A 55,398-nucleotide genomic window follows, 5' to 3' on the forward strand; every position below is an offset into this window, starting at 1 on the left:
TGACGGCGTGGTCGCCTTCGGCGGCGGCTCGGGTCTCGACACCGGCAAGGTCATCGCCTTCATGGCCGGGCAGACCCGGCCGCTGTGGGATTTCGAGGATATCGGCGATTGGTGGACGCGCGCCGATGCGGACGCCATCGCGCCCGTTGTCGCCGTGCCGACCACCGCGGGGACCGGATCGGAAGTCGGCCGCGCCGGCGTGATCACCCAGGAGGCTACGCATACCAAGAAGGTGATCTTTCACCCGAGGATGATGCCCCGCGTCGTGATTTGCGACCCGGAGCTCACCGTAGGCATGCCGCCCGCCATCACCGCCGGCACCGGCATGGACGCGCTTGCGCATTGCCTCGAGGCCTATTGCGCCCCGAGCTATCACCCAATGGCCGATGGCATTGCGGTCGAGGGCATGCGGCTGGTGTTCGAGAACCTGCCCAAGGCGGTGAAGAATGGAAACGACCTCGAGGCCCGCGCGCACATGATGAGCGCCGCGGCGATGGGCGCGGCCGCCTTCCAGAAAGGCCTCGGTGCCATCCACGCCCTGTCTCACCCGGTCGGCGCGCTCTACCACACCCATCACGGCACGACCAACGGCGTGTTCATGCCCTATGTGCTCGTGTTCAATCGTCCGGCGATCGAGGCGAAGATCGAGCGGCTCGCGGGCTATCTTGGCATCGATGGCGGATTCGACGGTTTCCTCGACGCAGTGCTCGCCCTCCGTATGGCTACGGGGACCCCCAACGACCTTAGCGGCCTCAAGATCGATGGTGGCAAGGCCGAGGTCATCGCCGAAATGGCCGTCGTCGATCCGACCGCCGGCGGCAATCCCATTCCGCTCACCAAAGAACTGAGCCGAAAGCTGTTCGACGCGGCGTTGTCAGGGAATCTGGCCGCGGCGGCGTAAGTCCGCTGAGCTTGGACATGCAAATCTTCGCTCGTTACGAGGCGCCTTGGGCGTCACTGCGCTGCCCCGCCCCGCCTCACGAATACCCTTTGACGGACGGAGCGACGGTATAATAATGGGCGTAAGAATATGGGGACATGGTTTCCCTCCTACCGGAAGAGCCCGCGTGCGGGGCACTTCGTGGTGGCAAGGTCCGTTGAACCGGGGGGAAGGTTATGCGTGACATCAGAGACGACCTCCAAGACCGCGCCGATCAGCTGAGGCGGCAGATCAAGGCTGCTCACGTCCAGTTCGAAGAGTCCTTCGAGCAGATCACAAAGGAACAGGGCGGCAGGCTTAAGGATCTGCAAGTAGAGCTCGACGCCGTGAAACGGCTGATCGCCGTGGTGACGTGGCACCAGAACGTTCGCGCTGTCATGGCCCGGGCTGTGGCCGCAGCGACCGCGGTCGCCCAGGTCACAGAGGCCGCATGCCGTTCATCTCATCGGCAGGCGGAGGGCCACCCGACCCCCGCCGAGTGACGGCCGGGCGTGCAACATGGCCGAGGAGCCGGCCATGTTGCGCGAAGAGCGATACCGCCCGAAGCTAATTGATGGGTTGTTTCCAGCGCTGGACCGCGCGCGCCTTGGTGACCTCTCCGGAATCCACGAGCGTCTTCACGCATTTCAGGGAGAGGCTCTGGCCTGCCTGGTCCATGCATTTGCGCAAGCCCGGATCGCTGACCGCATAGACGCCGCAGAACCGCTTGTAGTCGCCCTTGCAAGCGCCCTTCACCGCGGCGCTGTAGTCCGCGGCGGCCGGGTATGACAGCGCGGTCAGCCCGACCGCGAGGAAAACAGACGAAAGAAGTCGTATAGGCATGGTAAGCACTCTCTCCGCATATTAGTCGGCCTGGCACCAAAGCTCAGGCCGTCCCCGGCAGTTCGGCCGGAGACTAGCAAGAGCCGACCGGCTCCGACAGGGGCATAATGTTGCATTTCATTGCTAGAATTGAGGCCGGTCAGCTGCCGGTGACGCAGCCCGAATAGGTCTCCTTGCCGTCCTTGCCTTCGGTGACGAAGGCCGTATCGCCCTTGTTCCAGAACACGAAGGTCTCGTCCGCGTTGGCATAGCGCGCCCCCGACGCGGACATGGCCTGGGGCACCGTCATGGCGCGGCCATCGCTGAGCTTCAGGTCGACTTTGTCGGCGTAGAAGGTCGCCTCGATGGACTTGCCCTCCTTGCACTTGAAGACCGCCGTGGCGACCGGCGTCTCGGCGGCCGCAAGCCCCGTCGAAAGCCCGATCCAAAAGATGATAAACAAGGCCAAGTTCGACCGTCTTTCCATGCCGCTCTCCTGTCTTGACCCTGCCGCGTCGTGGCAACCAAATTAGCCATTCTGGCACAAAAGACTGCCAATTCTCTCTTAGTCTGTCGCGACGAGAACGCCTAACATCGCGGCCCATTGTAAGCCTCAAACCAGGGAAGAAACACAAATGCCAAGACTTATCCTTGCAGCACTCGCTGCGCTGGCCGTCACGCTCTTCGGCTTGGGGCATCCGGCCCAAGCCCAGATCTTGGATCCATCGGTCCACGGCCTGAAGCGCCTGGAGCCTCTCGTTTTCGGCATCGACGGCGACGGCTCCAAGATGGCCCCGATGGAATACCGGCTCAAAGTCGGCCAAGGCTACCGCTGGAAAATCAAGGCCTCAGACCTGACGGAGTATGCCTTTGTCGCGCCAGCCTTCGTCCGCAACGTTTGGATCCGCAAGATCGAAGTGGGTGAAGTCGAGATCAAAGCCGTCACCTTCGACGAGCTCGAGTTCGAGAACGGCGGCGAGGCCGAGGTGTTCTTCGTCGCCGTCCGGCCCGGCACTTACGAGTTTGGCTCCAAGGGATTGATGGAGCGCGGCGTCGTCGGCAAGATCATCGTCGAGTCGGCCGATGCGGACGACTCGGCTGCCGCGCCCGCGCCTGCCGCCGCCGCCGAAAAGGCGGACGATGACGATGACGACGACGACGATGATGATAATGATGACGATGACGATGACGGCGACGATGGTTAGCCGCCGGACTGCCGCGAAATCGCTGCGCCGATCGTTTCCGGCGTAACGGTCCCGACGCCTTTGGATCGCTGCCCGCTCCGCTTCATGGAGCGGGCACATCGTCTCATCTCTCCCCTTCTTGCGGGGGAGGGACGAAATAACGTCCCCGCGGGAGGTGGGACAAGTTTGGCGGGTGGCGTTCCATGTAGACCTTCCGCTATGGTTTTGAGATGACCTCCCCGAAGCGCAAGCTCCTCCCCTGGGCCGCGATCCTTGGCGGCGTGATGGCGGCAATCCTGCCGGCCGGCGCTCCAGCATTGGGGAAGCCCCTCGCCCCACCCAATGTGACGGCCGCCTCGGTCTATGTCGTCAACGCCGACACAGCTCAATCCCTCTACGAAAAGAACGCGGACAAGGCCTACCACATCCTCAGCCTCACCAAGCTGATCACCGCCTATGTCCTGGTCGAGCGCACCAGCGGCCAGCTCACGGACACCGTCACCGTCACCCAGGCGCATATCAGACCGGGATCGTCGGCGGGCTTGCGCCGTGGCGACGTCTGGACGTTGGCGGACTTGCTCTACGGCACCCTGCTCATGTCCGGCAACGACGCCTCAGTCGCCATCGCCGATCATGTCGGCCGCGCTCTCCTCGCGCAGGAGAACAAGAAAGGCGATCCCATCGCTCGCTTCGTCCAGGACATGCGCGCCGCCGCCGCCAGCCTCGGCGCCAAGCGCACGCAGTTCGCCGATCCTTATGGCCTGTCGGCGTCAAATGTCTCGACCGCGCGCGACTTTGGGTTGATCGGGCAGACGGTGTTTCGCGATCGGAGGATTCTGCCCTACTGGGCCTGTCCCCGACGGAGCCTCACCATCGGCGGGCCCCAGGCACGCACCGTGACGCTCGACAGCACTATCGAGATCCTTGGCGAGGACGGTATTCTCGGCGCCAAGACGGGCTCCCATGTCGGCAAGAACATGTATCATCTCATTGCCGGCTGGAGGGCGCCGAACGGGGAAACCATCGTCACCGTCGTGCTCGGCAGCAAGCGCAACGCTGCACGCTACGACGACATGCGCGCCATCATCGCCGCGCTGCCGCGGGACTTTCCGCAGCTTGCCGATCCCGCCACGGCCGCCATCGCGGCGCCCGGCGGCACGAGCGCCTGCCGTTAGACCATTGTTGCCGTTGACCGCCTCAGTTGATCTCTTCGGCCTTCGTCAGGAGCTCGTTCAGCGACATGCGGCAATAGGGCCGCAAGTCGGACTTGCCGCTCCGCGTCACGATGCGGAAGCCTTCATCCTTGTCCGCCACCGCCTGCTTCAACAGGTGCTCCTTGTCGATCGAGGCGTCCTTATTCACGTAGTACGTCTCGATCTTGGCCATCGCCGCCTTGGCCAAGTCGGCGTCGGCGGTGCTGAGCTGCGCTTGGCTCTGGCATTGCAGGACGATCTCGTATTCGGCGTAATAGTTCTTGAGCGAGGCCGAGAGATTGCCGCCGAACGCCGCGCCCGACATCAACACGACACACCCGGCCAAAAGCCACCCACAGGCGCCAAAGCGCATTTCCGTTCCCCCTCGCTGGCTGAGATTGAGCGCGTCTTATTATACGAGATGGGCCGGCGGATCAATTGCAGCGGGGACACACTTGCGAAGGAATCCGCGGGCCAGCGCCTAGCTCAACGCCTGGAGCAGCCCGCGCAGGCTGAGCAAGATGATGACGACGCCGACAAGCATCATGAGCGGCCGATCCGGGATCGTCTTTGCAATGTAGGCGGCAATCGGTGCAGCAATTGCGCCGCCAACAATCAGACCGGCAATGATCGGCCAAAGCTCAAGTCCGATCGTGCCTAGGAACGTCAGTGAGATGACGAGCGTCACGAAGAACTCGGCGGCATTGACCGAGCCGATTGTATAGCGGGGCTTCGCGCCTTGGCCGATTAGCGTCGTCGTGACGATCGGGCCCCAGCCGCCGCCTCCGGCCGCGTCAAGGAAACCGCCGCCAAAGCCCAGAGGCCCAACCCAGGTGGGTGGCTCGCTCGACTTGGCACCGCCGATAAACGCCTTGAAAACGATCCAGGCGCCCATGAGCAAGAGATAGCCCGTGATGATGGGCTTGATGATCTCGACCGGGACGGCCGTGAGCACGTAGGCACCGAGCGCGCCCCCGATCACGCCAGGAACCGCCAGCTTCCTGACCGTCGCCCATTGGACATTGCCGAGCCGCCAGTGAGCCGCGCCGGAAATGCCCGTTGTGAACACCTCTGCAGCGTGGACACTTGCGCTCGCCGTGGCGGGCGGCACGCCAAAGCTCAAGAGAACGCTGGTGCCCGAAAGGCCATAAGCCATGCCTACGGCACCATCGACCATTTGCGCCGCGAAACCCACCGCGACGAACAAGATGAAATCTTCCCACATGTGGGATCTTTCCGGTTGTTGAGCGGGCCCGCTTTAACGCCGAACCAGCGTGCGGGGTTGCACCTGGGCAGAAGCATTCGGCGAAGCCATCGTCGTCATTTTGGCGCCGTTGGCTTGTTGGTCGGCCAGTTATGCGTCTCGTCGGCCGCGTCCCGGCACCAGCGATAAAGCGCGTCATAGAGGAGCATCCCCGCCTCGAGCTGCTCCAGATCGTCGGCATACATGCGGGACAGGCCGAGCGATGCCGCAAGCAACCCCGCCGCTTGTGGCGCGAGATCCAAGCGCGCCGTGTCGGCTCCGCGCACCACGGCTGCGAGCCGACGAAGCGGATCGGTGTTTAGCCCGAACTCATCGATCATCGTGTCGAACGTGCAGGTCTCTCCGCGATGGCTCCAGAACACTTTCTCGATATCGAAGGGCGTGGCCCGGAATTGCTCTGCGACGGCGATCACCTCGGATGGAGCGACAAACAGGAAAACAGCGCTGCGATCGATGAAACGGCGAATCAGCCACGGGCAGGCAATGCGGTCGATCTTGGGGCGCACCCGCGTCACCCAAACAGTACGGCCTTGCGCATCGCGCGGCGGAATCTTCGCCTGCGGCACCACCGGCAACCCCGCCTGGCGCCATGCCTGAAATCCGCCCTCCAAGACTTCGGCGGGAATTCCCTCATGGCGCAGATGTGCCGCCGTCCCTTGGCTAAGCTCTAGGCCACTTCGACCGAGCGCGATGGCGGATCGTCCGTTCAGGAGTCTGACCCAGGCGCTCGCCTCGCCGGGCTCGCATCGCATCGCCGACGGGATAAGATGCGGATCGACGTTGAAAGCGTCTTCCGTCCGCACGTCGATGAGCACCGGGCACTTCGGTGTGCCGACGAGGCGGGCCAGCTTGTCGACGGTAATCGTGTTTGGCGCTGGCATGGGCGTCCCTTTCTCTCGGTCGAGCGGAACGCGATGCTTCGGCCTTGCGCCTCGTGGGGAGATCGCGGGTCCCCAGAGCCCGAGTAGGCAGCACCAAACGTGGGAGTGTCAAGCGCGCTGGCCGCCCGCTGCTTCAAATCGCAATATTGTCATGCTTCTTCTGGGGGGTCTCGATGTGCTTGTTGCGCAGCATCTGAAGTGCGCGCAATGCGCATGCTCGAAGTCACGGAGCGGGCGGATTATTTCTCACGCGGGCTTTCCTTCTCCGGGCAGAGGCGAACGAGCGCAACCGCCTTCGTTATGACAGGTGCTTTGCCGCGAGGTGCCGGAAGAAGGAGCCCGTGTCGAGCCGCTTGCCGGTTGCCTTTTCCATGATTTGCTCGGCAGAAAGACGCTGACCCACGCGATGAATATTGGTGCGCAGCCAGCCGAGCAGGCCGCCGAATTCACCACGGCGAATCTCGTCCGCCAAGGGATGCTCACGGGCATAGGCCTCGGCGAGCTGCGCCGCATACAGGCTGCCCAAGGTATAGGTCGGAAAATATCCGAACATGCCGAGCGACCAATGCACATCCTGGAGCACGCCTTCCCGATCCGATGCGGGCGTAGCCCCGATCAATGACGTGCTGCGCTCGTTCCAGGCCTGCGGAAGGTCGCCAACGCCGAGCGCGCCGGAGATCAGCGCAATCTCCAGCTCATACCGCAGCACGATATGCAGGTGATACGAGACCTCGTCGGCCGCCACCCGGATCGCCCCGGGCCGCACCAGGTTGACGCTCCGATAGAACGGCTCCGCGTCGAGCCCGTCCACAGCCTGCGGGAACAGCTTCTGCAAGCTCGGCAGCGCATACTCCCAGAAGGCACGGCTGCGCCCGACATGGTTCTCCCACAACCGCGCCTGGCATTCCTGCATGCCCATGCTCGGCGCCTCGGCCAGCAGCGTGTCGCGATCGACGGGATCGAAGCCCTGATCGTAGAGCCCGTGTCCGCCCTCATGCAGAGCCGCAAGCACCGCTTCCGAGATATCGCTCTCATCGACGCGGATCGTCAGGCGCACGTCGTCGTTACCGGCAAGGAGTGAAAACGGGTGTGTCGAGCGGTCGAGCCGGCCGCGCTCGAAGGCAAAGCCCATTGCCGTCAGAAATTGCCGGCTGAGCTCCCACTGGGCAGCCGTGGCGAATGTGCGTCCGTGCAGAGTTCCATCGGGAGGCGGATTGGCCCCGCGCACCAGCGGCACCAGTGCGTTGCGCACTTCGTCCAGCACAAGATCGAGACGCGAGCCGCTCATGCCTGGCTCGTGCTCGTCGAGCAAAGCGTCGTAGGCGTCGCCCCCGCCCGCAAGCGCCTGCGCCCGCTCGCGCACCAGCGCAACAAGCCGCTCGAAGGACGGGGCGAAGACCGCATAGAAATCCCGCACACGTGCCTCTTCCCAGGCGCCAAGCGCCAGCGATCTGGCATTGGCGAAGTGGCGCACGAGGTCTTCAGGCAGCGCGAGCGCTTGACGCCGCAAGCGCCGCAGCAAATAAAGCTCGCGCGTAAGCCGCTCGTTTCCTTCCGACTGCGCGGCGACCTCCTCGACGAGATCGCCGAGCCGGTCCGACACTAACAGCGCGTGGCGAATGCCTTCGAGGGTGGCAAGCTGCCCCCCGCGTTCCGCCCGTCCCGCCGGCGGCAGCATCGTTTCCTCGTCCCAACCGAGGAGCGCGATCGTCTGGTCGAGGTGGAGCAATTCCGAGATTTGCGCGCGCAGCGCCTGCTCGGCATCCTTGGAGCGGCTTGCCGGACGCTTCGGAATGCGCAGTTCGGCCGGCACCTCCGCCTCCAACACTGCCGCGAGACCGCCGCGTTGCGCGACGTTGACGACCTGCTTCTGAGACACGCGGCAGACGGTGCCGAGGCCATTCTCGGTGGCGGCGAAGCCCATCACCGCATAGAACGGCTCGCCGAAGACGCGCCCATTCGCACCAACAATGGGGAACTCGTGCACGGGAAGACGCGCCGCGGTCTGCACGACCCATGACTGCTCGGGGTCATCCGCGTTCAGAACCGCATCGTTCAAGGCCTTTTCCCACTCCCCCTGCCCGGTCGCGGCGCCAAGCATGACCCCGGTGCCGCCATAGGCGCGGTTGGGCTTCAGCACCAACAGCTCGCGGTTGCCGCGGGCATAGTCGAGCAGGTCGCCGTCCTTGTCATGCGGCAGGGTCGTGCGGCGATCAGCCAAGAGCCGCGTCCACAACACGTGGCGCCGGAACAGCCTGCGGTCGTCGGCGCCGAAATAGCGCTCGCCGAGCACGGGGTCGGTCAGAATTTCGAAGGCGCTCTTGTGGTCGAAGTCGCCCACGAGCGACGACACGACCCGGTTCTGCCGGAACAACAGCCGCATCGCATCGAGCGGCCGGCCGATCTCCTTTTCCAGTGCGATCAGCTCGCGCAGTTCATAATCGCGGTAGGCGACGTCGATCCGCACATCCTCGTAGAATACCTCCTCACCCGCCACGCGCAATTCGCGGGGATCGGCATGGGCGATGGTGAGACCGTGTTGCCGCGACAGGAACTCGCTCAATACAGATTGTTCGGCCGGTCCCTCATGGACGTATTTCGGTTCGACGAAGCAGAGCTGGCACGACTCCCGGCCGATGGCGCGCGCGTGATCGATCAGCACTTGGACGAACAGCTCGCGCTGGTCGCGCGGCAGCTCGACGACGAGGCCCGGATCGTGCGCGAGCAGGGTCGGCACGATGTCGCGCATGACCATCTGCTCGGCGACCGGAGCGTAATGGATGCCGCCGACGCCGGTGAGGTTGGGCTCCATGAAATGGAGCGATTCCTGCCAGCCGGCGCCGGTAAAATCACACACCGCATCGAGCCGGCCGTAGATCGAATTGACGCGCGAGTGATCCTTGGTCCAGGTCTCGCGAACCCACCGCTCCTCGTCCGGCGTGACGGCCACGATCCTCCTGATCGTCTCGTCTTGCAGATAGAGGTCCGGCAGGCGCTTCAGCGCCTCGATCAGCTGGAGGCAAACGTGGTGGACATAGCTCAGCTGCTCCTGCATGACGAGCAGCGGGCGGAGCATGAGGCGGACCGGCTCCTGCACCCCCTCATGCTCGTAGATCATCTCGTTGGCGATCGCGTCGGCGCGCAAACGCTCGGCGATCCGCGCGAAAGTGGCGTCGCTCACATGATTTGCCGCGCGCCTGATCCGGGCTTCGAGCGTGGCGCCGGAAAGCCCAAGCGCCTCGGCAGGACTGAGGATTGGCCGCATGTTGGAGGGGGCGTGCCTTGAACCAGGAATTTCCGCCGTATTTCTAGCCTACGCGCCATCCGGTTGCGAGCGCGGCCCGGCGGGTCCGGAGGCACACAATCCTGTCATTTTTTCGAGTTTAATCTGCTTGACAGTGATCGAAATGGCACGGCCTTCCTAGCACGCCAGAAGAAGTCAATGCAGTCGCCCCGCAAGCCCCTTCGCGAATTGCCGCCAGCAGATTTATCAACGGGTTCGCCCCCGGACCTTGCCACGTTACTGGAGCGCTTCGAAGAGCCGCTCCGCGATGGGAACAGACCGGCAGCGACCGCCGCGAGGGCCGCCGTTGCGGCTTTGGGCCAGCGCTTCGCCCCGCCGCAAGGGAAAAGGGCTGGCGCGGCGCGACTGCCAGCGCCGGTTCCAGCGGCTGCTCCTGTCGCCAAAAAGAGGTCCGGCCTGTCCAGAAATGCCCTGGTCGCGGCCGTCGCCGTCCTTGCCCTGATTCCCTTGGCGCTCCTCTTCGTTCAGCTTTGGCCAGACATGATGCGCCCGCGCGCCGGCCAGGAGATTGCGCCGGCCGGGCAAACGAGCGCCGGAGAGGCGCCGGCCACGACCGTCGTGGCGCGCAAGACGCAAGACCAAGTTACCTTGGAGGTCGCCGTCTCGGCGCCCGGCCGGATCGACGCCAATGGCGGCAACGCCATCGACTTTCCGATCATCATCGACGCGACGGCGGCGCTTCCCGCACGCAGTGTCGTCGCCATCACCGCCCTGCCCGAAGGCGCTTCGTTCTCGGCGGGCCGGCCCTATGGCGACAACGGGTGGAGTTTGAGCCCCTACGAGCTCGCCGACTTGCGATTACAACTGCCGGCACAGACCGCCTCGGCGAACTTGCGGCTCGAGCTCATTGCCGGGGATGGCACCGTTCTCGCGCACTCCGCGACGGCGCTGAGCATCGCCCCGCCCCAGGTCGCGACGGTCGACGATCCGCTGGTTGATCCCAAGACCTTCGCCACCGGCACCGCGCCTCAGCAGATCGCGCAGGCAGAGGCGATCGCGAGCGTTGCGCCCAAACAGATCGCACAGGCCGAGGCGGCGGTGCCTGTCGCCGAGGCGCCACCTCCCCCGCCGCAGCGCAACCCGTCATCGCCGGCCGAGACCGGCTCCGCGCCGACGGTCAACAAGGTCAAGGTCGTGAGCATCGCGCCGCCGCGCGAGACGAAGCCGCATGACGGCGCGATGGCCTTGGGCAGCCCGGCTGACGAGCCGCAAGGGACCGGCGAGTGGATGGTGACCAAGACCGCCGTCGACATGCACGCGAAGGCCGAGCAGTCGTCGGAGACGGTGAAGATCGCCCAAGGCGGCCTCAAGGTCCGTGTGACGGCGCGCGACAAAAGATGGATCCAGGTGACCGATCCCGCGACGTCCACGACCGGCTGGATCTACGATCGCTTCCTCACGCCGGCCGAACCGCCCGCGCAGTAGCCCCGTAGCTTCCTACCTGACGACGTAGATGATCCTCCTCCTCGTCGGTTCGACCAGAACCCGTTGGCCGTTGACGTAGGCAAAATCGTAACGCGAGGTTGGCACGTCATAGAGTGGGACCGCCGTTGGCAACACCGCGCCCACCATCACCTCGCCGTTGACGATCACCGGCGCCACCCTCTGCTGCGTCACATAGGTGATAGCGGCGGGGGCCGGAATGATCGGCTGTACCACCACGGTTTGCGGAACGGCGACCATGGCGCCGACCGGCGGCGTGGCGACCACGGGCGCGCCGGTATTGGCCGGCACGATCACCGGGATGCCGAGCTGGGCTCCGGCGACCTTGAGATTCTTGGGCGGGACGGTGGCCTTGGTGACGAGATAGGGAGCAGAGGCCCAGCCGGTCACGCCGCCCGGCAGGGCGACGGCGCACCAGGAATAGTCCGACAGGCAGCCGGTGATCTGGGCCGGGACGCTGGCCTGCACCTGCCCGACCACCTGATATTGAAAGCCGGGCCCGCTCCGCACATTGAGATGTCCGGTGGGCGAATAGGCGGTCACCGCCGACGCCGGGCTGGCGAGGAGCGCCGCGGCGAGAAGCGAAGCAAACCCAATCGTTACAGGCATGCGTCTCATTCTACTGCACTCCCCTTGGTGTTTCCGGCGGTACTTTTTGGCATTCTCGCGAAGCATATCACAACGGAATATTGTCGTGCTTCTTCCAGGGATTCTCGACGTGCTTGTTGCGCAGCATCTGGAGCGCGCGGGCGACGCGCATGCGCGTGCCGCGCGGCGCGATCACCTCGTCGATATAGCCCCGCTCGGCCGCCACGAACGGGTTGGCGAAGCGCGTCTGATACTGGTCGATGCGCTTCTTGATCTTCTCCGCATCGCCAAGCTCGGCGCGATAAAGGATCTCGACCGCGCCCTTGGCGCCCATCACCGCGATCTCGGCCGAAGGCCAGGCATAGTTGATGTCGCCCCTGATATGCTTTGAGCTCATGACGTCGTAGGCGCCGCCATAGGCCTTGCGCGTGATCACCGTCACCTTGGGCACCGTCGCCTCGGTGAAGGCGAACAAGAGCTTGGCGCCGTGCTTGATCAGCCCGCCATATTCTTGGTCGGTGCCCGGCAGGAAGCCCGGCACGTCGACGAAGGTGACGAGCGGAATGTTGAAGCAGTCGCAGAAGCGCACGAAGCGCGCGGCTTTGCGCGAGGCGTCGCTATCGAGCACGCCGGCGAGCACCATGGGCTGATTGGCGACGATGCCGATGGTGCGCCCCTCCAGCCGCGCGAAGCCAACGACGATGTTGCGGGCGTAGGTCTCCTGGATCTCGAAGAAGTCGCCCTCGTCCACGACTTTGTGGATCAGCTCCTTGATGTCGTAGGGCTTGTTGGGGTTGTCGGGGATCAAGGTATCGAGCGATGGCTCGAGCCGGTTCCACGGATCGCGGGTCGGCAGCTCCGGAACGCCGGAGAGATTGGAGGACGGCAGAAAGTCCATCAGCCGGCGCATCTGCAGCAGCGCCTCGACGTCGTTCTCATAGGCGCCGTCGGCGATCGACGACTTGGTAGTATGCACGATGGCGCCGCCGAGCTGCTCGGCGGTCACCTCCTCCTTGGTCACCGTCTTCACCACGTCGGGCCCGGTGACGAACATGTAGGAGGTGTCTTTGACCATGAAGATGAAGTCGGTCATGGCCGGCGAATAGACGTCGCCCCCGGCGCACGGGCCCATGATCACGCTGATCTGCGGGATGACGCCGGAGGCGAGCACGTTGCGCAGGAAAACTTCGCCATAGCCGCCGAGCGCCGCCACCCCCTCCTGGATGCGCGCGCCGCCCGCGTCGAACAGGCCGATGACCGGCGCCCGGCTCCTGAGCGCCATGTCCTGGATCTTGATCATCTTGTTGGCGTGCGCCTCCGACAAGGAGCCGCCGAACACGGTGAAGTCCTTGGCGAACACATAGACCACGCGGCCGTTGATGGTGCCCCACCCCGTGACCACGCCGTCGCCCGGCACCTTGGTCTGCTCCATGCCGAAATCGATGCAGCGGTGCTCGACATACATGTCGAACTCTTCGAACGAGCCGTCGTCGAGGAGGAGCTGAAGCCGCTCGCGCGCCGTGAGCTTGCCGCGCTTATGTTGCGCCTCGATGCGGGCCGGGCCCCCGCCGGCGCGGGCCTTGGCGCGCCGAACCTCAAGCTCTTCAAGGACTTCTTTCATGGCTGCTCCCCAGGCTTACCCGCCCCTGAAGGTGAATAGCATGGAGGTCTCGGCGCGCAAGCCCATTCCCTGGGCATTCGCATCAGCGACATCATGCCGGAGCCAGTAATCATGGCACGGTGATTTATTGTTTTGCCGGTGACCGCCCGGTAGTCTTTGAGTCTTGGCGAGGAACTGAATGGAAGAAGAAACGGGTGGCGCGCGGGCTGGCGCTGGCGAGGGCCAGGTCCGGGAGATTCAGCCGCCCCCTCCCCCGCAGGCGCCGGACCATTACCGCTTCACCACCGACGGCATTCCCCGCGAAGGCAAGTTCGAGACCTGGCGCGATTTGTGGAAAGTCTTCGGCGAGGCCAGAGTGTCGACGGACTCACCCGCTTCTTTCGATGGCAGGATCGAGCTGTGGTGCGCTGGGCCGCTCACGGCGGTTGATCTCAACGTCACGCAATCGCTTTATGAGCGAACCGCAAACTTCGCCCGCAACGGGTGCGATGATTTCAGCCTCACGCTTTGCTCTCGGGACACCATTGTCGAAACGGCAACGACCGGCCCGCTAGCATTACGGCCAGGCGGTGCGTTCTTTCTCTCGCACGATCACCGCTATACCATTGCACCCCCAGGCGATTGCCCGACTCGTGTTTTGCGCATCGATCGCGGAGCGCTTCTTGCGTTGATGCCACGCGACTTTCGAATTCCCATGCGGGTCTTTACACCCGGCAATCGCATCCTACGGCTTGTCGAGAACATGGTGCCGCTGCTCACCAGCAAGACCGAACCCACCGGCGCCGAGAAGCGCGCCACTATTGGTCAACATGTCGTCGATCTCGTTGCGCTGATGCTGAACCCATCGCGCGATGGACGCGAGCAGATCGAGCGGCGTGGGCTTAAAGCTGCGCGCATCGGCGCCGTCCTGCGGACGATCGACAGCGAGTACGGACGCCCGCAGCTGTCAGCCGAGTTGGTGGGACACTCGCTCGGCATCTCGGCGCGCCAGGTGCACAGGCTGTTGGAGGAGACCACCAAGACGTTCTACGAGCACCTTTTGGAGCGCCGGCTGTTGCGCGCCCATGACCTGCTCACCACCGCCTCGACGCCCCACGGCAAGATCGTCGATATTGCGGCTGACGCTGGCTTCACCGACGTGACCCACTTCAATCACACGTTTCGCGCTCGTTTCGGCGACACGCCGACTGGCGTGCGCCGCAATGCGGCAGCAACGGCCACGCTCAACCACTTGTGGCGGAGTCTCGCCGGCGGTCGCCCATGAGGCGGAAGAACGAGAACGGTGCGCTGTCTTCCACGGAAGGACAGCCTGATACGACCTCCTCCGCCGCGGTCGCATCCGCCAATTATTGCCGCTTCACCACCAAAGACATTCCCCCCGAGGGCCGGTTCGAAACCTGGCGCGACCTGTGGATGCGCCGGCTGTTCGAGGTCGAAGTGTCGACCGACAGGCCCGACAACTTCGAGGGCAACATGGAGCTGTGGAGCAGCGGCCCGCTCTCCATCGCCCAGGGCGAGGCATCGAGAGCGCTCTACGAGCGGACGGCGCGCTTTGCCCGCAATGGCAGCAACGACTTTACCTTTGCTTTCAGCGCGGGCGTTGACGGTCACGTCAGTTCATCCAAGACCGGCGCGGCTCGCGTGCAACGCAACGGCGCGTTTTTTCTGGCCAACGACCGGAGCTACCGGGTCGCCCCGGCGAACGACTACTTCCCGTTTTGCCTTCTGCACATCAATCGAGATGCGCTTCTCGAGCTCATGCCGCGGGATTTCGAGCTCGCCCTGCGAACTTTCGCTCCTGGGGGCAACGTGCTCGACCTGATCAGGGGCACTCTGCCCTTGATCACCAGCAAGACCGAGCCGATGACACAGGACCGGCGCGAGACGGTCGGGCAACAGGTCATCGATCTGATTGCGCTGCTGCTCGAGCCGTCGCGCGACGGCCGCGCGCGGATCGAGGCGCGCGGACTGAAGGCCGCGCGCATGGGCGCCGTGCTCCAGGCCGTCGATGGACACTTCGCCAACCCGACCCTATCGGCCGATCGTGTCGGACGCGCTCTTGGCATTTCGGCGCGACAAGTGCACCGCCTGCTCGAAGAGACCACCAAGACCTTCTACGAACATCTCACCGAGCGCCGGCTGTTGCACGCGCGCGGCCTGCTCGCCGACCCCAGCCGCAACGGCATCAAGATCGCCGAGATCGCCTTCCAAGCGGGGTTCGCCGACGTCAGCCATTTCAATCACGCCTTCCGCCGCAGATTCGGCGACACACCGACCGGCGTGCGCAATGGCGCCGCGACCGAGCTGGCCTTGCGCCATCTTCGGCAGAGCATGGACGGGGAGGCAAAGCGCGACACGCCGTGAAACTCGCCCTGTCCCAAGCCTTGCAGCTCTACAGCGTAGCCTTGCGCCGCGCTGAAGCTTCCCATTTTCGCGCTCCGCCAGGATAACCTATTGATTTCGCGAGAACTTGGCTTGGCTGTCAGCGACGTGGACTAACGCCAACCCCCGCCTATATCTCTCTAAACGAAGCGGCGCGGGCCCTCTGCACCCCCCGCCCTTTCCTAAACACCCGCACGAAGCGGCGCCCCGGGCATGGCCCCGGCGCGCGACGGTTTTCTGCGGCCCAAAGCATGGAGACGAACCTGTGGCCACCTTTACGCGCAGCGATGTAACCTTCTTCAGCCTCTGGGCCGATACGCTGGTTCCCAATTGGCAACTCGCACAGCTCGGCGCTATCCCCAACGACGGCGGGCAGCATTTTTATTCCAACAACGGGGACGGCACCGTCACCGCCTTCTACTCCGATCCGGGGGATCTCGAATTCAACGGCGAGCCGAGCGGCGGAACCGTCACCATAATCCAGCGCGCGAAGTGGGACGGCGTCACCCTCACCCCTCTAGAGACGATCGAGAATTTCTCGCACGATTACGTCACCCTTTATCAGCAGGCGCTGGCCGGCACCTTGTTCGAGTTTCTGCTGAGCGGCGACGACACCGTTAACGGCGGCACCACAGGCGATTCGCTGTTCGGCTATGACGGCGCCGACACCATCAACGGTGGCGACGGCAACGACACGATCGATGGCGGCGCCGGCGACGACAATATCAACGATTCCTTGGGCTTTACGACGACGATCGACGGCGGCGCCGGGGACGACTTCATCAAGATCGGCCCAACCTTTACTTCGGGTGGCACCATCGACGGCGGGGCAGATACCGACACGCTGGAGACAACCGCCGCCGGCACAAACCTCAGCTTCCTGCAAATCTCCAATGTCGAAACCCTGCGCGTCGGGTTCAACGGCGGCATCGCCTTTGCCTCTCAGTTCCAAGCCTTCGACACGATCGAGCATACGAATGGGACGACTTTTCAGATCGCCCTCACTCTGGTCGAATCAGGCGCTCCCACCACCCTCGACCTGACGCAAAAAGTCTCCAATCCCGTGTTTGTTCTCGGCACGCCCGACGGCGAGACAATCACAGGAGGACAGTCAGGCGACACTCTTTTCGGTGAGGATGGCGATGACACGCTCGACGGCGGCGCTGGCCTGGATTTTGTCGATGGCGGCGGCGGCGATGACACCATCATCAGCAAGGCCGGCGAAGGCGGCAATGGTGAGCAGCTCGACGGCGGCGAGGACTTCGACGACCTGATTCTGGATCGCAGCAATGAGACTGTCGCGTTCAACTTCAGCTTCGCCGATGCGATCACCAATGTCTTCTTTGACCTGGGCGACGGCACCGAAATCAGGAATTTCGAGCGCTTCAACTTCAAGTCCGGCTTAGGCGACGACACCATCACCGGCTGGGACTTCCAAGACGTGCTCAACGGCGGCGCCGGCAACGACACGCTAAACGGTGGCGATGGAGACGATATCCTGCGCGGCGGCCCGGGCGCCGATAACCTGAACGGCGGCGCCGACGACGACACCTATCAAATTGCCGGCACCGAAGGCTTTGGCGACACCATCGCCGATACGGGCGGGATGGATAGTCTGGAGCTTGTCGGCAACGCGATGCTCGCCACGTTCAACAGCCCAAACCTGTCTATCGAGCAATTGATCGGCAACGGCAAGGTCCTGAGCGGCACGTCGAGCGGCAACATCTTCGATTTCAGCGGCATGACCGCTAGCGGCGTCGCCGGTTTCGACGGCCGCGCTGGCAACGACACAATCAAGGGCTCGCTGTCGGACGACATGCTGCTCGGGTACACCGGCAACGACAAGCTTTCGGGCGGCGCGGGCAAGGACACCCTTCACGGCGGCAAGGGCAAGGACAGCCTCACCGGCGGCGCGGACGGTGATCTGTTCGACTTCAATTCCATCAAGGAGAGCGTGAAGGGCTCGAAGCGCGACACCATCACCGACTTCAAGCGCGGCCAGGGCGACAAGATCGACCTCGAGGACATCGACGCCAAGACGGGCGTGTCCGGCAACAACAAGTTTAAATGGATCGGCAAGCAGGACTTCCACGAGAAGAAGGGCGAGCTCCGCTTCGAGGACAAGGGCTCGAAAGTGATCGTCCAAGGCGACGTCAACGGCGACGGCAACGCCGACTTCGAGATCCTGGTCAAGGTCGGCGCGCTCTCATCGGGCGACTTCGTGCTTTAGGCTAGGCTCATGCCCCGTTGCCGGACGGCCCGAAAGGCGGCATGCTCGCCGCCTCGGCCAGGCAACGGGGCGAGCCATGAAATGGGTTGGAATTCTTCTCGCTTGCGCGCTCGTCGCGGCCATAGGGCTTGGAGTGTTCTATCACCGGGTCGGGCAGGAGCTTGAAGACATTCGCGCTCGCCTCGTCACCGAGGCGCAGCTCGAGCACCCGGACGAGCCGGAGACCGCCTCCGGCATCAAGCTGGCCCCCATTCACTGCGTCCGCGTCTACGATCTCCGCGCCGACCCCATCGCCCGCAGGCTGCGGGGCGACGAGATCAGGGCCCTCTGGGCGCGCTGCGAGAAGATCGCCGACATGGCCGCTGGCCTCGACAAACTTGGTAAAGCGCCTCCCCAATAGGCGCTCGCCCAAGTGAATTCGTTTCGGCCTCAATTATGGCTGGTGTAATCTCCGGCAGTTCGGAGACCAAGCCGGATGGACAGCGCGGGTGGCTCAAGCGCCACTGAGGCAAACAGTGGCAAGTCCTTGAGCACGGCGGGCCGTACCGGTTGCGCCGAGCCACCTCCCTTTCACTTCGCATTCTCGACGCACGACGTTCCGCAAGAAGACAAGTTCGAGATCTGGCGCGATCTATGGATGAGCCAGCTCGGAGTCGACGCCGACATCTTGTCGGCGCCACCAGATTTCCATGCCATGGTCGACATGTGGCAAGCTGGGCCGCTGTCCCTTGCGCGCGTCAATAGCTGGAACACCATTTATCGGCGAACCGGCACCCTCGCCCGCAATGGAAGCGACGATTTCAGCTTCACGCTCTGCCAGCGGAACATGGTCGTCGGCCTGAACCAATCGGAATACCTTGGCGTGGAGGCGGGTGCTGGATTCTTTCTCTCCCTGGACCGGCAGTTCACGGTTCAGCCTTCGGCCGGGTGCCACAGCAGCCTCTTGCGCATGGATCGCAATGCGTTGCTCGAATTGATGCCGCGCGACTTCCAGGCCGGCCTGCAGGCGATCGCGCCAGGCAACAAACTGCTCAATCTGATCTCCGACTTGCTCGGGCTGGTTACCAGTAAGACCGAACCCGTCACGCAACAGAAACGCGAAACCCATGGACGCCACATCATCGACCTCGTGGCGCTGCTGCTCAATCCATCGCGCGACGGCCGCGCACTGATCGAAGGCCGCGGGCTGAAGGCGGCACGGCAAGGCGCGGTGCTGCAAGCGATCGACCAGCACTTCGCCAGGCCTGGCTTGTCGGCCGAAGCCATCGGGCGCTCGCTCGGCATGTCGGGGCGCCAGGTTCACCGCATGCTCGAGGACACCACCAAGACCTTCTACGAGCATCTGCTGGAGCGCAGGCTTCTGCACGCGCATGAGCTGTTGTCGAACTCGGAAACTACGCATCTCAAGGTCGTGGAGGTCGCCTATCGCGCGGGCTTCAAGACCGCCGCCCATTTCAATCACGCCTTCCGCATCCGCTTCGGCGAGACCCCCACCGCCGTGCGCGGCCAAGCCGGCACCGAGCACACGCTGCGCATCTTGCGCGGGAGCCTCGTGGGCGAAGGTTAGGCGCGCGGGATCCCGAGGTATCGCTACGCGCCTTTTATCAACTCATTGTTCTATATAGTATTTTCCTTGCCTGACAGCGACGGGCACTTGGCGGAGGGGCACCCCACATAGCCTCTCGAACGGACCGGCGAGGGCCAGGATAGAGGCCGGAGCCGATTCCAGGACAACCGGAGATGAAACATCGGGCCGAGCCATGCCTCGGCACGTAACGGTCAGACTCGGCCTAGGGCGATGCCCGTTGGTCGAACAATCGGAGGAAACGATGGCCGACGTTACGCTATCACTCGTCTTCAATAGCGACGTGTTCTGGGCCCCGCGCTCGGGCGCTTCAATCGTCGCCACGGACTCCACCTACGAGTTCCAGAACGTTGCCGGCAACTATGTCGTCGTGAGCGGATCGGGCCTCGACTATGACGGCGACGATCCGCTGGCAGGGACCTACGATTCAATCCTTGTCTATACGGACGCCGCCCACACGACGCTCGTTGCCAAGTACGAAACGGCCACGCCGTTCGACTTCGCGACTTATTTCTCGGGCGGCGCGGCCACGGCACTCGCCGGCCAGGATACGCTGACCGGTTCGGCCGGCTCCGACGTTCTCAGGGGTCATGCCGGCGACGACACGATCATTGGCGGCGACGGCGCCGATACCATCGATGGTGGGGACGGAGCTGACATTCTAGACGGAGGGGACGGCGGCGATACTTATGAGTTCGGTCCCGGCGACATCGACGCCGGCGAGGTGATCGATGACACCGGCGCGAGCGGTACCGACACCATCGTGCTGCGCGGTTTTGTTGGTGGAGTCGCCAACTTCGCGCAAGCCAGCGTCGCCGGCATCGAGGCCATCGCTTTCATGTCGGAGGCCGGCCTTGGAGGCAGCGGCATCGCCCACTTCGACGCGTCTCAACTTCCCTCGAACCTCGCCATAACCGGCGTCGACACGATCCAACAGACAATCAGCGTTGCAACCGGCACAAATTTCTCGGCCAGCGGCTGGACCTTCACCGACTGGAACGACGACTTCGATACGATCTCGATCAACGGCACCAGCGGCGATGACACAATCGTCGGGTCAAATCAGGCTGACCTTATCAGCGGTAGGGGCGGCGCCGACACACTCGATGGTGGCAATGGTGGCGACACATATATCGTCGACGGTCTTGAGACGATCAACGACACAGGCGTGGATGGCATCGACGTTCTCGCGGTTGCCTTCTCCTTCGACTTCCGCTCGATGGTCTTCAGCGGTATAGATGGACTTAACGTCTCCAACGCCAGCACCGTGACTTTCAATGCTGGTCAGCTTCCTGGAAACTTTGCTGTATCAGGGGGCCACGGAACCAATCAGACGCTCGCCATCGAGAATGCGGCCAACTTCTCGGCCGCCGCCTGGACCTTCACCAACTGGGAAGGCGGAACGGGCACCGACGCTTTGCAGGTGCTTGGCGGTTCCGCCCTCACCCTCAGCGGCTTGCACTCGATCGATGAATGGGAGGGCAACAATCAGGGCGTGCTCGGCAACGCCAATGCCAATGTCCTCGACTTCTCAGCCCTGACCTCGAAAATTGGCCTGCCCTTCGTCGATGGCCGCGGCGGCAACGACGTCATCACGGGCTCGCAATTCGCCGATGTACTGCGCGGCGGCTCCGGTCGCGACAAACTCTATGGCGGAGCTGATGCCGACCACTTCGACTTCAATTTCATTGGGGAGACGAAGGTCGGCGGAAACCGCGACATCATCCACGACTTCTCGCGCAATGGCGGGGACGTGATCGACCTCAAAGACATCGACGCCAAGAAGGGCGTCAGCGGCAACAATAAGTTCAACTTTATCGGCAAGCAGGACTTCCACGAGAAGAAGGGCGAGCTGCACTACGTGAAGAAGGCCGGCTACGTGATGGTCGAAGGTGACGTCAACGGCGACGGCAAGGCCGACTTTCAGATCAAGGTAAATGGCGTTTCGGCGCTCGATGCCGGCGACTTCACGCTCTAGCTCTCCCTCCCCCTTCAGGGGGAGGGATTTGTTCCGCGCTCTAGCAACTGCAGCGCCTTACACGCAGCGTCGAAGTCCCGGCGGCGGGCGGCGCGGCGCGCGGCGGCCTCCGCATCCTCGCCCCATTGGCTGATCTGCCAGTCCTCGTCGACGTGGGCGACCTGCCACGCCTCGTCCGGCGTGAGGCGGCCGAGCGCCACGGCGAGCGCCAGCACGGCCGAGCCGGTGAGCGACGTCATCACATGCAGCGCGGCGAGGCCGAACGCATCGAGGCCCTCCACCCGCTTCCTGATCTCGGCAAGCGAGGTTTCGGGCTGTGTCACATGGACAACTCCTTCAGCAAGCACGAGCGGCGCCTTCAGCGCGTCCTTGGCCCAAGCGATCACCTTGTCCCAATGCTTTGCCTGTTCGGCCACGAGTCCCTCGGGACCGCTCGCCCGGTAGCAGAGAAGGTCGGCGCGCGCATGCGCCATGATGTCGTCAACAACCGCCTGCTCCCTGCCCCTCACTCCGTCGATCGCCGAGTTGGCGAGCCTGGTGAGCGGCATGGTGCGTGGATCGATGCGTTCGCCTTGCGCGCGCCACTCCTCGGCGATGGCCTCGGCCAGCGCTCTCGTCGGCACCGCGAGCGGCGCCTTGCCGGGCGTGCGCACGGGCTTGCCGTCGAGGAGGAGCGCGGCCCCTGCGCCCTCATCCTTGGCCGTGACGTCCTTGTAGAAGCGCTTCGGCAGGCTAGCGCCCTTCCCCGGCCCTGCCGTGTCAACCGTCGCGGCCGCCTCCGGGTTCTTGGCCTTGCTCTCGTCGCTCACTTAGCCCCGCTTCCCTTTGCCTGAGCGTTTCGACCTGCCCGGCCGCGCCGCTTCCCGCGGCGATCGGCTTCCGCCCCCGGCGCGGTATTCCTCGGCCAGGCGCTCATAATCTTGCCGTAGCGCTTCCAAATCCTTGTCGTCGAGCTCCTCGAGATCGAGGAGCACGTTGCGTGCGCTGCGCGACACGCGGATCAGCTCGTCGAGTTTGATCTGCATGGCCACAGTGTCGCGGTTCTGCGTGTTCTGGATGACGAACACCATGAGGAACGTAATGATCGTGGTCCCGGTGTTGATGACGAGTTGCCAGGTATCGCTATAGCCGAAGACGGGACCCATCGCCGCCCAGACGAGGACGATAGACAGCGCGGCGACGAACGCTAAAGGCCGCCCCGTGAGGCGCGACGCCTCTTGGGCGAAACGCCCGAACCAACTTCCCTGGTTGATCATGTCATGCCTCCACGCACAAAGTCATTGCTCGGCGCCGGCCGGCTCGGCAAAGCCGAACAGCGCAAAACTCTGCCGCATATGATCCGGAAGCGGCGCCGTCACGTCGACCACGCCCTCCCCGCCCGGGTGTGGAAAGCTGATCCGCCGCGCATGCAGATGAAGCCTGTTCGAAACGCCTACCGGCAAGGCTGCGTTCCCCCGATACTTTTCGTCGCCGAGGATCGGGTGGCCGAGGATCGCCATGTGGGCGCGGAGCTGGTGCTGCCGCCCGGTGACAGGCTTCAGCGACACGAAGGCGGCCTGCTGCCCTGCCCGGTCCACCATGGCATAGTGGGTGACGGCCGACTGCGCGATGTCCTGCTCGCCGGCGCGCGCCTTGCGCACACGGTCCCCTTCCGGGCCCGCCGCCTTTACCAGCGCCGCCTCGATCTTGCCTTGCGGGGGCTTCGGCACGCCGTGGACCAGGGCCCAATAGATCTTGCGCACCGAGCGCGTCTGGAACGCGCGGCCGAGCTTCGCCGCGATGCTGCGGCGCTTGGCGATGACGAGCACGCCGGAGGTGTCGCGGTCCAGCCGGTGCACGAGGCGCGGCCGTGTCTCCGGCCCGCCGCCAAGGCCTTCGAGCAGCCGGTCGATATGGTGCGCGGTCTTGGTGCCGCCTTGCACGGCGATGCCGGACGGCTTGTTGAGCACCAGGAGGTCGTCGTCCTCGTAGAGGGTCATGGCGGCAAGGAACGCGCGGTCGGCCTTGCTGAGCGCGTGTTTCGGGCCCGGCGGCGGCGGCACGTCGGGCAGCGGCGGCACGCGGATGCTCTGGCCCGCCTCGAGCCGCTTGCTCGCTTTGGCCCTGCCGCCGTCGACCCTGACCTGGCCGGTCCGCAAGAGCTTTTCGAGCCGGCTATGGGGCAGCGCGGCGTAATGGGCTTTGAACCAGCGGTCGAGCCGCATGCCGTCCTCGGCCTCGCTCACCTGCTTGGTCTCGACGGAAGATCTGTGCGTCATTGCACCACAGAAGGCTCAACAAATGGGAACGATATCCGCCAATCGGGCTTGAACGGCGGCGAGACTCAAGTAGCATAAGCACAGAAAATGCGAAGGGGATGGAGTCCCCCTGAACCGCCCTTGGCTAATGACTCCTACCGCACTCGACTGCGCGCGGTGGGAGCTTCGGTCCGCAAGCCCGCCGCCAGGCGGGTTTTGTTTTGTACCGCCGCCAGCCCTTGCGGACTTGCGAAGGAGCGCCTCATGTCCCATTCGGACCTCGGCATTTTCCGGCTGTCGCTTTATCGACTCGCACTAAACAACACGATGGACGGTGCCTGATGCCCCTTGCCAATTCGCTTGCCATTTATCTATGGATCGCGGTCGGCAGCGCGCTCGGCGGCGTGGCCCGCTATTGGTGCTCCGGCGTCGCCGCGCGACTATTCGGCGAGACCTTCCCTTGGGGCACGGTCTTCGTCAACGTCACCGGCTCCTTCCTCATCGGCTTCTTCGCCACCCTGACCGGGCCTGACGGCCGCATGTTCGCCGGCTCCACCATGCGCCAGTTCGTCATGTTCGGCCTGTTGGGCGGTTTCACCACATTTTCGTCGTTCAGCCTCCAGACCCTCAATCTGGTACAAGACGGTGAGCTGTTGCAGGCCGGGGGCAATATCGTCGCCTCGGTGCTGCTCTGCCTTCTCGCCGTTTGGCTCGGGCATGTCCTCGCCCTCTCCATCAACGCCATGAAGTGGATCTGACCATGCCGCTCTCCCGCGATGCCGTTCTGCTGCGCATCTTCATCGGCGAGGACGACAAGGCCGGCCACCAGCCGCTCTATGAGGCGATCGTGCTGAAGGCGCGCGAGATGGGGCTGGCCGGCGCCACCGTGCTGCGCGGGCCCATGGGCTTCGGCCACTCCAGCGTGCTGCACACCACCAAGATCCTGCGGCTGTCGCAGGATCTGCCGCTCGTCATCGAGATCGTCGACACCGAGGACAAGGTCCGCGCCTTCGTCGACGCGATTGAGAGCATGATGGGAAGCGGCCTGGTCACCTTGGAAAAGGTGCAGGTGGTCCGCTATGGCAACGGCAAGACTGGCGAAACGGGCTAGCGCGCCTTCTTCGCCCGCAGCTCGGCCCAGCGGTCGAGCCGCGCCTTGATCTCGGCCTCGAAGCCACGCTCCGTCGGCGCGTAGAAATGCTGCCGCGCCATGCCGTCCGGAAAATAGTTCTGGCCTGAGAACGCCTCCGCCTCGTTGTGGTCGTAGGCGTAGTCGCGGCCGTAGCCTTCCTGCTTCATCAGTCTGGTCGGCGCGTTGAGGATGTGCTTGGGCGGCAGCAGCGACCCGCTATCCTCCGCCGCGCGCGTTGCCGCGCCGAACGCCTTGTAGGCGGCGTTCGATTTCGGCGCGGTGGCGAGGTAGACCGTGGCTTGCGCCAGCGCCAGTTCCCCTTCCGGCGAGCCGAGAAAGTCGTAGACCTCCTTCGCGGCGTTCGCTTGGAGGAGCGCATTGGGGTCTGCGAGGCCGATATCCTCAACCGCCATGCGCACCAGCCGCCGCGCGATGTAGAGCGGGTCTTCACCGCCCGCCAGCATGCGCGCCAGCCAATAGAGCGCGGCGTCGGGGTCTGATCCCCGTACCGATTTGTGCAGAGCGCTGATGAGGTTGTAGTGGCCGTCCTGGGACTTGTCGTAGATCGGCGCGCGGCGCTGCACCAGCGCCACCAACGCTTCGCGGTCGAGCGGTGTCTTGATGCCGGCGGCCTCGGTGAGAAACACGTCCTCAGCGAGGTTGATGACGCCGCGCCCGTCGCCGTCGGCCATGCTGATCAGCGCCACCCGGGCGTCGTCCGTCAGCGGCAGCTTGCGTCCTTCGTGCACTTCCGCGCGCTCGATCAACGCCTCGAGTGCCGCATCGTCCAGCCGCTTGAAGGTGAGCACGCTCGCCCGCGACAGCAGCGCCGAATTGAGCTCAAAGGACGGATTCTCCGTCGTGGCGCCCACCAGAATGATGGTGCCGTCCTCCATATGCGGCAGGAAAGCGTCCTGCTGCGAGCGGTTGAAGCGATGGATTTCATCGACGAAGAGCAGCGTGCCACGCCCCTCCTCCCGTCTTGCACGCGCCGCGTCGAATACCTTGCGCAAATCGGCGACGCCGGAGTGGATCGCCGAGATCTGCTCGAAGTGGTGATCGGTGACCTCGGCGAGAAGCCGCGCCACGGTGGTCTTGCCGGTCCCCGGCGGGCCCCAGAAGATCACCGAGCCGAGCCGTCTCGCCCGCACCATGCGGCCGAGCATGCCATCGCCCAGGAGGTGGTCCTGGCCGATCACCTCGTCGAGAGACTTGGGCCGCAGGCGGTCGGCGAGCGGGCGCGGCGCACTATCGGAGAGCCCGGCAGCCTCGAACAACGTGGCCGCGCCCTTTTTCATGGCATCAGCCCTGAATTGCCAGGTTGAACACTTTTTCCCCGCGCTCGATGGCAATGCGCCAGGCGTCGCCGCTTACCTCAAGCATGACAGCGAGTTGCTTGACTGCGGTGATCTTCTCGTCGTTGAGGCCGGCAATGACGTCGCCGCGCCGCAAGCCCAACCTGCCGGCGTTCGACTGCCGGTCGACGTCGAGGACCACGACGCCTTGCTTGCCGTCGTCCTCCAGGCCGAGCTCCAGCGCCACGGCGGGTGACAGATTGGCGACCTTGGCGCCGGAGAACGGGTGGCGTCCCGATAGGTCGCGCGTATCGCGCGGCGGGTCCTCGATCGGCGCGAGCAGCGACACGGTCGCCGTCAAGGTCTTGCCCTTGCGGAACACGTCGAGCTCCACGGTGCCGCCCACGCCCTTGGTGACGAAGCGGTACTGAAACGCCTCCGGATCCTGCACCGCCTTGTCGTCGACACTCACGATGACGTCGCCGACTTTGAGCCCCGCCCGGAACGCCGGTCCCTTCTCATGCAGGCTCTTGACCAGCGCGCCCGATGGCCGCTCGAGCCCGATCGACTCGGCGATGTCGGTAGTCAGCGGCTGCAACGACGCGCCGAACCACGGGCGCTGCACCGTGCCGCCTGTGAGCGCCGACTGAACCACGAGCCGCACCATGTTGGAAGGAATCGCAAATCCAATGCCGTGCGAGCCGCCGCTTCGCGAGAAGATCGCCGTGTTGATGCCGACCAGCCGCCCGTCCATGTCGACGAGCGCACCGCCGGAATTGCCCGGATTGATGGCGGCATCGGTCTGGATGAAGAACTGATAGTCGCTGATGCCGACTTTGGTACGTGCCAGCGCCGAGACGATGCCGCTCGTCACCGTCTGCCCCACGCCGAAGGGATCGCCGATGGCGAGCACGAGATCGCCCACCTCGAGATCGTCGGAATCGGCAAATGCGATAGAAGGAAACGTGGCGCCGGCGCCGTCGAGCCGGAGCACGGCGAGATCGGTCTGCTCATCCTTGAGGATGAGCCTGGCCGGAAATTCGCGCCCGTCGTTGAGCGCTATCGTGATCTCCGAGTCGCCGCTGCTCCTGATGACATGATAGTTCGTGACCACCACGCCCTCGGCGCTGATCAGCACGCCGGAGCCTAGCGAGTTCTGAATGCGTTCCTGCGGCACGCCGAACTGCTCGCCGAAGAACCGGCGGAAGAACGGGTCGTCGAAGAACGGCGACACCATCTGCTTGACCCGGTGGCGCACATAGACGTTGACCACCGCCGGTGCCGCCTGCTGCACCACCGGCGCGAAGGACTGCTTGATCGCGGCTTGGGACTTGGGGACGACCTTCTCCTGCGCCGGCGCCGTGGCGAGGGACAGAACGAGCAGCGCGGCGGCGAGCAGCCAGGCCAGGCCGATCTTCCCGGGGAGATGCTTCAAAAGCTTCATCATTTGCCCTGTCAGGAGGGGCCGGAAGGACCCCACGTCATACCAAGAGTCCGGGCCGGTTTCCCAAAGAAAACTGGCCTTCTTGCGGCGGATTCCCAAGGGAACTTGTTTTGCCGCTCTAGTGCTTTCAACTAAGATGCCGCACCCGACGGCAACTATTCGTAACGGTGAAACGTGGGAGAGAAGCGCATGCGTGTTTTGAAGCTGAGCCTGACTGCTCTGGCGGCGACCTTCGCTTTTAGCACCGCGGCCGAGGCCATCGAAGTCAAGAAGAGACGAGAAGCGCCCGGCACGCCCGCCGAGGTCTGGGCCGTGGTTGGCGAATTTTGCGCCATCAAGAATTGGCATCCTGCTGTCGCCGAGTGCGAGCAGTTCGAGGAAGGCGGCGACACCTACCGTATGCTGACCCTCGGGGATGGCGGCAAGATCAAGGAGAAGCTCACCGACAAGGGCGATACGGGCTACAGCTACGAGATCGTCGAGAGCCCGCTGCCGGTGAAGAACTACAAGGCGAGCTCGAGGTCGGCGAGGACGACGAGCCGGACCGGGTCGAGATCGAGTGGGAAGCCGAGTTCGACGCCAACGGCGTTCCTGACGACGAGGCCAAGAAAATCATCACCGGCATCTTCAACGACGGCGTAAGCGGTATCAAGAAGGCCGTCATCGAGGCTTACGACAAGCGTGAGGCGGCCGCCGGCAATCCCGTGTCGAAGGGCAGAGACCGCGACGACGACGATTAGCAGTAGCCAACGTTGGAAAACACGAAAGGCGCGCCCTGGCGGCGCGCCTTTTCATTTGCCTATTCCTTGTCATCGCCCGGCTAACCAGGCGACAATCGAGGGGTTAGGCCGCGGCGGCCTCGGCTTCGTCGCCCCGCTCCTGCGTCGGGCCGGAGTCGAGACCCTTGGCATCTTCGTCGCGATCGACCAGCTCGATCACGGCCATCGGAGCGGAGTCGCCGTAGCGGAAGCCCGCTTTCAGCACCCGCGTATAGCCGCCGGGACGCTCCGCATAGCGCGGCCCCAGCGTCTCGAACAGCTTGGCCACCATCGCCTCATCGCGGATACGGGCGAACGCCAGGCGCCGCGCATGCAGGTCTCCCTTCTTGGCAAGCGTGATGAGCCGGTCGGTGACCCGGCGCAGCTCCTTCGCCTTGGGCAAGGTCGTGGCGATCTGCTCGTGCTTGATCAGCGCCGTGGCAAGGCTCGCCAGGAGGGCGCTGCGATGGGACGGCGTCCGGTTGAGCTTCCGGCCTGCTTTGCGGTGACGCATGGTCTCCCTCCGGTCGACAGGGGACAGAGATCAGTGATCAGTTGTCAGAATTGCCGATCTGATCACTGATTTCTGATTACTGATCCCTGCTAATAATGATCCTCGAAGCGCTTCGCCAGCTCTTCAATATTCTCCGGCGGCCAATCCGGCACTTCCATGCCGAGATGGAGGCCCATGGAGGCGAGCACCTCCTTGATCTCGTTCAGCGACTTGCGGCCGAAATTCGGTGTCCGCAGCATCTCGGCTTCCGTCTTCTGAATGAGGTCGCCGATATAGACGATGTTGTCGTTCTTCAGGCAGTTGGCCGAGCGCACCGACAGTTCGAGCTCGTCCACCTTCTTGAGCAGAGCGGCGTTGAACACGAGTTCCGGCTGCCGCTCGTAGGTGGTCTCCTTCTTCGGCTCCTCAAAATTGACGAACACTGACAGCTGATCCTGGACGATGCGGGCGGCGAGCGCGACCGTGTCCTCCGGCCGCACCGAGCCGTCCGTCTCGATCTCCATGGTGAGCTTGTCATAATCGAGGATCTGGCCCTCGCGGGTGTTCTCCACGCCATAGGACACCTTGCGCACCGGGCTGTAGAGCGAGTCCACGGGAATATAGCCGATCGGCGCATCGTCCGGACGATTGCGCTCGGCCGGCACATAGCCCTTGCCCGTCGAGGTGGTGAATTCCATGTGGATCGAGGCGCCCTCGTCGAGAGTGCAGATCACATGCCCGGGGTTCAGGATCTCGATGTCGGCCCCGGTCTGGATGTCGCCGGCGGTGGCGACGCCCGGGCCTTCCTTCTGAAGCACCATGCGCTTGATGCCTTCGGCATGCTGGCGCAGCGCGATCTCCTTGATGTTGAGCACGATGTCGGTCACGTCCTCGCGCACACCGGGGATCGACGAGAACTCGTGCAACACGCCGTCGATATGCACCGAGGTGATGGCGGCGCCCTGTAGCGAGGAAAGCAGCACGCGGCGAAGCGCATTGCCGAGCGTCAGCCCGAAGCCGCGCTCGAGCGGCTCGGCGACGACCATGGCGAAGCGCGCCGGATCGCGGCCTGAAGCGACGTTGAGCTTGGTGGGCTTGATCAGATCTTGCCAGTTCTTCTGCAGCACCGGGTTAGCCCTTTCCTGATCATTGAGCGGGGCTGCCTGCCCCAGCTTCCGAATGTCTTCGTGCAACAAGAGTAGCCTTGCCTTTCTTTAGACGCGCCGGCGCTTGCGTGGCCGGCAGCCGTTATGAGGGATCGGCGTCACATCGCGGATCGAGATGATGTTGAAGCCCGCGGCTTGCAGCGCGCGCAGCGCCGACTCCCTGCCCGAGCCAGGTCCCCGTACCTCGATTTCGAGGTTCTTCATTCCGTGCTCCATCGCCTTCTTGCCGGCGTCCTCCGCCGCGACCTGCGCCGCGTAGGGCGTCGACTTGCGCGAACCCTTGAAGCCCATGGTGCCCGCCGACGACCACGAGATGGCGTTGCCTTGCGCGTCGGTGATGGTGATCATCGTGTTGTTGAAGCTCGCATGCACGTGGGCGACGCCCGAAGTGATGTTCTTCTTCTCGCGGCGACGAACCCGCGTCTTGTCCTTGGCCATGCTCTATTTCCCGCTATTCGAACTGGCGGCGGCGACAGCTTCTCGAGCCCTGGCCGCGCGTTGCGTTATCTACTTCTTCTTGCCGGCGATTGGCTTCGCCGGACCTTTACGCGTGCGCGCGTTGGTATGCGTGCGCTGACCATGGACCGGAAGCCCGCGGCGATGACGTAATCCGCGATAGCAGCCGAGGTCCATCAACCTCTTGATGTTCATCGCGACATCGCGCCTGAGATCGCCCTCCACGACATAGTCGCGGTCGATCACTTCGCGGATCTGGATGACCTCCGATTCTGTCAGTTGGCTCACCCGCCGCTCCGGCGGGATGGCGACCTTGGTGCAGATTTCCTTGGCGAAGGTATCGCCGATACCGTGGATATAGGTCAGCGCGACCTCGACCCGCTTATTGGTCGGGATATTAACGCCTGCAATTCGGGCCACGTCGTCGCCTCCTCGCGCTCACGTGCTAACGTGCTGAAATTTAAGCCGAAATTCCCAAGTGGAACACAACGAGACCGACCGCGGACAGGCTCTACCCCCGGGACCGGTCAGTCCATCAAGCAATGTGACGCCGTTATGTAGCGATTCCGCTTGACAAGGTCAACCGGCCCAATTTCCGGGCGATTTGCGTCAAGCGGAAGCCCCGGCCAGCGCCTCGTCTATCTCCTTTTGTACCGTTTCTATATCGGCCATGCCGTCGACCGCACTGACTTTACGCTGCCCCTGATAATAGCCGATCAGGGGCGTGGTTTGAGCGTGATAGGCCTTGAGCCGGGCCCGCACCACCTCCTCATTGTCGTCGGGCCGGCGCGTGAACTTCGTGCCGCCGCAGCGGTCGCACACGCCGGGCACCTTCGGCTGCTTGAAGAGATCGTGATAGCCCTCCCCGCAGGTAGCGCAGGTGGAGCGGCCGGTAATGCGCTCGACGAGCGCATCGTCATCGACCTCGAGGACGATCACCCGGTCGACCTGCTTGCCGCGCTCTTGCATCAGCCTGTCGAGCGCCTCGGCCTGGCCGATGGTGCGGGGAAAGCCGTCGAGAATGAAGCCCTTGCCATCCTCGTCCGCGTCCATGCGCTCGGCTATCAGGCCGGTCACGACCTCGTCGGGGACGAGCTCGCCCCGCTTCATGATGTCGCCCGCCTTGCGCCCGAGCTCGCTGCCGGCGGCGACCGCCGCCCGCAGCATGTCCCCGGTGGAAAGTTGCACGAGCGCATGGCGTTCCTCGAGCCGCTTCGCCTGGGTTCCCTTGCCGGCGCCCGGCGGGCCGAGCAGCACCAGGTTCATCGCCGCCGCGCCCCTCTGAGCTTGGCTCTCTTGATCAGGCCCTCATATTGGTGCGCAAGCAGATGGCTCTGGATCTGCGCCACCGTATCCATGGTAACGCTGACCACGATGAGGAGCGAGGTGCCGCCGAAATAGAACGGCACGCCCCAATAGGAAATCAAGAGTTCGGGCAGCACGCAGACGGCGGCAAGGTAGAGCGCGCCGACCGCGGTGATGCGGGTGAGCACATAGTCGATATATTCCGCCGTGCGCTCGCCCGGCCTGATGCCCGGCAGAAAGCCGCCATACTTCTTCAGGTTCTCGGCCGTGTCCTTCGGATTGAACACCACCGCCGTGTAGAAGAAGGCGAAGAAGACGATCAGCGCTACATAGATGAAGATGTGCAAAGGCTGACCGCGCCCGAGCATGGCGGTAATCGTCTGGAGCCATTCGGGTCCCTGCCCGGCGGAGAAATTCGCCACGGTGATCGGCAGGAGCAGCAGCGACGAGGCGAAGATCGGCGGGATGACACCGGCGGTGTTCAGCTTGAGCGGCAGATGCGAGGCATCGCCCTGGAACATGCGGTTGCCCACTTGTCGCTTGGGGTATTGCACCAGAAGCCGCCGCTGCGCCCGCTCCATGAACACGATGAACGCGATCACGGCGACCGCCATGACGATGAGGGCGATGATCAGCGCCGTCGACAGCGCCCCTTGGCGGCCGAGCTCCAGCGTGCCGACCAGCGCCGAGGGCAGCTCGGCGATGATGCCGGCGAAGATGATGAGTGAGATGCCGTTGCCGACGCCGCGCGCCGTGATCTGCTCGCCGAGCCACATGAGGAACACGGTGCCCCCGACCAGGGTGATGACGGTGGTAATACGGAAGAACCAGCCCGGCTCGGTGACGATGTTGCCCGCGCCTTCAAGCCCGACGGCGATGCCGTAGCCTTGCAGTGCCGCCAGCAGCACCGTGCCGTAGCGCGTGTATTGGTTGATCTGCCGACGCCCCTGCTCGCCTTCCTTCTTGAGCTGCTCGAGATGAGGGGAGACGGTGGTCAGCAGCTGGATGATGATCGACGCCGAGATGTACGGCATGATGTTGAGCGCGAAGATCGCCATGCGCCCGACCGCTCCGCCCGAGAACATGTTGAACATGCCGAGGATGCCGGACTGCTGCTGCCGGAACACATCGGCGAGCGCCTCCGGATTGATGCCCGGAATCGGGATATAGGTGCCGAGCCGATAGATGATGAGCGCGCCGAGCGTGAACCAGATGCGCTTCTTGAGCTCGTCGGCCTTGGCGAAGGCCGCGAAGTTGAGATTGGCAACGAGCTGTTCGGCGGCGGAAACCATCGGCGCTCTTCCCTTCTCCGAGACGGTGTGGCGGCCTCAGCTTGGGCCGCCTTGCCTCACTCGGACGTGTCCTTCTTGGCGGGCTTTGCCTTGGTGGGTCCGGCCTCGCCCCCCTCAGTCTTCGCTTTTTTCTCGGGCTTTTCCGCGGCAGATTCGGCGTGCGTCGCCTTCCCCTTTTTCTCCGGCTTTTCCGCACCCCCCTCGCCGGCGTCGCGCTTGGCCGGCTTGGCGGACGCCTCGTCGCCCTCGCGCTTGCCGAGCTTCCATTTGCTTCCCTTGGGCGGCCGCTGTTTCTTCGGGTGATTTTCGTAAGCGCGCACGACGCGAAGGATCTTCACGGTGCCGCCCGCATTCTCGACCGCCTTGACCGCGCTTGCCGAGGCGCCGGCGACCTCGAAGGCGAGCTTCGTCTTGACCTCGCCCTTGCCGAGCAATCGCACGCCGTCGCGCACGCGCCGTATAACCCCCGCGGCCAGCAGCGCCTCGACCGTGATCGGGCTCTTGGCGTCGAGCTTGCCAGCGTCGATCGCGCTCTGCACCCGGCCGAGATTCACCTCGTTGAAGTCCTTGGCGAAGATGTTTTTGAAGCCGCGCTTCGGCAGGCGGCGGTGCAGCGGCATCTGGCCGCCCTCGAAGCCCTTGATGGCGACGCCGGAGCGTGCCTTCTGGCCCTTCTGGCCGCGGCCCGACGTCTTGCCGAGACCCGAGCCGAGGCCGCGGCCGAGCCGCTTCTTAGCCTTGGTCGCGCCCGGCCGGTCGCTGATCTCATTCAGTCGCATGATACTCGTTCCTTAGGCCTTAAGCCTTGTCCTCGACGATGCGCACCAGGTGCTGGATCTTGGCGACCATGCCGCGCACCTGGGGACTGTCGACCAAGGTCCGCCGCTTGTGCATCTTGTTCAGGCCGAGCCCGATCAGGGTCGCGCGTTGAATACCGGGGCGGCGGATTGGGCTGCCAATCTGCTCCACGACGATCGTCTTCTGCTTGTCGGCCATCTCTCTCGACCCTTGCTCGTTGCAGGCTTACGCCTCGGCGGCGGCGGCGTCGCCTGCGCCGTCTCTCCGGCGCGATACGATCTCGCTCACCTTCTTGCCGCGGCGCGCCGCAACGCCACGCGGGCTGTCCTCATGCTTCAGCGCATCGAAAGTCGCCCGCACCATGTTGTAGGGATTGGAGCTGCCGAGCGACTTCGCCACCACGTCCTGGATGCCGAGCGTCTCGAACACGGCGCGCATCGGACCGCCGGCGATGATGCCGGTGCCCGGAGGCGCGGCGCGCAGAATGACCCGGCCGGCGCCGTGCTGGCCCCGTACGTCGTGGTGCAGGGTGCGGCCCTCGCGCAGCGGCACCTTCACCAAGTTGCGTTTGGCCGCCTCGGTCGCCTTGCGAATGGCCTCCGGCACCTCGCGCGCCTTGCCGTGGCCGAAGCCGACCCGGCCCTTCTGATCGCCGACCACGACCAGCGCGGCAAAGCCGAAGCGACGTCCGCCCTTGACCACCTTGGCCACGCGATTGATGTGCACGAGCTTGTCGACAAACTCGCTGTCGCGGTCGTCGCGGTCTCGTCCTTGCGGGCCTCGGCCCCCTTTGCGATCCATGTTCTCGATCCTCTAGAAGTTCAGGCCCGCCTCGCGAGCCGCATCTGCGAGCGCCTTGACGCGTCCGTGATAAATGTAGCCGCCGCGGTCGAACACGACGTCCTTGACCCCGGCCTTGAGCGCCCGCTCGGCGACAAGCTTGCCCACGGCTTGCGCCGCGGCGAGATCGCTGCCCTTCGGCAACGAGCCCTTGAGGTCCTTGTCGAGGCTCGACGCCGCCGCCACGGTCTTGCCCCCCCGGTCGTCGATGACCTGGGCATAGATGTGCTTGGAGGAGCGGAACACCGACAGGCGCGCGCGGTCCTTCGCCGCCCGCTTCAGCGTATGGCGAACCCGGCGCGAGCGCCGCACAAAGCTTTCATTCAATGCGCTCATGGTCTCTCACCGCTACTTCTTCTTGCCTTCCTTGCGGAGGATATACTCACCCGCATAGCGCACGCCTTTGCCCTTGTAGGGCTCCGGCGGCCTGAACCGCCTGATCTCCGCCGCCACCTGCCCCACCTTCTGCTTGTCGATGCCGGTCACGATGATTTCCGTGGGCTTCGGGCACTGCACCTGGATGCCTTGCGGAATGGGGTATTGGATGTCGTGGCTGTGGCCGAGCTGGAGCTGCAGATTGGGCCCCTGCACGGCGGCGCGATAGCCGACGCCGGTGATCTCGAGCTTCTTGGTGAAGCCCTCGGTCACGCCGGTGACGAGATTGGCGACGAGCGTGCGGGACATACCCCACATGGCGCGCGCATCCTTGGTGTCCTCGCGCATGGCGACCTCGATGCCGTCCTTGTCGGCCTTGGCCATGACCTGATCGGCGAGCACATGCTTGAGCTCGCCCTTAGGCCCCTTCACCTTGACCTCCTGGCCGTCCACCGCGGCGGTGACGCCGCCGGGAATTGCCACTGGTTTCTTGCCGATGCGCGACATGGGTCAAACCTTCGCTTCAATAGCGCCGCTAGAACACGTTGCAGAGAATCTCGCCGCCGACATTCTCGTTGCGTGCGCGGGAATCCGACATGACGCCCTTCGGCGTCGAGAGTATGGCGACGCCGAGGCCGTTGGCGACCGTCGGCAGGTCCTTCACCGAGGAATACACGCGCCGGCCGGGAGTCGACACGCGTTTGATGTCCTTGATGACGGGCTCGCCGTCGAAATATTTGAGTTCGATCTCGAACTCGGACTTGCCGCCGGTGTAATCGACTCTAGCGTAACCGCGGATATAGCCCTCCTCCGCCAGCACGTCGAGAACGTGCTCGCGCAGCTTCGAGGCCGGCGTCGTCACCTTGGCCTTGTGCCGCATCTGCGCGTTGCGGATGCGGGCCAGCATATCGCCTAGAGGATCGTTGATGCTCATCGATCGTCCTTACCAGCTCGACTTGACCAAACCGGGGATCAACCCGCTGCTTCCGAGATCGCGCAAGGCAATGCGCGACATGCGAAGCTTGCGGTAGTAGCCGCGCGGGCGCCCGGTGAGATCGCAACGGTTGCGGATGCGCGTCGGCGAGGAATTGCGTGGCAGCTCGGCAAGCTTGAGCCGCGCGGCAAAGCGCTCCTCGGCCGGCAGCGAGCGGTCGGAGGCGATCGCCCTCAGCCGCGTGCGCCGCACCTTGAATTTCTTGGCGAGGCGGCGGCGCTTCTTGTCCCGCTCGATCATGCTCGTCTTAGCCATTCAGTCCTCCTGTCGCAGCCCAAGCTGTCGCCTAGCCGCGGAACGGAAAATTCAAACCCTTGAGCAACGCGCGCGCCTCGTCGTCGGTCCGCGCCGTCGTGCACACGATGATGTCCATGCCGAGCACATCCTCGACCTTGTCGTAGTCGATCTCGGGGAAGATGATGTGTTCCTTCAGCCCGATGGCATAATTGCCTCTGCCATCGAAGCTTTTCGGGTTCAGTCCGCGGAAGTCGCGCACCCGCGGCAGCGCGATATTCACCAGCCGGTCGACGAACTCGTACATGCGGTCCTTCCGCAAGGTGACTTTGGCGCCGATGGCCATGCCCTCGCGCAGCTTGAAGGTCGCGATCGACTTCCGCGCCTTGGTGATGACCGGACGCTGGCCGGCGATCAGCCCGAGATCGGCGGCAGCCGCCTGCACCTTCTTGGAGTCGCCCACGGCTTCGCCGACGCCCATGTTGAGCACCACCTTGTCGAGGCGCGGCACCTGCATGACATTTTCGTAGCCGAACTCCTTGGTGAGCTCGCCCTTGAGCACGTCCTGATAGTGCTTCTTGAGCCGCGGAATGTATGCCTGCTCAGCCATCGATGACCTCGCCCGAGCGCCTGGCAAAGCGAACCTTGCGCCCGTCCTTTAGAAATTTGTAGCCGATGCGAGTCGGTTTCCCGTCCTTAGGATCCTCGATCGCGAGATTGGAAATGTGGATCGGCGCTTCCTTGGTGATGATGCCGCCCTCCTGCGCCGCCGTCTGGCGCTGATGGCGGCGTACCATGGCCACGCCATGCACGATGGCGCGGTTCTCGGCCGGCAGCACTTTCAGCACCTCGCCGCGCTTGCCCTTGTCCTTGCCGGTGAGCACCACGACGTGATCGCCCTTCTTGAGCTTCACTTTGGGCATCTACAGAACCTCCGGCGCGAGCGACACGATCTTCATGTGCCTCTTCGCCCTAAGCTCGCGCGTGACCGGGCCGAAAATACGCGTGCCAACCGGCTCGCCTTGCGCGTTGACTAGGACCGCAGCGTTGCGGTCGAAGCGGATGAGCGAGCCGTCCGGGCGCCGCACGCCGGTGGCGGTGCGCACGATCACGGCCTTCATCACCTGCCCCTTCTTGACGCGGCCGCGCGGGATCGCCTCCTTGACGCTGACCACGACGGTATCGCCGATCGAGGCGTATTTCCGCTTCGAGCCGCCGAGTACCTTGATGCACTGGACGCGCTTCGCGCCCGAATTATCGGCGACGTCGAGATTGGTCTGCATCTGAATCATGGCATCCGCCCTTGCTCGGGCCCTTGCGAGGCCCGCACTTCAATCCTAGCCCGCTGCCTGCTCGCGCGGCAGCACCACCCATCGTTTTTGTTTCGAGATCGGCGCGCACTCCTCGATCCACACCTTCTCGCCCACCTTGAACTCGTTCTTCTCGTCGTGAGCGTGATAGTTCTTGGACCGGCGCACCGTCTTCTTGAACAGGGGATGCGTGAAGCGGCGCTCGACCTTGACCACCACGGTCTTGTCGTTCTTGTCGCTCACCACCACCCCAAGCAGAACTCGTTTCGGCATCGTTGTTACCTTTAAGCCTTCGCCGCGGCGCTCTTCGCCCGCGCCACCGTCTGGATGCGCGCGATATCGCGCCTGATCTGTCTCACCCGCGCCGTGTTCTCGAGCTGCCCGGAGGCCGCCTGGAAGCGCAGGTTGAACTGCTCCTTCTTCAACTTGACCAACTCGTCGTTGAGCTGATCGATCGTCATCTCGTGCACCTGGCCCGCTTTCATCGCCTAGCCCTCGATGCGCGCCACGACGCGCGTCTTGATCGGCAGCTTGGCGGCGCCAAGCCGCAGCGACTCCCGCGCCACCGCCTCGGTCACACCGTCGATCTCGAACATGATGCGGCCCGGCTTCACCTTGGCCACCCAGAACTCCGGCGTGCCCTTGCCCTTGCCCATGCGCACTTCGGTCGGCTTCTTCGACACCGGCACGTCGGGGAACAGTCTGATCCACACGCGCCCCGCGCGCTTCATCTGCCTTGTCATGGCCCGCCGCGCGGCCTCGATCTGCCGCGCCGTGATGCGCGCAGGCTCCTGCGCCTTCAGCCCGAACGTGCCGAAATTGAGCGCAGTCGCGCTCGAGGCGGCGCCCTTGATGCGCCCCTTGTGCGCCTTGCGGAACTTTGTGCGTTTCGGTTGCAGCATGACTTAGCCTTGCCTCGCCCTACCCTTGCGCCGGGGCGGGTTCGCGGCGCCCGGTCGAACGGCCGCCTTCTTGTGCCTCGAGCGCCTTGTTCTCCTGGGCCATGGGATCGTGCTCCATGATCTCGCCCTTGAAGATCCACACCTTGATGCCGATGATGCCGTAGGCCGTGCGCCCCAGCGCCGTGCCGTAGTCGATATTGGCGCGCAACGTGTGCAGCGGCACGCGACCCTCGCGGTACCACTCCATGCGTGCGATCTCCGCGCCGCCGAGCCGGCCCGAGCAATTGATGCGGATGCCGAGCGCGCCCATGCGGATCGCCGACTGCACCGCCCGCTTCATGGCGCGGCGGAACGCCACCCGGCGCTCCAGCTGCTGGGCGATGCCCTCCGCCACCAACGTGGCGTCGATCTCCGGCTTCCGCACCTCGACGATGTTGAGGTGCACTTCGGAGTCCGTCATGCCGGCGAGCTCGCGGCGGAGCTTCTCGATGTCGGCGCCCTTTTTGCCGATGAGGATGCCCGGACGCGCGGTGTACACCGTGACCCGGCACTTCTTGTGCGGGCGCTCGATGACCACCTTGGAGATGCCGGCCTGCTTGCGCGAGCTGAGAATGTGCTCGCGCATCTTCAAGTCCTCGTGCAGGAGCCGCGCGTACTCGCCGCGGCTGGCGAACCAGCGCGAATCCCAGGTGCGGTTGACGCCGAGCCTAAGCCCGATCGGATTGACCTTCTGTCCCATTAAGCGGACTCCTCGACTTGCCGCACCACCACGGTCATCTGCGAAAACGGCTTCAAGATGCGAGCGGCCCGGCCGCGCGCCCGCGCGCGGAGCCGCTTCATCACGATGTTCTTGCCCACATAGGCCTCGGACACGACCAGCGCATCGACGTCGAGATCGTGATTGTTCTCGGCGTTGGCAATGGCCGACTCGAGCGTCTTCTTCACGTCCTTGGCGACGCGCTTGCGCGAGAAGGTGAGATCGGCGAGCGCGCGGTCGACCTTCTTGCCGCGGATCAGCTGGGCAAGCAGGTTGAGCTTCTGCGGGCTCACGCGAATGAGCCGGGTCACGGCCCTCGCCTCGTTGTCCTTGAGCGTGCGCTCGCGTTGCGGCTTGCCCATTACACTTTCGCCCTCTTCGCCTTGCGGTCGGCGGCATGGCCGTGGAACGTCCGCGTCGGCGCAAACTCTCCAAACTTGTGGCCGACCATGTCCTCGGTCACCAGCACCGGAATGTGCTTCTGGCCGTTATGGACGCCGAAGGTGAGCCCCACGAACTGCGGCAGGATGGTCGAGCGGCGCGACCACATCTTGATGATGGCATTGGACCCGCTGCCGCGCGCCTTCTCCGCCTTCTTCAAGAGATAGCCGTCGACGAACGGACCTTTCCAAATCGAACGTGCCACGTTTCGTTACCCCTTCTTCTTCTGATGGCGGCTGCGCAGGATGAATTTGTCGGTCGCCCGGTTGTGGCGGGTCTTCTTGCCCTTGGTCGACTTGCCCCACGGCGTCACCGGGTGGCGGCCGCCGGAGGTGCGGCCCTCGCCACCGCCATGCGGGTGGTCGACCGGGTTCATGGCCACGCCGCGCACCACGGGCTTCCGCCCCTTCCAACGCATGCGCCCGGCCTTGCCGATCGACACGTTGGAATTGTCCGGATTGGACACGGCTCCGACCGTGGCCATGCACTCCGCCGGGACCATGCGCGTCTCGCCGGAGTTGAGCCGCAGGATCGCGTAGCCCGCATCGCGGCCCACGAGCTGGACATAGGCGCCCGCCGCGCGGGCGATCTGGCCGCCTTTGCCCTTCTTCATCTCCACATTGTGGACGATGGTGCCGATCGGCATGTTGGCGAGCGGCATGGCGTTGCCTGGCTTCACGTCGACCCGCTCGTCGGCGATCACCGTGTCGCCCGGGGCCAGACGCTGTGGCGCCAGGATGTAGGCCAGCTCGCCATCCTCATACTTGATGAGGGCGATGAAGGCCGTGCGGTTTGGATCGTACTCCAGCCGCTCCACCGTCGCCGCCACGCCGAGCTTGCTGCGCTTGAAATCGACCAGGCGATAGCTGCGCTTGTGGCCGCCGCCGCGATGCCACACCGACACGCGGCCGTGATTGTTGCGCCCGCCGGACTTGGTCAGTCCCTCGGTGAGCGCCTTGACCGGTTTGCCTTTCCACAGGTGGCTGCGGTCGACGAGCACGAGCTGCCGCTGGCTCGGCGTGGTGGGTTTGAAGGTCTTGAGCGCCATGTCGTCAGATCCTCGTCGTCACGTCGATCTTGTCGCCTTCGGCGAGCTTGACGATCGCTTTCTTCACGTCCTGCTGGCGCCCCTTGAGTCCGCGGAAACGCTTGGTCTTGCCCTTGCGGGTCAGCGTGTTCACGGCAAGCACCTTGACGCCGAACAGCTTCTCGATCGCGGCCTTGATCTCGGGCTTGGTCGCGTCGCGGCGCACCTTGAAGATCACCTGGTTCGCCTCCGATGCCGCACTCGATTTCTCGGTGATGACCGGCGCGAGGATCACGTCGTAATGGGACAGCGCGCTCATTTGAACCGTGCCTCCAGCGCCTCGAGCGCCGCCTTGGTCAGCACGAGCTTCTCGTGCCGCAGAATGTCGTACACATTGATGCCCTGCACCGGCAGCACATCGATTTGCGGGATGTTGCGCACCGCGCGGGCGAAGCCGTCATGCACCGACGCGCCGTCCACGATCAGCGCCGAACCGAAGCCGAGCTTGGCGAAGCGCGTTTTCAGCTCCTTGGTCTTGGCCTCTTTCAGGTCGCACGAGTCGAGCACGACCAAAGTATCGGTCTTGGCCTTGGACGACAGCGCGTGCTTCAGCGCCAGCGCACGCACCTTCTTCGGCAAGTCGATGGCGTGGCTGCGCGGCTTCGGCCCGAACGCCTTGCCGCCGCCACGGAAGATTGGCGCCTTCTTGCTGCCGTGACGCGCCCGTCCCGTGCCCTTCTGCCGGTACATCTTGGCCGTGGTGGCGTTCACCTCGGAGCGGTCCTTGACGTGCGCCGTGCCGCTCCGCCGCTTGGCGAGCTGGTAGCGCACCATGCGTTGCAGGATGTCGGCGCGGGGCGTAAGCCCGAACACGTCGTCCGAGAGCTCCACGGTGCCCGCCTTCTTGGCGTCGAGCGTTGTGACGTCCGCCTTCATCACTCTTTATCCCCGCCCTCTGCCTGCTCCGCGGGCGCTTCCGGCGCCGACGCCTCGGCCGCCTCGGACTTGGCCTTTTGATCTTCGCCGCTCTTGCGGAACGCGCCTGGCTTCGGCGCCTCGCTCGGCAGCGAGCGCTTCACCGCATCCCTGAGCAGCACCCAGCCGCCCTTGGCCCCTGGCACGGCGCCGCGGATCATGATCAGCCCGCGCTCCGGGTCGGTCTTCACCACCCGCAAATTCTGCGTGGTGACGTTCACGTCGCCCATATGGCCGGCCATCTTCTTGCCCTTGAACACCTTGCCGGGGTCCTGGCGTTGGCCGGTCGAGCCGTGACTGCGATGGCTCACCGACACGCCGTGGCTCGCCCGTAAGCCGCCGAAACCGTGCCGCTTCATGGCGCCGGCGAAGCCCTTGCCGATCGATGTGCCGGACACGTCCACGTACTGCCCCTCGACAAAGTGGTCGGCGGTGATCTCAGCGCCCACGTCGATCAAGTTCTCCGGGCTGACGCGGAACTCGGCGAGCTTGCGCTTCGGCTCCACATTGGCCACGGCGAAGCTGCCGCGCTCGGCGCGGGTCAGACGCTTCACTTTCGGCCGGCCTGCGCCGAGCTGCACCGCGGTGTAGCCGTTCTTCTCGGCGGTGCGCTGGGCCACGACCTGGCAATTGTCGAGGCGCAACACCGTGACCGGAATATGCTCCCCGGCATCGGTGAAGATCCTGGTCATGCCGACCTTTTGCGCGATGACACCTGATCGCATCGAAGTTGCTTCCTTGCCTCGTGCCGCGCCCGCGTTAGAGCTTGATCTCGACGTCGACACCCGCCGCGAGGTCGAGTTTCATCAGCGCGTCCACCGTCTGTGGCGTGGGATCGACGATGTCGAGCAGCCGCTTGTGCGTGCGCATCTCGAACTGCTCGCGGCTCTTCTTGTCGATATGCGGCGAGCGGTTCACGGTGAACTTCTCGATGCGGGTCGGTAGCGGGATGGGCCCGCGCACTTCGGCACCGGTACGCTTCGCCGTGTTGACGATTTCCTTGGTCGACGCATCGAGAATGCGATGGTCGAAGGCTTTCAGCCTGATTCTTATGTTCTGACTTTGCATCTCGATGGCCTCAAAGTTTGGAGCGCGCCGCTTGGCGCGACGCGCTCCTGATTTTCCTTTACTCGATGATCGACGACACCACGCCGGCGCCGACGGTGCGGCCGCCTTCGCGAATGGCGAAGCGGAGTTTCTCCTCCATGGCGATCGGCACGATCAGCTCGACGGTCATGGCGATGTTGTCACCAGGCATCACCATTTCGGTGCCCTCCGGCAGCTGCACGACGCCGGTCACGTCGGTCGTGCGGAAGTAGAACTGCGGGCGGTAGTTGCCGAAGAACGGTGTGTGGCGACCGCCCTCCTCCTTGGTGAGGATGTAGGCCTCCGCCTTGAACTTGGTGTGCGGGGTCACCGAGCCCGGCTTGGCGAGCACCTGGCCGCGCTCCACCGCCTCGCGATCGACGCCGCGAAGCAGGCAGCCGACGTTGTCGCCCGCCTCGCCCTGATCGAGCAGCTTGCGGAACATCTCGACGCCGGTGACCACCGTCTTGGTCGTGGGCTTGATCCCGACGATCTCCACCTCCTCGCCGACCTTGATGATGCCACGCTCGATACGGCCGGTCACCACGGTACCGCGGCCGGAAATCGAGAACACGTCCTCGATCGGCATCAGGAACGGCTTGTCCTTCGGGCGGTCGGGCTGCGGAATATAGGAATCGACGGCCCCCATCAGCTCGTTGATCGACTCCGTGCCGATCTCGTCGTTCTTGCCCTCGAGCGCGGCGAGCGCCGAGCCCTTGACGATCGGAATCTCGTCGCCGGGGAACTCGTATTTGGACAGCAGCTCGCGGACTTCGAGCTCGACGAGGTCGAGCAGCTCGGGATCGTCGACCATGTCCACCTTGTTGAGATAGACCACGAGCGCCGGAACGCCGACCTGACGGGCGAGGAGGATGTGCTCACGCGTCTGCGGCATGGGGCCGTCGGCGGCGGACACCACGAGGATGGCGCCGTCCATCTGCGCGGCGCCGGTGATCATGTTCTTCACATAGTCGGCGTGACCGGGACAATCGACGTGCGCGTAGTGCCGCTTATCGGTCTGGTACTCGACATGCGCCGTCGAGATGGTGATGCCGCGCGCCTTCTCCTCCGGCGCCTTGTCGATCTGATCGTAGGCGGTAAAGGTTGCACCGCCCTTCTCGGCCAACACTTTGGTGATCGCGGCCGTCAGCGTCGTCTTGCCGTGATCGACATGACCGATGGTCCCGATGTTGCAATGCGGCTTGGTCCGCTCGAATTTTGCCTTAGCCATGTTGGCTCTCCATCCTTCTCACCAAAATCCAACTTCTCAACTGTTGCCTCAGGCGAACTTGGCCTGCACTTCTTCCGCAACCGCCTGTGGCACTTGCGCGTAATGATCGAACTGCATCGTGAACTGGGCGCGGCCCTGGCTCATCGAACGCAGCGTATTCACGTAGCCGAACATGTTGGCGAGCGGCACCATGGCGCTGATCACCGCGGCGTTCCCGCGGCTCTCCTGGCCCCGCACCTGCCCGCGGCGGCTCGTGAGATCGCCGATGATGCCGCCGACATAGTCCTCCGGCGTCACCACCTCGACCTTCATCATCGGCTCGAGCAGTTTGGGCCCGGCCTTCATGGCGCCCTCGCGGAATGCTGCGCGGGACGCAATCTCGAACGCCATGACGCTCGAATCCACGTCGTGGTAGGCGCCGTCAGTCAAGGTGACCTTCACGTCGAGGATCGGGAAACCGGCGAGCACGCCGGCATCGACGACGCTCTGCACGCCCTTGGCAACGCCGGGGACGTACTCCTTGGGGACGTTGCCGCCGACCACCTTGTTCTCGAACTCGTAGCCCTTGCCTCGTTCGTTCGGCTCAATGGTGAGCTTGACACGGGCGAATTGGCCGGAGCCGCCGGTTTGCTTCTTGTGGGTGTAGTCGACGTCGGCCTTCTTCGACACGGTCTCGCGATACGCTACCTGCGGCGCGCCGACATTGGCCTCGACCTTGAACTCGCGGCGCATGCGATCGACGATGATATCGAGATGCAGCTCGCCCATGCCTTTGATAATGGTCTGGCCCGACTCGTGGTCGACCGAAACGCGGAACGAGGGATCTTCCTGGGCGAGACGGTGCAACGCCACGCCGAGCTTCTCCTGGTCGCCCTTGGTCTTGGGTTCGACGGCGACCTCGATCACGGGATCGGGGAACTCCATGCGCTCGAGAATCACCGGCTTCGTCGGATCGCACAGCGTATCGCCGGTCGTGACGTCCTTGAGGCCGGCAATAGCCACAATGTCGCCCGTATAGGCCTCCTTGATGTCCTCGCGGTGATTGGCGTGCATGAGCAGCATGCGGCCGATGCGCTCCTTCTTGTCCTTCACCGTGTTGGCGAGCGTCTGGCCGGACTCGACCTTGCCCGAATAGATGCGACAGAAGGTGAGCGAGCCCACGAACGGGTCGTTCATGATCTTGAAGGCAAGCATGGACAGCGGCGCGTCGTCGGACGGTAGCCGGCTCACTTCCTCGTCGGTCTTGGCGTCGATAGCCTTGATCGCCGGCACGTCGAGCGGCGATGGCAGGTAATCGACCACAGCATCGAGCATCGGCTGCACGCCCTTGTTCTTGAACGCCGAGCCGCACAGCACGGGGTAGAACTGCAGCGTGCACGTGCCCTTGCGGATCAGCTCTTTCAGCTTGTCGACGGGAATTTCCCTGCCTTCGAGATAGGCCTCCATCGCGGCCTCGTCGAGCTCGACGGCCTGCTCCACCAGCTTGTCGTGATACTCCTTGGCCTGAGCGGCGTACTCGGCCGGAATGTCTTCCTCATGGAACTTGGCGCCCAAGGACTCCTCGTCCCACTTGATCGCCTTCATGCGGACGATGTCGATGACGCCGACGAAGCTCGACTCCACGCCCCAAGGCAACTGGATCACGATCGGATTCGCGCCGAGGCGGTCTTTGACCATTTTGACGCAGAGGAAGAAGTCGGCGCCGATCTTGTCCATCTTGTTGACGAAAATCATGCGCGGCACGTGATACTTGTCGGCCTGACGCCATACCGTCTCGGTCTGCGGCTCTACGCCCTGGTTGGCGTCGAGCAGCGCCACCGCGCCGTCGAGCACGCGCAAGGACCGCTCGACCTCGATGGTGAAGTCCACGTGGCCGGGCGTATCGATGATGTTGATGCGCTTGTCCTTCCAGAACGCCGTGGTCGCGGCGGACGTAATGGTGATGCCGCGCTCCTGCTCCTGCTCCATCCAGTCCATGGTGGCGGCGCCGTCATGCACTTCGCCGATCTTGTGGCTCTTGCCGGTGTAGTAGAGCACACGCTCGGTGGTCGTGGTCTTGCCGGCGTCGATATGCGCCATGATCCCGATATTGCGGTAGTCCGCGAGGGGGGTGGTGCGAGGCATAGTAGAATCCTTGGTGGTTACCAGCGGTAGTGCGAGAACGCGCGGTTGGCTTCCGCCATGCGGTGCGTATCCTCGCGCTTCTTCACCGCGGTGCCGCGGTTGTTGACGGCATCGAGCAGCTCGCCGGAGAGCCGCTCGACCATGGTGTTCTCGTTGCGCCCGCGCGCCGCGGCGATGATCCAGCGGATGGCGAGTGCCTGACGGCGGTCGAGCCTGACCTCGACCGGAACCTGATAGGTGGCGCCGCCGACGCGCCGGGAGCGGACCTCGAGCGCCGGCATGACGTTCTTCAGCGCCTCATGGAACAGCTCGATCGGGTTCTGCTTGGCCTTGCGCTCCATCTGGTCGAGCGCGCCATAGACGATCCGCTCGGCGGCGGACTTCTTGCCTTCCTTCATGATGCTGTTCATGAACTTGGTGAGCACGATGTCCCCGAACTTGGGATCGGGGATGATCTCGCGCTTATCCGCTCTATGCCGCCTCGACATTTGGTCTAATCCGTTTCCTAAAAACGCGAAAACGACCCGCTACTTGGGTCGTTTGGCTCCGTATTTCGAACGCCTCTGCCGGCGGGCGCTGACGCCTTGGGTGTCGAGCACGCCGCGGATGATGTGATAGCGCACGCCGGGAAGGTCTTTCACGCGTCCGCCCCTGATCAGCACCACGGAGTGCTCCTGGAGGTTATGTCCCTCGCCCGGGATGTAGCTCGTCACCTCGAGCTGGTTGGTGAGCCGGACGCGAGCCACCTTCCGCAAGGCGGAGTTGGGTTTCTTCGGCGTCGTGGTGTAGACGCGCGTGCAGACCCCCCGCTTCTGCGGACAGGACTGCATGGCTGGCACCTTATTCCGCTTCACCGGCTGGCGGCGCGGCTTGCGGATCAACTGCTGAATCGTCGGCATGGCAGCCTTTAACGTCCAATCATTCCAAAGGGCGAATGCCCAACTATCTCAAGGGCGAAAGCCCACATCACTAGAGCCGAAGTGCGGGGCAACCCCCGCGTCCTTCAGCCCCTCAATACAGAGGACCTCGGAGGGCAATGCCCCCAAGATCTTGACCCTGATCTGATCCCGGTTAGTCCGGCAGCGTCTAACCCGCGCCCGAAGGCAACCAATTTAGTTGGGCTACCGCCTGCCGCGAAAGTGCGCGCGTTTTATCAGGCTGATTCTTCAATCGTCAAGGGTTTCAGGTGACAGAAATCAGTGATCAGAAATCAGAGGGTGCTTCGAAGCCCCTCTGACCCCTGATTTCTGACCTCTAACGCCTGACTATGCCGAGGCGCCCTCCTCCGCCGATTCTTCGGCCTCAATCTCCTCATGATCGGTCCGCTGCCGCTCCTCGAGGATCAAGTCGTCGCGGTGGGCGGCAATGCGGTTCAGCCTGGAGAGCATCCCGCCGGTCCCGGCCGGAATGAGCCGGCCGACGATGACGTTCTCCTTCAGGCCCTCGAGGGCGTCCGACTTGCCGTTTACGGCGGCGTCGGTGAGCACCCGCGTGGTCTCCTGGAACGAGGCCGCCGAGATGAACGACCGCGTCTGGAGGCTCGCTTTGGTGATGCCGAGTAGCACCGGCTGACCCGTGGCGGGCTTGCCGCCATTGGCCTCGACCGCGATGTTGGCGTCCTCGAAGTCGATGCGGTCCACCTGCTCGCCCTTGAGGAACTCGGTATCACCCGCCTCGTCCACCTCGATCTTCTGGAGCATCTGACGGACGATCACCTCGATGTGCTTGTCATTGATGGTGACGCCCTGGAGGCGGTAGACCTCCTGGATCTCGTTGACGAGATAGTTGGCGAGCTCCTCCACGCCCTTGATGGCGAGGATATCGTGCGGCGCCGGGTGCCCGTCGAGCAGGTACTCGCCCTTCTCGATGCGGTCGCCCTCCTGGACGGTCAGGTGCCGGCCCTTGGGGATCAGGAACTCGACCGGCTCCTGGCTCTCGTCGTCCGGGACGATGGTAATGCGCCGCTTGTTCTTGTAGTCGCGGCCTAGCTGCACAATGCCCGAGACCTCGGCGATGATGGCGTGATCCTTCGGACGCCGCGCCTCGAACAGCTCGGCGACGCGCGGCAGACCGCCCGTGATGTCGCGGGTCTTGGCGCTCTCCATGGGGATACGCGCCAGCACGTCGCCGGCGCTCACCTCATGACCGGGCTCGACCGACAACACCGCATCGACGGGAAGCAGGTAGCGCGCTTCGCCGCCGCGTGCGAGCTTGCCGATCTTGCCCTTCTTGTCCTTGATCACCATGGCCGGCCTAAGATCGACGCCGCGCGGCGAGGCGCGCCAATCGATGATCACGCTGTTGGTAATGCCGGTGGACTCGTCGCGCCGCTCGCTGACCGACACGCCCTCGACCAGATCCTCGAAGTCGACGGTGCCTTCGATCTCCGTCAGCACGGGACGCGTGTACGGATCCCACTCGGCGAGGCGATCGCCGCGCTTGACATGGGCGCCATCGTCGACGCGCAGATGCGTGCCATACGGCAAGCGGTGCACGGCGCGCTCGGTGCCCTCCTCGTCAACGATCACGATCGCTGTGTTGCGGCCCATGACCATGGCACGGCCTTGCGAGTCGTGCACGATGTTCTTCTGCTTGATCTTCACCGTGCCCTCGAAGTTCGACTCGAGAGACGACTGATCGACAACCTTGGAGCTCGCCACGCCGCCCAGGTGGAACGTGCGCATGGTGAGCTGGGTGCCCGGCTCGCCGATCGACTGCGCGGCGATGACGCCGACGGCCTCGCCCATGTTGACGGGCGTGCCGCGGGCGAGATCGCGCCCGTAGCACTTGGCGCAGATGCCGTTACGGGTCTCGCAGGTCAGCGCCGAGCGAATACGGATCTCCTGGACCCGGGCCTGCTCGATGGCCTCGACCTGCTCCTCCTCGATCAGCTCGCCGGCCTTGACAATGACCTTGCCGGTCGCCGGATTCTTGACGTTGTCGGCCGCGGTGCGGCCGAGCACGCGCTGGCCGAGCGACACGGTCACTTCGCCCGCCTCCAGGATGGCGCGGGCGGTGATGCCGCCGTCGGTGCCGCAATCCTCCTCGGTGACGATGCAATCCTGCGCCACGTCGACCAGACGCCGCGTGAGGTAGCCCGAGTTCGCCGTTTTCAACGCCGTGTCGGCCAGACCCTTACGGGCGCCGTGGGTCGAGTTGAAGTACTCGAGCACCGACAGCCCTTCCTTGAAGTTGGAGATGATCGGCGTCTCAATGATCTCGCCCGACGGCTTGGTCATCAGGCCGCGCATGCCGGCCAGCTGCTTCATCTGCGCAGGTGACCCGCGCGCTCCGGAGTGCGACATCATATAGATGGAGTTGATCGGCTTCTCGCGGCCGGTCTTCGGATCGCGCTCGACCGCCGAGATGCGCTTCATCATCTCCTTGGCAACCAGCTCGGTGCACTCGGTCCAGGTGTCGACAACCTTGTTGTACTTCTCGCCCCGGGTGATTAGGCCGTCATTGTACTGCTGCTCGTACTCGCGCACGAGTTCCGAGGTCTTGTGGACGATATCGTCCTTGGTCTCCGGGATCACCATGTCATCCTTGCCGAACGAGATGCCGGCGCGGCAGGCATAGGAGAAGCCGAGTCCCATGATCTTGTCGCAGAAGATGACCGTCTCCTTCTGACCGCAGTGGCGGTACACCACGTCGATCAAGTTGGAGATTTCCTTCTTGGTGAGGAGGCGGTTGACCAGATCGAAGCTCACTTCGGGCCGACGCGGCAGCAGCTCGCCGAGCAGCATGCGGCCGGGCGTCGTGTCATGAACCTGCGACACCTGGTTGCCCTTCTCGTCGACCGTGATAAAGCGGCCCTTGATCTTGGTGTGCAGGGTCACGACCTTGGCGTCGAGCGCGTGATGAATCTCGGCCACGTTGCCGAACATCATGCCCTCGCCCGGCTCGCCGTCCATGACCAGCGACAGATAGTAAAGGCCGAGCACGATATCCTGCGACGGCACGATGATCGGCGAACCGTTGGCCGGATGCAGGATGTTGTTGGTCGACATCATCAGGACGCGCGCCTCGAGCTGCGCCTCGAGCGACAGCGGCACGTGCACGGCCATCTGGTCGCCGTCGAAATCGGCGTTGAACGCCGCGCAGACGAGCGGGTGCAGCTGGATCGCCTTGCCCTCGATCAGCACCGGCTCGAACGCCTGAATGCCGAGGCGGTGCAAGGTCGGCGCGCGGTTGAGCAGGACCGGGTGCTCGCGGATCACCTCATCGAGGATATCCCACACCTCGGGCTTCTCCTTCTCCACCAGCTTCTTCGCCTGCTTCACGGTGGCGGCGTGGCCCTTGGCGTCGAGCCGCGCGTAGATGAATGGCTTGAACAGCTCCAACGCCATCTTCTTCGGCAGGCCGCACTGGTGCAGTTTGAGCTCGGGGCCGACCACGATCACCGAGCGGCCGGAGTAGTCGACGCGCTTGCCGAGCAGGTTCTGGCGGAACCGGCCCTGCTTGCCCTTCAGCATGTCGGCGAGCGACTTCAGCGGGCGCTTGTTTGCGCCGGTGATGACGCGGCCACGCCGTCCGTTGTCGAACAGCGCATCCACTGCCTCTTGCAGCATGCGCTTCTCGTTGCGGATTATGATGTCGGGCGCGCGGAGCTCCATCAGCCGCTTCAGCCGGTTGTTCCGGTTGATGACGCGGCGATAGAGATCATTGAGATCGGACGTCGCGAAGCGGCCGCCGTCGAGCGGCACCAACGGACGAAGCTCCGGCGGAATGACCGGAACCTCGGTCAGGATCATCCATTCCGGCCGGTTGCCCGATTGGATGAACGCCTCAACCACCTTCAGGCGCTTGGCGAGCTTCTTCGGCTTGAGCTCGGAGGTCGACTCGGCGATCTCCACGCGGAGATCGGCGGCGATCTTCTCAAGATCGAGACCCTTCAAGAGCTCGCGGATGGCCTCGGCGCCGATCGATGCGGTGAACGAGTCCTCGCCGAACTCCTCCTGCGCCTTCAGATATTCATCCTCAGACAGAAGCTGGAGCGGCTTGAGCGACGTCAAGCCGGGCTCGAGCACGATGTAGTTCTCGAAATAGAGCACACGCTCGAGGTCCTTCAGCGTCATGTCGAGCAGAAGGCCGATGCGGGACGGCAGCGACTTCAGGAACCAGATATGCGCGACCGGCGCGGCAAGCTCGATATGGCCCATGCGCTCGCGCCGGACCTTGGCGAGCGTCACCTCGACGCCGCACTTCTCGCAAATGACGCCCTTGTACTTCATGCGCTTGTACTTGCCGCACAAGCACTCGTAGTCCTTTACCGGGCCGAAGATGCGCGCGCAGAACAGACCGTCGCGCTCCGGCTTGAAGGTGCGGTAGTTGATCGTCTCCGGCTTCTTGATCTCCCCGTACGACCACGAGCGGATCTTCTCAGGGCTCGCGATACCGATGCGAATCTGATCGAAGTTCTGCTGCTGGGTCTGAGGACTAAAGAGGTTGACGATTTCTTGGTTCATTTTCTTCTCTCCCAACGGGCGGCTCCGCCGCCCTTCGGTTGGTCGTAATCGGATACAGGTTCGAGCCTAGGGGCGGGGCTCACTCGGCCGCGGGCCGCGGCAACCGCGCCCGTTGCGGCTGCTGCTCCTCAGGCTTCGGCTGCACCAACTCGACATTCAATCCCAACGCACGCATTTCCTTGACGAGCACGTTGAACGACTCGGGGATGCCCGCCTCGAACGTGTCATCGCCGCGGACGATCGCCTCGTACACCTTGGTCCGGCCGGCCACGTCGTCGGACTTCACGGTCAGCATCTCTTGCAGCGTGTAGGCGGCGCCGTACGCTTCGAGCGCCCACACCTCCATCTCGCCGAACCGCTGGCCGCCGAACTGTGCCTTGCCACCCAGCGGCTGCTGGGTCACGAGGCTGTAAGGTCCGATCGAGCGCGCGTGGATCTTGTCGTCGACGAGGTGGTGGAGCTTCAGCATATAGATGTAGCCCACTGTCACCTTACGCTCGAACTCTTCGCCCGAGCGGCCGTCGTAGAGCGTCACCTGACCCGACGAATCGAGCCCGGCCGCCTCCAGCATCGCCGTGACGTCCCGCTCATGGGCGCCGTCGAACACCGGCGTCGCCACCGGCACGCCGGCGGCGAGGCTCTGGCTCACCTCGATGAGGTGCTCGTCCTTCAGGGCGGCAATCGCCTTGTCGTCGCCGTAGATCGTCTTGAGCAGATCCTTGAGCGGCTTCGGCCTGTGCGACTCCTGGTAGGCGTGCAGCGCCTCGCCGATCTTGTTGCCCAGACCGCGGCACGCCCAGCCGAGATGCGTCTCGAGAATCTGGCCGACGTTCATGCGGCTCGGCACGCCGAGCGGGTTCAGCACGATGTCGACCGGGGTCCCATCCTCGAGATACGGCATGTCCTCGATCGGCACGATCTGGCTGATCACGCCCTTGTTGCCGTGCCGGCCGGCCATCTTGTCGCCGGGCTGGACCTTGCGCTTAACGGCGACGAAGACCTTGACCATTTTCATTACGCCGGGCGGCAGCTCGTCGCCGCGCTGGAGCTTGTCGACCTTGTCGACGAAGCGCTGCTCGAGCCGCTTCTTTGCCTCTTCGTATTGACGGCCGATCGCCTCGACCTCGGCCATGGCCTTGTCGTTCTTGAGCGCGATCTCCCACCAATGGCTGCGCGCGACTTCGTCGAGCAAAGCTTCGGTGATCTTGGCGTCCTTCTTGATGCCCTTCGGGCCCTTGGCCACGACCTTGTGCATCAACACGTCCTTCAGACGGCCGTAGACGTTGCGGTCGAGGATGGCAAGCTCGTCGTCGCGATCCTTGGCGAGCCGCTCGATCTCCTCGCGCTCGATCGCCATGGCGCGCTCGTCCTTCTCGACGCCGTGGCGGTTGAACACCCGCACTTCGACCACCGTGCCAGACACACCGGGCGGCAGCTTGAGCGAGGTGTCGCGCACGTCGGAAGCCTTCTCGCCGAAGATGGCGCGAAGCAGCTTCTCCTCCGGCGTCATCGGGCTTTCGCCCTTGGGCGTGATCTTGCCCACCAGGATGTCGCCGGGGTTCACTTCGGCGCCGATATAGACGATGCCCGCCTCGTCGAGATTCTTGAGCGCCTCTTCCGAGACATTGGGAATGTCGCGGGTGATTTCCTCCGGCCCGAGCTTGGTGTCGCGCGCCATCACCTCGAACTCCTCAATATGGATCGAGGTGAACACGTCGTCACGCACCACGCGCTCGGAGATGAGGATGGAGTCCTCGAAGTTGTAGCCCATCCACGGCATGAACGCGACGAGCACGTTGCGGCCCAGCGCGAGCTCGCCGAGATCGGTCGACGGCCCGTCGGCGATGATCTCGCCGGACTGCACGTAGTCGCCCACGCGCACCAGAGGCCGCTGGTTGATGCAGGTGTTCTGGTTCGAGCGCTGGAACTTGCGCAGGTTGTAAATGTCGACGCCGGACTTCGAAGGATCGGTCTCCTCCGTCGCCCGGACAACGATACGCGTGGCATCCACCTGATCGACAATGCCGGTGCGGCGGGCGCCAATGGCGGCGCCTGAATCGCGCGCCACCACCTCTTCCATGCCGGTGCCGACCAGCGGCGCCTCCGCCGTGATCAACGGCACGGCCTGGCGCTGCATGTTGGAGCCCATCAGCGCGCGGTTCGCGTCGTCGTTCTCGAGGAACGGAATGAGCGCGGCCGCCACCGACACGAGCTGCTTCGGCGACACGTCGATGAGATCGACCTTCTCGCGGGGATAGAGCTCCACGTCGCCGGCGTGCCGGCAGACGATGAGATCCTCGACGAAGCTGCCGTTCGGCGAAAGCTGGGCATTCGCCTGTGCGATGACGTAGCGCGCCTCCTCCATGGCCGAGAGATAGACCACCTCGTCGGTCACTTTGCCCTTCACCACGCGGCGGTACGGGCTCTCGATGAAACCGTACTTGTTAACCCGCGCGTAGGTGGCGAGCGAATTGATGAGGCCGATATTCGGACCTTCCGGCGTCTCGATCGGGCAGATGCGCCCGTAATGGGTCGGGTGCACGTCGCGCACCTCGAAGCCGGCGCGCTCGCGCGTGAGGCCACCGGGCCCAAGCGCCGACAGGCGCCGCTTGTGGGTGATCTCCGACAGCGGATTGGTCTGGTCCATGAACTGCGACAGTTGCGAGGAACCGAAGAACTCGCGCACCGCGGCGGCCGCGGGTTTGGCGTTGATCAGATCCTGCGGCATCACCGTGTCGATATCGACCGAGCTCATGCGCTCCTTGATAGCGCGCTCCATGCGGAGCAGGCCGACGCGATACTGGTTCTCCATCAGCTCGCCGACCGAGCGCACCCGGCGGTTGCCGAGATGGTCGATGTCGTCGATCTCTCCCTTGCCGTCGCGCAGGCCGACCAAGGTCTTGATGACGGCGAGGATATCCTCTTTGCGCAAGGTGCGCACGGTGTCGGGCGCATCGAGGTCGAGGCGCATGTTCATCTTGACCCGGCCCACGGCCGACAGGTCGTAGCGCTCGGAATCGAAGAAGATGCCGTTGAACAGCGTCTGCGCCGCCTCCGGCGTCGGCGGCTCGCCCGGACGCATCACCCGGTAAATGTCGAGCAGCGCCTCGTCGGTGTTCGAATTTTTGTCGATGGCGAGCGTGTTGCGGATGAATGCGCCGATATTGACGTGATCGATGTCGAGGATCGGGATCTCTTTGAGCCCAAGATCCTTCAACGTGGCGAGCAGCTTCTCGTCGATCTCCTCGCCCGCCTCGCCATAGATCTCGCCCGTCTCCAGGTTGACGATATCCTGGGCGAGATAGCGGCCGAAGAGGTCCTGGTCGCTGATGAGCAACTCCTTGAGGCCTTCGTCGGCGAGCTTGTTGGCTAGACGCGCCGTAACTTTGCGGCCGGCCTCGATCGCCACTTTGCCGGTCTTGGCGTCGATCAGGTCGGTGGTCGGCTTGATGCCGCGCATGCGATCGGGGCGGAACGGCATGCGCCATCCCTCCTTGGTCGCCTTGAGGACGATGCGGTCGTAGAACGTCGACAGGATCTCCTCGTCGTCAAGCCCGAGCGCATAGAGCAAGGTCGTCACCGGCAGCTTGCGCCGGCGGTCGATGCGCACATAGACGACGTCCTTGGCGTCGAACTCGAAGTCGAGCCACGAGCCGCGATAGGGAATGATGCGAGCGGCGAACAGGAGCTTGCCCGAGGAGTGCGTCTTGCCGCGGTCATGGTCGAAGAACACGCCCGGAGAGCGATGCATCTGCGAGACGATCACGCGCTCGGTGCCATTGATGACGAACGTGCCGTTCGAGGTCATCAGCGGCATGTCGCCCATATAGACGTCCTGCTCCTTGATGTCCTTGACGGAGCGGG

59 protein-coding genes, 1 pseudogene and 1 riboswitch (2 of these 61 cut by a window edge) are annotated in these 55,398 nt (G+C 64.2%); of the genes and pseudogenes, 14 read left to right on the forward strand and 46 right to left on the reverse strand.

The annotated features are described in order from the left end of the window. Both ACRECX_RS01625 and ACRECX_RS01630 read left to right on the forward strand, forming a co-directional pair. On the forward strand, positions 1-901 hold the 3' portion of the coding sequence (locus tag ACRECX_RS01625) for an iron-containing alcohol dehydrogenase (protein ID WP_431557069.1). Its footprint begins 275 nt before the window's first position; 901 of the gene's 1,176 nt are visible here — the last part of the coding sequence; the start codon falls outside the window, past its left edge; it ends in the stop codon at positions 899-901. Between the two features lie 215 nt (positions 902-1,116). Beyond that, the gene (locus ACRECX_RS01630; RefSeq protein WP_431557070.1) at positions 1,117-1,422 is read left to right on the forward strand and encodes a hypothetical protein; all 306 of its coding nucleotides are present in this window, start codon (positions 1,117-1,119) and stop codon (positions 1,420-1,422) included. A 64-nt stretch (positions 1,423-1,486) separates the two neighbouring features. Here ACRECX_RS01630 and ACRECX_RS01635 read toward each other — a convergent pair whose 3' ends face one another. Both ACRECX_RS01635 and ACRECX_RS01640 read right to left on the reverse strand, forming a co-directional pair. Then, positions 1,487-1,762: a hypothetical protein gene (locus ACRECX_RS01635; protein WP_431557071.1), complete on the reverse strand. Its 276-nt coding sequence runs from the start codon at positions 1,760-1,762 to the stop codon at positions 1,487-1,489. Positions 1,763-1,901: 139 nt separating this feature from the next. Continuing rightward, positions 1,902-2,210 carry an MliC family protein gene (locus ACRECX_RS01640; RefSeq protein ID WP_431557072.1) on the reverse strand — a complete coding sequence of 103 codons (309 nt, stop codon included), beginning with the start codon at positions 2,208-2,210 and terminating at the stop codon, positions 1,902-1,904. A 166-nt stretch (positions 2,211-2,376) separates the two neighbouring features. Here ACRECX_RS01640 and ACRECX_RS01645 point away from each other — a divergent pair, with 166 nt between their 5' ends. Further along, complete coding sequence (locus ACRECX_RS01645; RefSeq protein WP_431557073.1) at positions 2,377-2,946, forward strand: copper-binding protein; 570 nt, start codon at positions 2,377-2,379, stop codon at positions 2,944-2,946. A 209-nt stretch (positions 2,947-3,155) separates the two neighbouring features. Then, positions 3,156-4,100 carry a D-alanyl-D-alanine carboxypeptidase family protein gene (locus ACRECX_RS01650; RefSeq protein WP_431557074.1) on the forward strand — a complete coding sequence of 315 codons (945 nt, stop codon included), beginning with the start codon at positions 3,156-3,158 and terminating at the stop codon, positions 4,098-4,100. Between the two features lie 22 nt (positions 4,101-4,122). Here the strand turns inward: ACRECX_RS01650 and ACRECX_RS01655 are convergent, their stop codons facing one another. The 4 genes from ACRECX_RS01655 to ACRECX_RS01670 form a co-directional block, all read right to left on the reverse strand. Then, positions 4,123-4,449, reverse strand: a complete 327-nt coding sequence (locus tag ACRECX_RS01655) for a hypothetical protein (RefSeq protein WP_431557075.1) — start codon at positions 4,447-4,449, stop codon at positions 4,123-4,125. 150 nt (positions 4,450-4,599) lie between these two features. Further along, the gene (locus tag ACRECX_RS01660) at positions 4,600-5,343 is read right to left on the reverse strand and encodes a sulfite exporter TauE/SafE family protein (RefSeq protein ID WP_431557076.1); all 744 of its coding nucleotides are present in this window, start codon (positions 5,341-5,343) and stop codon (positions 4,600-4,602) included. Between the two features lie 95 nt (positions 5,344-5,438). Then, positions 5,439-6,263 (reverse strand): chromate resistance protein ChrB domain-containing protein, encoded by an 825-nt coding sequence (locus tag ACRECX_RS01665; RefSeq protein WP_431557077.1) that lies wholly within the window; start codon positions 6,261-6,263, stop codon positions 5,439-5,441. Positions 6,264-6,561: 298 nt separating this feature from the next. Continuing rightward, the gene (locus ACRECX_RS01670; protein ID WP_431557078.1) at positions 6,562-9,528 is read right to left on the reverse strand and encodes a carboxypeptidase M32; all 2,967 of its coding nucleotides are present in this window, start codon (positions 9,526-9,528) and stop codon (positions 6,562-6,564) included. A gap of 519 nt (positions 9,529-10,047) precedes the next feature. On the opposite strand from ACRECX_RS01670, the gene ACRECX_RS01675 reads away from it, so the two are divergent. Next, a complete protein-coding gene (locus ACRECX_RS01675; RefSeq protein ID WP_431557079.1) occupies positions 10,048-10,992 on the forward strand; it encodes a hypothetical protein in 945 nt (314 codons plus the stop codon). 12 nt (positions 10,993-11,004) lie between these two features. Here the strand turns inward: ACRECX_RS01675 and ACRECX_RS01680 are convergent, their stop codons facing one another. Together ACRECX_RS01680 and ACRECX_RS01685 are read right to left on the reverse strand one after the other, a co-directional pair. Then, the gene (locus tag ACRECX_RS01680) at positions 11,005-11,619 is read right to left on the reverse strand and encodes a DUF1236 domain-containing protein (protein WP_431557080.1); all 615 of its coding nucleotides are present in this window, start codon (positions 11,617-11,619) and stop codon (positions 11,005-11,007) included. Positions 11,620-11,686: 67 nt separating this feature from the next. Beyond that, entirely contained in the window at positions 11,687-13,219 is a 1,533-nt protein-coding gene (locus tag ACRECX_RS01685) for an acyl-CoA carboxylase subunit beta (protein ID WP_431557081.1), read from the reverse strand. Between the two features lie 178 nt (positions 13,220-13,397). Between ACRECX_RS01685 and ACRECX_RS01690 the strand changes: the two genes are divergently transcribed. From ACRECX_RS01690 to ACRECX_RS01715, 6 genes are all read left to right on the forward strand, one after another. Continuing rightward, complete coding sequence (locus ACRECX_RS01690; protein ID WP_431557082.1) at positions 13,398-14,483, forward strand: AraC family transcriptional regulator; 1,086 nt, start codon at positions 13,398-13,400, stop codon at positions 14,481-14,483. Continuing rightward, positions 14,480-15,583: a helix-turn-helix transcriptional regulator gene (locus ACRECX_RS01695; protein WP_431557083.1), complete on the forward strand. Its 1,104-nt coding sequence runs from the start codon at positions 14,480-14,482 to the stop codon at positions 15,581-15,583. The genes ACRECX_RS01690 and ACRECX_RS01695 overlap by 4 nt, the downstream gene beginning before the upstream one ends. Before the next feature lie 283 nt (positions 15,584-15,866). Next, on the forward strand, positions 15,867-17,831 hold the full coding sequence (locus tag ACRECX_RS01700; protein WP_431557084.1) for a calcium-binding protein: 1,965 nt from the start codon (positions 15,867-15,869) through the stop codon (positions 17,829-17,831). A 76-nt stretch (positions 17,832-17,907) separates the two neighbouring features. After that, positions 17,908-18,231 (forward strand): hypothetical protein, encoded by a 324-nt coding sequence (locus ACRECX_RS01705; RefSeq protein ID WP_431557085.1) that lies wholly within the window; start codon positions 17,908-17,910, stop codon positions 18,229-18,231. Between the two features lie 75 nt (positions 18,232-18,306). Continuing rightward, a complete protein-coding gene (locus ACRECX_RS01710; protein WP_431557086.1) occupies positions 18,307-19,398 on the forward strand; it encodes a helix-turn-helix domain-containing protein in 1,092 nt (363 codons plus the stop codon). A gap of 262 nt (positions 19,399-19,660) precedes the next feature. Further along, a complete protein-coding gene (locus ACRECX_RS01715) occupies positions 19,661-21,394 on the forward strand; it encodes a type I secretion C-terminal target domain-containing protein (RefSeq protein ID WP_431557087.1) in 1,734 nt (577 codons plus the stop codon). Between the two features lie 14 nt (positions 21,395-21,408). On the opposite strand, the gene ACRECX_RS01720 is transcribed toward ACRECX_RS01715, so the two are convergent. From ACRECX_RS01720 to ACRECX_RS01730, 3 genes are read right to left on the reverse strand one after another with little or no spacing between them, the layout of a single operon-like run. Continuing rightward, positions 21,409-22,203: an ATP12 family chaperone protein gene (locus ACRECX_RS01720; protein WP_431557088.1), complete on the reverse strand. Its 795-nt coding sequence runs from the start codon at positions 22,201-22,203 to the stop codon at positions 21,409-21,411. Next, positions 22,204-22,650: a low affinity iron permease family protein gene (locus ACRECX_RS01725; RefSeq protein ID WP_431557089.1), complete on the reverse strand. Its 447-nt coding sequence runs from the start codon at positions 22,648-22,650 to the stop codon at positions 22,204-22,206. Positions 22,651-22,671: 21 nt separating this feature from the next. Beyond that, complete coding sequence (locus tag ACRECX_RS01730) at positions 22,672-23,652, reverse strand: RluA family pseudouridine synthase (protein WP_431557090.1); 981 nt, start codon at positions 23,650-23,652, stop codon at positions 22,672-22,674. 85 nt (positions 23,653-23,737) lie between these two features. Continuing rightward, positions 23,738-23,796, forward strand: a riboswitch (Fluoride riboswitch). A gap of 176 nt (positions 23,797-23,972) precedes the next feature. Between ACRECX_RS01730 and crcB the strand changes: the two genes are divergently transcribed. Next, positions 23,973-24,389: a fluoride efflux transporter CrcB gene (gene crcB, locus ACRECX_RS01735; RefSeq protein ID WP_431557091.1), complete on the forward strand. Its 417-nt coding sequence runs from the start codon at positions 23,973-23,975 to the stop codon at positions 24,387-24,389. Positions 24,390-24,391: 2 nt separating this feature from the next. Then, entirely contained in the window at positions 24,392-24,742 is a 351-nt protein-coding gene (locus ACRECX_RS01740) for a DUF190 domain-containing protein (protein WP_431557092.1), read from the forward strand. Here ACRECX_RS01740 and ACRECX_RS01745 read toward each other — a convergent pair. Both ACRECX_RS01745 and ACRECX_RS01750 read right to left on the reverse strand, forming a co-directional pair. Then, the gene (locus tag ACRECX_RS01745) at positions 24,739-26,061 is read right to left on the reverse strand and encodes a replication-associated recombination protein A (protein ID WP_431557093.1); all 1,323 of its coding nucleotides are present in this window, start codon (positions 26,059-26,061) and stop codon (positions 24,739-24,741) included. The two genes, ACRECX_RS01740 and ACRECX_RS01745, sit on opposite strands and share 4 nt — an antisense overlap. 4 nt (positions 26,062-26,065) lie before the next feature. Then, positions 26,066-27,505, reverse strand: coding sequence for a Do family serine endopeptidase (locus ACRECX_RS01750; protein ID WP_431557094.1), 1,440 nt, complete (start codon positions 27,503-27,505; stop codon positions 26,066-26,068). A 186-nt stretch (positions 27,506-27,691) separates the two neighbouring features. On the opposite strand from ACRECX_RS01750, the gene ACRECX_RS01755 reads away from it, so the two are divergent. Then, complete coding sequence (locus ACRECX_RS01755) at positions 27,692-28,144, forward strand: SRPBCC family protein (protein WP_431557095.1); 453 nt, start codon at positions 27,692-27,694, stop codon at positions 28,142-28,144. 201 nt (positions 28,145-28,345) lie between these two features. Here the strand turns inward: ACRECX_RS01755 and rplQ are convergent, their stop codons facing one another. The 33 genes and pseudogenes from rplQ to rpoB all read right to left on the reverse strand — a co-directional run. Next, positions 28,346-28,774: a 50S ribosomal protein L17 gene (gene rplQ, locus ACRECX_RS01760; protein ID WP_431557096.1), complete on the reverse strand. Its 429-nt coding sequence runs from the start codon at positions 28,772-28,774 to the stop codon at positions 28,346-28,348. A gap of 89 nt (positions 28,775-28,863) precedes the next feature. Then, complete coding sequence (locus tag ACRECX_RS01765) at positions 28,864-29,880, reverse strand: DNA-directed RNA polymerase subunit alpha (RefSeq protein WP_431557097.1); 1,017 nt, start codon at positions 29,878-29,880, stop codon at positions 28,864-28,866. An 87-nt stretch (positions 29,881-29,967) separates the two neighbouring features. Continuing rightward, complete coding sequence (gene rpsK, locus ACRECX_RS01770; protein ID WP_431557098.1) at positions 29,968-30,357, reverse strand: 30S ribosomal protein S11; 390 nt, start codon at positions 30,355-30,357, stop codon at positions 29,968-29,970. Positions 30,358-30,426: 69 nt separating this feature from the next. Next, positions 30,427-30,795: a 30S ribosomal protein S13 gene (rpsM, locus tag ACRECX_RS01775; protein WP_431557099.1), complete on the reverse strand. Its 369-nt coding sequence runs from the start codon at positions 30,793-30,795 to the stop codon at positions 30,427-30,429. Positions 30,796-30,984: 189 nt separating this feature from the next. Continuing rightward, positions 30,985-31,641, reverse strand: a complete 657-nt coding sequence (locus ACRECX_RS01780; protein ID WP_431557100.1) for an adenylate kinase — start codon at positions 31,639-31,641, stop codon at positions 30,985-30,987. Beyond that, the gene (gene secY, locus ACRECX_RS01785; protein ID WP_431557101.1) at positions 31,638-32,972 is read right to left on the reverse strand and encodes a preprotein translocase subunit SecY; all 1,335 of its coding nucleotides are present in this window, start codon (positions 32,970-32,972) and stop codon (positions 31,638-31,640) included. Before secY ends, ACRECX_RS01780 begins: the two co-directional genes overlap by 4 nt. Before the next feature lie 329 nt (positions 32,973-33,301). Continuing rightward, positions 33,302-33,751, reverse strand: a pseudogene (gene rplO / locus ACRECX_RS01790) (50S ribosomal protein L15); the annotation flags it as partial. Between the two features lie 19 nt (positions 33,752-33,770). Next, positions 33,771-33,968, reverse strand: coding sequence for a 50S ribosomal protein L30 (gene rpmD, locus ACRECX_RS01795; RefSeq protein WP_431557102.1), 198 nt, complete (start codon positions 33,966-33,968; stop codon positions 33,771-33,773). A 27-nt stretch (positions 33,969-33,995) separates the two neighbouring features. Beyond that, a complete protein-coding gene (rpsE, locus tag ACRECX_RS01800; RefSeq protein ID WP_431557103.1) occupies positions 33,996-34,571 on the reverse strand; it encodes a 30S ribosomal protein S5 in 576 nt (191 codons plus the stop codon). Positions 34,572-34,583: 12 nt separating this feature from the next. After that, positions 34,584-34,946, reverse strand: coding sequence for a 50S ribosomal protein L18 (gene rplR / locus ACRECX_RS01805; protein ID WP_431557104.1), 363 nt, complete (start codon positions 34,944-34,946; stop codon positions 34,584-34,586). A 12-nt stretch (positions 34,947-34,958) separates the two neighbouring features. Next, positions 34,959-35,492: a 50S ribosomal protein L6 gene (gene rplF, locus ACRECX_RS01810; protein WP_431557105.1), complete on the reverse strand. Its 534-nt coding sequence runs from the start codon at positions 35,490-35,492 to the stop codon at positions 34,959-34,961. Between the two features lie 28 nt (positions 35,493-35,520). Then, on the reverse strand, positions 35,521-35,919 hold the full coding sequence (gene rpsH / locus ACRECX_RS01815; RefSeq protein WP_431557106.1) for a 30S ribosomal protein S8: 399 nt from the start codon (positions 35,917-35,919) through the stop codon (positions 35,521-35,523). 9 nt (positions 35,920-35,928) lie between these two features. Next, positions 35,929-36,234 carry a 30S ribosomal protein S14 gene (gene rpsN, locus ACRECX_RS01820; RefSeq protein ID WP_431557107.1) on the reverse strand — a complete coding sequence of 102 codons (306 nt, stop codon included), beginning with the start codon at positions 36,232-36,234 and terminating at the stop codon, positions 35,929-35,931. A 31-nt stretch (positions 36,235-36,265) separates the two neighbouring features. Then, positions 36,266-36,823 carry a 50S ribosomal protein L5 gene (rplE, locus tag ACRECX_RS01825; RefSeq protein WP_431557108.1) on the reverse strand — a complete coding sequence of 186 codons (558 nt, stop codon included), beginning with the start codon at positions 36,821-36,823 and terminating at the stop codon, positions 36,266-36,268. Beyond that, a complete protein-coding gene (rplX, locus tag ACRECX_RS01830; RefSeq protein WP_431557109.1) occupies positions 36,816-37,136 on the reverse strand; it encodes a 50S ribosomal protein L24 in 321 nt (106 codons plus the stop codon). The genes rplE and rplX overlap by 8 nt, the downstream gene beginning before the upstream one ends. Then, positions 37,137-37,505 (reverse strand): 50S ribosomal protein L14, encoded by a 369-nt coding sequence (gene rplN / locus ACRECX_RS01835; protein WP_431557110.1) that lies wholly within the window; start codon positions 37,503-37,505, stop codon positions 37,137-37,139. A gap of 45 nt (positions 37,506-37,550) precedes the next feature. Then, a complete protein-coding gene (gene rpsQ / locus ACRECX_RS01840) occupies positions 37,551-37,796 on the reverse strand; it encodes a 30S ribosomal protein S17 (RefSeq protein ID WP_431557111.1) in 246 nt (81 codons plus the stop codon). Positions 37,797-37,807: 11 nt separating this feature from the next. Continuing rightward, positions 37,808-38,008 (reverse strand): 50S ribosomal protein L29, encoded by a 201-nt coding sequence (gene rpmC, locus ACRECX_RS01845; RefSeq protein ID WP_431557112.1) that lies wholly within the window; start codon positions 38,006-38,008, stop codon positions 37,808-37,810. Between the two features lie 3 nt (positions 38,009-38,011). Further along, positions 38,012-38,425: a 50S ribosomal protein L16 gene (gene rplP / locus ACRECX_RS01850; protein ID WP_431557113.1), complete on the reverse strand. Its 414-nt coding sequence runs from the start codon at positions 38,423-38,425 to the stop codon at positions 38,012-38,014. Positions 38,426-38,444: 19 nt separating this feature from the next. After that, the gene (rpsC, locus tag ACRECX_RS01855) at positions 38,445-39,164 is read right to left on the reverse strand and encodes a 30S ribosomal protein S3 (protein WP_431557114.1); all 720 of its coding nucleotides are present in this window, start codon (positions 39,162-39,164) and stop codon (positions 38,445-38,447) included. Beyond that, positions 39,164-39,544, reverse strand: a complete 381-nt coding sequence (rplV, locus tag ACRECX_RS01860; protein ID WP_431557115.1) for a 50S ribosomal protein L22 — start codon at positions 39,542-39,544, stop codon at positions 39,164-39,166. Before rplV ends, rpsC begins: the two co-directional genes overlap by 1 nt. Next, positions 39,544-39,828 (reverse strand): 30S ribosomal protein S19, encoded by a 285-nt coding sequence (gene rpsS, locus ACRECX_RS01865; protein WP_431557116.1) that lies wholly within the window; start codon positions 39,826-39,828, stop codon positions 39,544-39,546. Before rpsS ends, rplV begins: the two co-directional genes overlap by 1 nt. A gap of 6 nt (positions 39,829-39,834) precedes the next feature. After that, entirely contained in the window at positions 39,835-40,671 is an 837-nt protein-coding gene (rplB, locus tag ACRECX_RS01870) for a 50S ribosomal protein L2 (RefSeq protein WP_431557117.1), read from the reverse strand. A 4-nt stretch (positions 40,672-40,675) separates the two neighbouring features. Continuing rightward, positions 40,676-40,969 (reverse strand): 50S ribosomal protein L23, encoded by a 294-nt coding sequence (locus ACRECX_RS01875; RefSeq protein WP_431557118.1) that lies wholly within the window; start codon positions 40,967-40,969, stop codon positions 40,676-40,678. Beyond that, a complete protein-coding gene (gene rplD / locus ACRECX_RS01880) occupies positions 40,966-41,586 on the reverse strand; it encodes a 50S ribosomal protein L4 (protein WP_431557119.1) in 621 nt (206 codons plus the stop codon). Before rplD ends, ACRECX_RS01875 begins: the two co-directional genes overlap by 4 nt. Next, a complete protein-coding gene (rplC, locus tag ACRECX_RS01885; RefSeq protein WP_431557120.1) occupies positions 41,586-42,350 on the reverse strand; it encodes a 50S ribosomal protein L3 in 765 nt (254 codons plus the stop codon). The genes rplD and rplC overlap by 1 nt, the downstream gene beginning before the upstream one ends. Before the next feature lie 34 nt (positions 42,351-42,384). Then, positions 42,385-42,693 carry a 30S ribosomal protein S10 gene (gene rpsJ / locus ACRECX_RS01890; RefSeq protein ID WP_069438070.1) on the reverse strand — a complete coding sequence of 103 codons (309 nt, stop codon included), beginning with the start codon at positions 42,691-42,693 and terminating at the stop codon, positions 42,385-42,387. Positions 42,694-42,751: 58 nt separating this feature from the next. Next, positions 42,752-43,942 (reverse strand): elongation factor Tu, encoded by a 1,191-nt coding sequence (gene tuf / locus ACRECX_RS01895; protein WP_431557121.1) that lies wholly within the window; start codon positions 43,940-43,942, stop codon positions 42,752-42,754. Positions 43,943-43,990: 48 nt separating this feature from the next. Continuing rightward, a complete protein-coding gene (gene fusA, locus ACRECX_RS01900) occupies positions 43,991-46,066 on the reverse strand; it encodes an elongation factor G (protein WP_431557122.1) in 2,076 nt (691 codons plus the stop codon). A gap of 17 nt (positions 46,067-46,083) precedes the next feature. Beyond that, positions 46,084-46,554 carry a 30S ribosomal protein S7 gene (gene rpsG / locus ACRECX_RS01905; RefSeq protein ID WP_431557123.1) on the reverse strand — a complete coding sequence of 157 codons (471 nt, stop codon included), beginning with the start codon at positions 46,552-46,554 and terminating at the stop codon, positions 46,084-46,086. 39 nt (positions 46,555-46,593) lie between these two features. Continuing rightward, the gene (rpsL, locus tag ACRECX_RS01910; protein WP_431557124.1) at positions 46,594-46,965 is read right to left on the reverse strand and encodes a 30S ribosomal protein S12; all 372 of its coding nucleotides are present in this window, start codon (positions 46,963-46,965) and stop codon (positions 46,594-46,596) included. 366 nt (positions 46,966-47,331) lie between these two features. Then, positions 47,332-51,534, reverse strand: a complete 4,203-nt coding sequence (gene rpoC / locus ACRECX_RS01915; RefSeq protein WP_431557125.1) for a DNA-directed RNA polymerase subunit beta' — start codon at positions 51,532-51,534, stop codon at positions 47,332-47,334. Between the two features lie 79 nt (positions 51,535-51,613). Next, positions 51,614-55,398: the 3' portion of a DNA-directed RNA polymerase subunit beta gene (rpoB, locus tag ACRECX_RS01920; protein WP_431557126.1), read on the reverse strand. Its footprint extends 349 nt past the window's final position; the window shows 3,785 of its 4,134 coding nt (coding positions 350-4,134); its start codon lies beyond the right edge, outside the window; its stop codon occupies positions 51,614-51,616.

Origin of the sequence: Methyloceanibacter sp., assembly GCF_050726195.1 — a bacterium.
Taxonomy (GTDB): domain Bacteria; phylum Pseudomonadota; class Alphaproteobacteria; order Rhizobiales; family Methyloligellaceae; genus Methyloceanibacter.

Bases quoted from the DNA above. Each gene is read 5' to 3' on its own strand.
- rplF (WP_431557105.1), bottom strand. From the start codon at position 35,492: ATGTCGCGCATCGGCAAGAAACCAGTGGCAATTCCCGGCGGCGTCACC.
- ACRECX_RS01660 (WP_431557076.1), bottom strand. From the start codon at position 5,343: ATGTGGGAAGATTTCATCTTGTTCGTCGCGGTGGGTTTCGCGGCGCAA.
- ACRECX_RS01645 (WP_431557073.1), top strand. From the start codon at position 2,377: ATGCCAAGACTTATCCTTGCAGCACTCGCTGCGCTGGCCGTCACGCTC.
- rplB (WP_431557117.1), bottom strand. From the start codon at position 40,671: ATGGCGCTCAAGACCTTCAAACCCACCACGCCGAGCCAGCGGCAGCTC.
- ACRECX_RS01675 (WP_431557079.1), top strand. From the start codon at position 10,048: ATGATGCGCCCGCGCGCCGGCCAGGAGATTGCGCCGGCCGGGCAAACG.
- ACRECX_RS01740 (WP_431557092.1), top strand. From the start codon at position 24,392: ATGCCGCTCTCCCGCGATGCCGTTCTGCTGCGCATCTTCATCGGCGAG.
- ACRECX_RS01710 (WP_431557086.1), top strand. From the start codon at position 18,307: ATGGACAGCGCGGGTGGCTCAAGCGCCACTGAGGCAAACAGTGGCAAG.
- ACRECX_RS01650 (WP_431557074.1), top strand. From the start codon at position 3,156: ATGACCTCCCCGAAGCGCAAGCTCCTCCCCTGGGCCGCGATCCTTGGC.
- ACRECX_RS01755 (WP_431557095.1), top strand. From the start codon at position 27,692: ATGCGTGTTTTGAAGCTGAGCCTGACTGCTCTGGCGGCGACCTTCGCT.
- rplQ (WP_431557096.1), bottom strand. From the start codon at position 28,774: ATGCGTCACCGCAAAGCAGGCCGGAAGCTCAACCGGACGCCGTCCCAT.
- ACRECX_RS01750 (WP_431557094.1), bottom strand. From the start codon at position 27,505: ATGATGAAGCTTTTGAAGCATCTCCCCGGGAAGATCGGCCTGGCCTGG.
- rpsE (WP_431557103.1), bottom strand. From the start codon at position 34,571: ATGGATCGCAAAGGGGGCCGAGGCCCGCAAGGACGAGACCGCGACGAC.
- rpsH (WP_431557106.1), bottom strand. From the start codon at position 35,919: ATGAGCATCAACGATCCTCTAGGCGATATGCTGGCCCGCATCCGCAAC.
- rplR (WP_431557104.1), bottom strand. From the start codon at position 34,946: ATGAGCGCATTGAATGAAAGCTTTGTGCGGCGCTCGCGCCGGGTTCGC.
- fusA (WP_431557122.1), bottom strand. From the start codon at position 46,066: ATGCCTCGCACCACCCCCCTCGCGGACTACCGCAATATCGGGATCATG.
- ACRECX_RS01665 (WP_431557077.1), bottom strand. From the start codon at position 6,263: ATGCCAGCGCCAAACACGATTACCGTCGACAAGCTGGCCCGCCTCGTC.
- ACRECX_RS01630 (WP_431557070.1), top strand. From the start codon at position 1,117: ATGCGTGACATCAGAGACGACCTCCAAGACCGCGCCGATCAGCTGAGG.
- ACRECX_RS01690 (WP_431557082.1), top strand. From the start codon at position 13,398: ATGGAAGAAGAAACGGGTGGCGCGCGGGCTGGCGCTGGCGAGGGCCAG.
- ACRECX_RS01685 (WP_431557081.1), bottom strand. From the start codon at position 13,219: ATGAAAGAAGTCCTTGAAGAGCTTGAGGTTCGGCGCGCCAAGGCCCGC.
- ACRECX_RS01705 (WP_431557085.1), top strand. From the start codon at position 17,908: ATGAAATGGGTTGGAATTCTTCTCGCTTGCGCGCTCGTCGCGGCCATA.
- rplP (WP_431557113.1), bottom strand. From the start codon at position 38,425: ATGCTGCAACCGAAACGCACAAAGTTCCGCAAGGCGCACAAGGGGCGC.
- ACRECX_RS01635 (WP_431557071.1), bottom strand. From the start codon at position 1,762: ATGCCTATACGACTTCTTTCGTCTGTTTTCCTCGCGGTCGGGCTGACC.
- rpsL (WP_431557124.1), bottom strand. From the start codon at position 46,965: ATGCCGACGATTCAGCAGTTGATCCGCAAGCCGCGCCGCCAGCCGGTG.
- ACRECX_RS01780 (WP_431557100.1), bottom strand. From the start codon at position 31,641: ATGAACCTGGTGCTGCTCGGCCCGCCGGGCGCCGGCAAGGGAACCCAG.
- ACRECX_RS01715 (WP_431557087.1), top strand. From the start codon at position 19,661: ATGGCCGACGTTACGCTATCACTCGTCTTCAATAGCGACGTGTTCTGG.
- tuf (WP_431557121.1), bottom strand. From the start codon at position 43,942: ATGGCTAAGGCAAAATTCGAGCGGACCAAGCCGCATTGCAACATCGGG.
- rpsC (WP_431557114.1), bottom strand. From the start codon at position 39,164: ATGGGACAGAAGGTCAATCCGATCGGGCTTAGGCTCGGCGTCAACCGC.
- ACRECX_RS01745 (WP_431557093.1), bottom strand. From the start codon at position 26,061: ATGAAAAAGGGCGCGGCCACGTTGTTCGAGGCTGCCGGGCTCTCCGAT.
- ACRECX_RS01670 (WP_431557078.1), bottom strand. From the start codon at position 9,528: ATGCGGCCAATCCTCAGTCCTGCCGAGGCGCTTGGGCTTTCCGGCGCC.
- rpsN (WP_431557107.1), bottom strand. From the start codon at position 36,234: ATGGCTAAGACGAGCATGATCGAGCGGGACAAGAAGCGCCGCCGCCTC.
- rpsG (WP_431557123.1), bottom strand. From the start codon at position 46,554: ATGTCGAGGCGGCATAGAGCGGATAAGCGCGAGATCATCCCCGATCCC.
- rplC (WP_431557120.1), bottom strand. From the start codon at position 42,350: ATGCGATCAGGTGTCATCGCGCAAAAGGTCGGCATGACCAGGATCTTC.
- rpoC (WP_431557125.1), bottom strand. From the start codon at position 51,534: ATGAACCAAGAAATCGTCAACCTCTTTAGTCCTCAGACCCAGCAGCAG.
- rpsQ (WP_431557111.1), bottom strand. From the start codon at position 37,796: ATGCCGAAACGAGTTCTGCTTGGGGTGGTGGTGAGCGACAAGAACGAC.
- rplV (WP_431557115.1), bottom strand. From the start codon at position 39,544: ATGGGCAAGCCGCAACGCGAGCGCACGCTCAAGGACAACGAGGCGAGG.
- rpsK (WP_431557098.1), bottom strand. From the start codon at position 30,357: ATGGCCAAGGACAAGACGCGGGTTCGTCGCCGCGAGAAGAAGAACATC.
- ACRECX_RS01695 (WP_431557083.1), top strand. From the start codon at position 14,480: ATGAGGCGGAAGAACGAGAACGGTGCGCTGTCTTCCACGGAAGGACAG.
- rplN (WP_431557110.1), bottom strand. From the start codon at position 37,505: ATGATTCAGATGCAGACCAATCTCGACGTCGCCGATAATTCGGGCGCG.
- secY (WP_431557101.1), bottom strand. From the start codon at position 32,972: ATGGTTTCCGCCGCCGAACAGCTCGTTGCCAATCTCAACTTCGCGGCC.
- rplE (WP_431557108.1), bottom strand. From the start codon at position 36,823: ATGGCTGAGCAGGCATACATTCCGCGGCTCAAGAAGCACTATCAGGAC.
- rpmC (WP_431557112.1), bottom strand. From the start codon at position 38,008: ATGAAAGCGGGCCAGGTGCACGAGATGACGATCGATCAGCTCAACGAC.
- rplX (WP_431557109.1), bottom strand. From the start codon at position 37,136: ATGCCCAAAGTGAAGCTCAAGAAGGGCGATCACGTCGTGGTGCTCACC.
- ACRECX_RS01875 (WP_431557118.1), bottom strand. From the start codon at position 40,969: ATGAGCGCGCTGTCCCATTACGACGTGATCCTCGCGCCGGTCATCACC.
- ACRECX_RS01680 (WP_431557080.1), bottom strand. From the start codon at position 11,619: ATGCCTGTAACGATTGGGTTTGCTTCGCTTCTCGCCGCGGCGCTCCTC.
- ACRECX_RS01725 (WP_431557089.1), bottom strand. From the start codon at position 22,650: ATGATCAACCAGGGAAGTTGGTTCGGGCGTTTCGCCCAAGAGGCGTCG.
- ACRECX_RS01730 (WP_431557090.1), bottom strand. From the start codon at position 23,652: ATGACGCACAGATCTTCCGTCGAGACCAAGCAGGTGAGCGAGGCCGAG.
- rplD (WP_431557119.1), bottom strand. From the start codon at position 41,586: ATGAAGGCGGACGTCACAACGCTCGACGCCAAGAAGGCGGGCACCGTG.
- crcB (WP_431557091.1), top strand. From the start codon at position 23,973: ATGCCCCTTGCCAATTCGCTTGCCATTTATCTATGGATCGCGGTCGGC.
- rpsJ (WP_069438070.1), bottom strand. From the start codon at position 42,693: ATGCAAAGTCAGAACATAAGAATCAGGCTGAAAGCCTTCGACCATCGC.
- rpmD (WP_431557102.1), bottom strand. From the start codon at position 33,968: ATGGCCGACAAGCAGAAGACGATCGTCGTGGAGCAGATTGGCAGCCCA.